Genomic DNA, 57,671 nt, shown 5'->3' on the forward strand with positions numbered 1-57,671 from the left:
TCTGTCTAATGACTACTCCCATAATTGGCTGTGAAGTTCATGATTTTATTCATAAATGCGGAGAAATTAAGCTGAAAAGCGATTGGGAGTGACTTTCTATAATCATTTTCAGCTGTGCTCACGGAGCTTTACTTATTTTTGGAAACTTATTAGCGGTTCAGATAATCATTTAGGCATTTTGAGTAGCAAACGAATCTTCATCACTGGAGGTACCGGTACAATTGGTGTGACATTAGTTAAATACCTCTCTGAGAAGTATCCAAAAACCAAGATAACAGTATATTCTAGAGATGAACACAAACAATTCATCTTAGCCAGAAAATACCCAGCGATCAATTGCGTGCTTGGAGATGTACGTGATAAGGACCGGTTAGAAGAAGCGATTGCAGGTCATGATGTTGTCATTCATTTAGCCGCTCTCAAGCAAGTGCCAAGAGGAGAGTCTGATGGATCAGAATTTACAAAGACCAATATTCTGGGTACAGAGAATCTTTTAAGAGTCTCTTCCAAAGTAGGGATTGAAAAAGTGGTTTTCATGTCTTCAGATAAGGCAGTATTGCCCTCCAGTCACTATGGAGCTACAAAGCTATCAGGTGAGAGGTTGACTGCTGAATTTGCACAGCGCAACCCTCAAACTCAATATTCTATTATTAGACTTGGCAACGTCTGGAAATCGAGAGGCTCGGTATCAGACTTGATTAGTAATCATTCGAAGGAACTATTTTCAGTTACCAATCCTGATAATACACGGTTTTCAATTGCCCCCGCAGAGGGCGTTGAAATAATTCTATTGGCTTTAATGTATGGAAGAAAGGCGGAAATCTTTATCCCAAAAATGAAATCATTCAAATTGCATGATTTATTGATTGCGGCTGATATTCAGGAGACAACAGTTGTCGGATTAAGAGAAGGGGAGAGAATGCACGAAATATTAATTACTGATAAAGAACTGGAAAAGACCTTCCAGCACCGTGATGACTTTTTTATTATTGTTAATCAAGAAGATCCAAACCTTCGATCCAAATACATCTCCGATTTCCATTTGAAACCAGTAAGCAATGGAAATATCTTCCATTCAGAATTTGCACCAAAACTTGAGGTAACAGAACTTCAAACCCTGCTGAATAAATCTGACGTGTCAGCTGATGGAATTCATAAAGAGTAAGACATTAGATATAGAGCAGTCTGATACGCTCATCTGCAGAAAAAGGTGGTTGTCACCCTCAAATTCCAGATTTTATGTGAAAGCGCGATTGTTGAAGAATCTCAGAAGTTCTTGATGAAAGTCCTATTCTTATCATGGATTTAGATAGTTAGATTTTATTCATCGATTATTTATATTGCGCCTAATTTTTTAATGATTTCATATTTCAAAAAATAGGCGAGTGCCTAAACACTAAACTTAATTCACGCATAATGAAAAGACTATTCTACGGCCTTCTAGCTCTTACTGTATTGATGAGTTCCTGTAATGAGGGTGAAGTTGAATCACCGAAAGGCTCACTATCTTTTTCAGCTAAAATATCTAACAATGCTAACGGACGAGTTCAGGAAGAGGAAGTGTCCAGTGCGATTGTTACAATCGAATCAGAGGGAGAAGTTGTATTGGATAACTATGAGCTCTCCATGAATGGATTTGAATCCGAAGCTGTATTGTTCGAAATTGGTAGTTATCAAATCACCAAGTTCATTTTATTGAACGCTTCCAATGAAGTAGTATATGCAACACCAAAGTCTGGTTCTCTTTTGGCAAATCTTGTTAGTACACCACTTCCACAAAGCTTCGAAGTAAGTGCTGACGAGGTTAGTAATGTAGAATTAGAAGTAATTAATACAAATTCTGTGGATCCAGAGGATTTGGGTTATGGGACACTAGGCTACAACATAGTACCCACAGTTCAAATACTGGTAAGTACTCTGGTAAATGACGGAACATCTACAACATTCGCCCAGACTGATTTAGAAGTCAAAGTGGGTGAAGATACGATATATTCGATCGTTCTTGGAGATTCTATAAACGTGTTGAAACTGCGGAGTGATTATAGCGAAGTTGATTTTTCTTTTACACTTGGAGATAGTTTGACTCAGTACAAATCATTAACATCTTCTGAGATTATCGAATATATTACAACCCCACTGACGATTACATTCAATATAAATGCTAGTTCGGATGAGGGTCTAATAGCATACTATCCGTTTAGCGGCAATGCCAATGATGAAAGTGGGAACGGCATAAACGGGACCCTTGGTGACGGGCAAACCTCCTCATTATTCCCAAGTCTAACAGCGGATAGGAATGGCAACCCAAATGAGTCATACTTTTTTGATGGGGTAGATGATTATATAAACCTAGGTGTCAATGGTATCTTCGATATCAAGGATTATGATGCCTTTACTTTTGCCTTCTGGGTTAAAAGTGATTTAGGAACTGACGGTTCTATTTGGTCTAAATACATCTCTGCCTCAGATAACAGAATGTGGGTGATTAATAATCGACCTAATAGCTATCGGATAACACTTTGCAATAATGGTAGTTCTTCGCTTCAAGACTCAGTAAGTGTTGTTAAAACCGGTCAATGGCAACATATCGCTATAACATATGAGGCTGGAATGTTGAAAATGTATTCAAACGGCACTTTGGAGGATTCGAAACAATTGGCTGTAAATATTCTAGAGAATGCGCCTACAGCGGCAACAGTAATCGGAGGGGTCCATTTTAGTAATAACCTTTTTGATTCCAACTTCACTGGAGCACTTGATGAAATGTATTTCTATAAGAGAGCTTTGTCTGCTCAGGAAATCAATGCGTTAAGCCAATAGCGCTTTTCAACTAAAAAACCACAACTTAATTGCCATACCGAAAACCGTAACTAAAAGAATCAGACGGATCCATTTATCATCTTTGCCTACAGACCACCTGCTGGCAATCCAGCCTCCAGCTGAATTGCCAGCAGCCAGGGTCAACCCGTAATCCCATCGAATCTGATCTTCCCACCAAAATATGCCCAGTGCCACTAGCGTGTAGCAAACAATTACAAACGATTTGATGCTATTGGTCTTGGCCATATTGAGACCGTGAATTCCCGTGAGCGTAGCGATGATCAGGAACCCTACTCCAGCTTGAATAAATCCACCATAAAGTCCAACGAAAAAGAACAAGGTGATGCTTAAGAATTTACTTTTCGGGGAGAAGAGTTCTTCAGCGCCTTTCTTCTGCAGATAAGGCTTCATTAAGGTCAGCACCATCACTACCAGCATGACCACAGCCAGGATTTTATTAAACAACTCACCGCGAATATCGACTGCAAAATAGGCTCCAATAATACAGCCAATGACCGCAGTGATGCTCACGTAAAAGGCATAAGGAAATACTGATACCCCTTTACTTTTGAACCCTCCAGCTGCCACGAGACTTTGCAGGAAAACCCCTATTCGATTGGTGGCATTGGCTTCACTAGATGGAAGCCCCATAAAAATGAATAAGGGAAGTGTGATCAGTGAACCACCACCTGCTAGCGTGTTGATTACACCGGTAAAGAGCCCTACGCCTATTAGGATCAATGCTTCGGTGATGGTCATAAGATAATTTCTGAATCTGAAAGGTGACAGGCTAGCTGATCTGGGCAGATTTCTAGCAATTGAGCATTGGTTTGATTTAGCAAAGGATGCATTTCATTCGGTGCTATTTCCACCAATGGCATCAAAGTGAATTTGCGTAAAGGAATGCCAGGGTGCGGTATGGTGAGCTCATCCGATTCCTGAGTGAGGTTGTCATAATAGAGAATATCCACGTCGATAATGCGTTCGCCCCACTTTTTGTGTCGCTTTCTGCCCATTTGGATTTCAGTATCCAGGCAGCATTCCAGGAGCTTTTCTGATGAGTGAATGGTATCTATCCTCAAGACCATGTTCAGGAACCATGGCTGATCCTCGTTGCCCCAGGGAGCGGATTCATAAACGGATGAATAATCGGTAATGGTCATTTCGTGAGCTTCCAAAATGGAGGCTGCCTGCCTAAGGTTCTGCAATCGATCCCCCAGATTAGATCCTAAAAGCAAATAAATTCCTTTCATCAAAAGCGTTTAAACATTTCTATCAGACAACCGTCTTAAATGACCTGTATCATTAGATTTGCAAATTAGTATTATTTAAAAAGATCACATGGCATTTCTTCGCAATCTGTTAGCCACTTTGGTAGGGCTATTCATATTTTCCATCATTGGGCTCATCTTCCTTTTCGCTTTCATTGCCGCGGCTGGAGCAGACACCGTTCCAGAGGTTAAAGCAAATTCTATTCTTCACCTGAATCTGTCTGGTGTGGTAGTGGAAAAAGCCATCGACGATCCTATTCAGGAGGTCCTGGGTGGAGGCCCTGCACCAATTAGTTTGCTGGATTTAATCGCGGCGATAGAAGCAGCGAAGAGTGATAGCCGTATCAAAGGAATTTATCTCGAGCCACAATTTTTACAGGCCGGTTACTCATCTCTTCAGGAAATCAGAGATGCGCTGTTAGACTTCAAGACTAGTGGAAAATTCGTTCACGCATATGGCGAGTACATTAGCGAAGGAGACTATTACCTGGTCTCGGTTGCTGACTCTCTTTACCTCAACCCTGAAGGTTCTCTGGAGTTCAATGGTTTGACTGCTGGAGTCACCTTCTTCAAAGGCTTGTTTGATAAATTGGACATTGAGCCACAAATCTTCAGAGTAGGGGAGTTCAAAAGCTTTATCGAGCCATTTGTGAGAAAGAGTATGAGTGAGGAAAATAGACTGCAATTAACTGAGTTGATCACATCAGTACATGATACATACCTCAGGAATGTTTCGGAAGTTAGAGACATCCCTTTAGAGCAACTGAAAGGGATTTCCGATCAAATGCAAATACGCTTTCCTGAAGATGCAGAGCGACTGGGTTTGGTTTCTAGAGTTGCCTATGAAGATGAGATGATCAGTTTACTCAAACAAGAAATGGGTGTTAGCGAGGATGAAGAACTAACCTTTCTTAAGTACTCCAAATATTTGAAGACCAAACCAGGATCAACTTATTCATCCAATAAGATTGCCGTTATTGTGGCCAATGGAGATATCGTGATGGGATCGGCCCAAGGAGTCATTGGTGGAGATCAGTTTGCCCGGGAGATTCGAAAAGCGCGTGAAAATAGTGCGATCAAAGCCATTGTGTTAAGAGTAAATTCTCCTGGTGGAAGCCTGACCGCTTCCGACATGATCTGGCGAGAGGTCATGCTCACCAAAGGAGTGAAACCGATTATCGCATCCATGTCGGATGTGGCTGCATCTGGTGGCTACTTTATTTCCATGTCGTGCGATACCATTGTGGCTCAAGCCAATACGATAACAGGTTCTATAGGAATTTTTGGAATGATGTTTAACTTGGGTGATTTCCTGGAAAATAAGTTAGGCATTACAAATGAAAGTGTGAGCACCGGTGAGTTTTCGGACATCATGACAGTAACTAGGCCGCTCACAGAACAGGAAAAAGCCATTATCCAATCGCAAGTTGAAGATGGATATGAGACTTTTACCACCAAAGCTGCGCAAGGTAGAAATATGGAGGTGGAAGAATTGAAACAATATGCAGGTGGTCGTGTGTGGTCAGGTTCTCAAGCCTATGAACGAGGGTTGGTAGATGTACTGGGATCCTTTGATGATGCGGTGGCGATTGCTGCCGAAAAAGCAGGAATCAGTGAGGACTATGCGGTGAGGTACTACCCGGAGCAGAAGCCGTTAATTGACCAGATTCTCACTGAACTCAGTGAAGCGGAGGCTCGAATCTTTGCCAGAGAAGCCGATGTGATGGCTCCTTACATCGAGAAGATCAAATCACTGGAGCGAATGAGAGGCATCCAGGCCAGGCTGCCAGGTGATATTGAGATCAGATAATTTGGTATCGGACTAGTTCATTATGTCTCAGCAAATAAATTGGAATACAAACTGGCGAAAAGTAGCTTCTACTATCTACCGAAAACCCGTTGATTCTAAACTGTTTGGACAGAGCGATATTGATGTCACAGAGCTGGATCGATTTATGGCTATGAAGCGAAAGGAGGGAGTGAAAATCACCTACACCCATATTTTCACCATCCTTTTGGCCAGATGTCTGAATGAGGAAACTCCGCAGTTCAATACCTACATGAAATTTGGCCGAGTCGTCCCAAGACCTTCTATTGACGTAATGATCAGTGTACTACAGGCAGATGGGTCGATGGGCTCTGTGAAGGTGGAACAAGCACATGAAAAATCACTGCAAGAGCTGGTGCAGTTCCTTAAAACCGAGATTGCGGATTCTAGAAAAGGGGAGGAGTCACATCACAAAGCCTCCAAGAATCTATTGGCAGTGCTACCCTGGCCTTTTAGAGGTTGGTTTTTCAGTCTATACAAAAAAGTAGTGGTCGATTGGGGTGTTTCTCTAGGTACTAACCTCTCACCTAATAGCTTCGGTTCGGTCATTCTTACCAACATTGGGAGTATTGGATTAGATACAGGTTATCCAGCCTTGATGCCAAGCTCCACGGTTCCACTAGTGTTCGTCCTGGGTGGAGTGAAGAAAAAGCCAGTGGTGATCAATGATGAGATTGTCATTCGCAACATCATGACTGTATCGGTGGCTATTGATCATCGGGTAGCAGATGCCTCACACGGAGGCAAACTGCTGAAGTATATCAAGCGGGCTATTCAGGAACCTGAAGTCTACTTTGAGTCAAAGTCTTGATTAGATAAGCTACGTAGAGTCTATACCTCCGAGAATAACAAGATTACAATTAGTATTCGCGAAACTACCTGGTGTAAACTTTAATCCACATTTACTAGCTTTATTCAACCAAACAAGCTATGCATGAAAGTTCGAATCCTGATAGTAGAAGATGAGTTAATCATTGCCGAAGACATGAGGGATATGCTGGAGGAGCTTGGGTATGACGTGGTGGGTGTTACTGGAGATGTGCAGGAAGCAAAGCGATTAATTGAAGCTACCAGCCCAGACATAGCACTGTTGGACATCACCCTAGGTGTTGATCAGTTAGGTCTGGATCTTGCACATGATGTAGCTACGCATTTCAAGTTGCCCTTTATATTTTGTACTTCACATGCAGACAGAACCACAGTGAGTAGAGCCACACAGCTGCATCCACATGGGTATTTGGTGAAACCTTTCGAACAGAATGATCTATTTTCAGCAATAGAACTTGCACTATCCAACTTTTCGGCCAATCGGACGGTGAAATCAAATAGAAATGATGATTTGTCCGAGAATTTAATCATTAAGGACGCACTCTTTGTGAAGGAAGGCCACCTATACGTCAAAATTAAGATTGCTGATATCAAGTGGTTATCTCCTGATGGCAACTACACAACCATTCATACTTCTACAAAAAAGAGTGTGGTTCGAATGCCTCTGAAAGAACTTCATCAACAGCTGCCTCAAGATCAGTTTTTCAGAACTCATCGATCTTATGTAATCAATCTTCGGCATGTAGAAGCCATCAACAATCAGAATATTTACATCAATGGGGAACCCATTCCCCTAGGTAAAAACTTTCGTGATGAGTTGCTCTCACAAATTCGTAAAATGCATTAGATATCATCCTCAATGAAATACTTCACCGTCACCTGGTTTGTTTTTTTCGTACTTTGTGCTTTGTTGACTGGTCAAACGGTGGAAATGGATAGTCTGACAGATCTTTTAAAGAAAGACCTTAAGGATGAAGACCGGATTAGGACAATCAATCGATTGACTGTCTTGCTCAATTATTCTGACCCTGAAGCGGCTGCTAATTACAATACTCAAGCCCTAAAATCAGCAGAAAGTATTGGCGACTCCTTACTGATTATTGAGACGCTGCTGGTGAAGGTGAGTAACCTACAGAAGCGAGATGAATTGGATTCTGCCACCAGCTACTGTAATAGAATCATAAAATATACTTCTTCATCAATCGCTAAATATCCCAATCAATACATTGATGCGATTAGCAAGCGCGGAATCATCTATCATTATCAGACTAGTTATGCCAAAGCGATTCAGGATCACACTTTGGCTATCAAGTTAGCCACTCAATATGGCTCAAGACCTGAAGAAGCAACTGCGAGAAATAATTTGGGATTGACCTATTGGCGAATGAAAGAATACCAGTCGGCAATAGAACAGTTTGAAAAATCACTCGAGATTAGAGAAGCCCATGGCAGTCAATTAACAAATGACATATCCAACATGGCAGGAACTATTGGCAACATAGCTTCCGTCTACTTTGATCTTGGGGAAATGGAAAAGGTGGTGGAGTATGATTTAAAGGCTTTAGAACTGCACAAATCTGTGGGGAATAAATACGGTCAGGGCATTGCACTGAATAACCTGGGAGAGGATTATCTGATGCTTGGAGATTTGACCAGGGCCAAAACCTACTACACCGCGGCATTGAAAATTAGGAAAGAGCTCGCCAGAGTAAGGGATATTGCTTCTACGATGACTTCACTGGGGCAGCTCTATTTGAATCAGGGCGATCTTCAGAGATCTGAAAACTATTTATTGCAGGCACTTCACATAGCCGATTCAATCAATGATCTGCAGAGACAGCTCACGATCTACGATGCTTTGATCAAACTGAACAAAGAGAAGGATGATTTTGAAACCGCATTGCAATACTTCGCTCAGAAAGAAATAGTCAATGACAGCTTATTTAATGAACGCAAGAGTCAGGAAATCCAAAGGCTGAGAGTAGAGTTTGAAAGTGAGCAGCAGGAACAGCAACTTGGCTTGCAACAAGAACAGATAGCTCGTGTCCAGGCTGAGCTCGGGCGAGAGGCTACTTTCAGAAACATGTTGATCCTTGGCACCGTATTGTTACTGATCATCGTGGCTCTGATCTACCGCAGCGAACGGATCAAAACCCGCAAGAACCAACAGATTGAATCACTGCTAAAGGAGATTCACCATCGGGTGAAGAATAACCTACAAGTGATCTCTAGTCTGCTCAATATGCAATCCAGAGGTTTAGAGGATCAGGAAATGCTTGATGCGATCAAAGAAGGACAAAGTAGAGTAAAGGCAATGTCCTTAATACACGAAAAGCTGTACCAGACGGACAATGTTGCCTCCATTGATTTTGCAAGTTATACGTTAGATCTCCTGACACACCTGGAGCATTTATACAAGCCTAAAGAGCTCGCCTTGAACAAGCAGATTGATATGGATCAACTGAATTTGGACATAGATACCGCTATACCAATTGGATTGATGTTGAACGAATTGATCTCTAATGCTTTCAAATACGCATTTAAAGAAAAAAAAGAGGGTAAACTTCATATATCGTTGAAACGACTTTCCGGTGATTTGCTGGACTTGCAAGTTAAAGATGATGGTATCGGCTTACCTGAGCATGCACTGGACACCACTACTAAAAGTCTTGGCTTGCGACTGATTAATATCCTGACCAAGCAGCTAAAAGGTGAAATGACTTACCAGTTCGAAGGTGGTGCCACTTTTCAGTTTCGATTGAGAGACTTGAAGTATTCTGGATAAAGGACCACCAAATTGCAAATCCTCACCAATTGTTTCTTCATACACATAGATGATCCGTTCATCCCAAAAAATGGAATGAGACAACCTCACTCAATAGCTTGGATGTAAAAGTCTGAGTTCTATGAAATTTGTTTTTACTTTTTTTCTTTTTGGGTGGTCATCTTTCATTGCTATTCAAGCACAAGACACCCTGTTTGTCAGTCAGCATGCTACAGCTGGAGGGGATGGTCAGTCCTGGCAAACGGCCTATAACCAACTACAAGATGCACTTCAAGCCGCAGAGCAGGGAGATCAGGTATGGGTGGCTCAAGGAACTTACTTCCCGGATGAGGGTACCAACCAAACAGATGATGATCGGGAATCCACCTTTCTACTCAAATACGGTGTGGATCTTTATGGGGGCTTCTCTGGAGTAGAAAATTCTTTGTCTGAGCGGGATTGGAAGCGAAACCCAACCATCCTCAATGGTGACCTGGATCAAAATGACCGATACAATGGAGAAGTCGTAGGAATACCCACTGGGAAAAACGCCTATCACGTATTAAGCATTTTAGACTCAGCATCACAGCGTCTCGATGGACTAGTAATAACCGGTGGAGCTGCGGAGGGTGCAGATAATGAATCACGCGGTGGTGGTATTTATCTGCTTAGTAGGACTAGTGTCTTCACTTTGGCGATGAAAAACCTGGAAGTTACTGGCAATATATCGGAGCAATTCGGTGCAGGTTTAGGCAGTACACAAACTACCGGCGGTTGGGGTCAGCTTGACGTTACTATCGAAAATGCCAAAATACATAACAACAGGAGCTTCCAATCTCCTTCTAGTTCAATTGATCCTTATCCGGGAACGGGTGGTGGTGTAGGCATTTTTGTAATCACCACTAATAATAATCGGGTGCAGTTTTTTAACTGTGACATTTCGAACAACAAAGCTAAAAACGATGGAGGAGGTGTTTGGGCCTATGCAGGAGGTGATGGCGTACTTCGGTTAGATTTTATGAATTGCCTGATCGCAGATAATGAAGCATTTTCGGAAGTAGGGCATGTAGAAGAGCAGGGCGCAGGCGTCTACGCTTTTGCGGATAATGGATTCACAGGAGTCAATGAATTCACCGGAATCATTCATGCCAATTTGGTCAATTGCTCGGTAGTCAATAACCTATGTGGTGCTGGTACTTCCAGTCAGGGTTCCGGAATCTATTTCGATTCAGAACCCATAAGTGGAGTGGTACATGAACTATCCAATACCATTGTTCATGGCAATAGGGAAACCAATGGCGATAGTGACGATCAAGTGGTCAGCTTCTCGCGTGCGTTCCGAAGTAGAAACTGCATTTTCGAGGCATTAGATGCTGGATGGGGGGTGGAAAATGTGAGCGGTAATCAAATTGGTAATCCGCAGCTAAACCTTGATCATTATCCAGAACCTGGCTCCATTGCCATAGATAATGGTAACGCCAATCTGGTGATCCAGGATTACCTGGATATCGATCAAGACGGAGAAACTGTCGAGAAATACCCGTATGATTTGGTTGACAATGATCGGATAAGAGGAAGTCAGCCGGATGTTGGTGCATTTGAATATGATAGCCTCTTTAGTCAACTCCAAAATGTGCGTTTTTATGCTAATTCTGACACCCACTCTGTGGACCTGTTTTGGAGCTATCGCCATGATACCTCCATCACACAGCAAGAACTTTATAAATGGTCTGAAGGTGAATGGGTTGAGGTACTAAATCAGGTAAATGCTCCGAACACTGCTTTGGATACTTCCTTTATGGATGATCAAATCACATCAGGTTTCTCCTATACTTACCAGTTGGTGTTCACAGATTCACTTGGACGCCAGTATACCAAACTTGAAACGACCATTCCCAATAGTTCCTTTGATCATGCCGCTGTTTTTGATGGTACAGGTACAATCGAAATACCACAACATCCACTCCTTCGTCCCAAACAGGGAACGATTGAATTTTGGCTAAAGCTGGACGAATACCCAACAGGCCCCAACCAGTTCTATTCTATAGCTTCTTGTCACGATCAAGAGTCCAAGAGGGGGTGGAATTTCATCCACAACACCAGTGAGTTGATGCTCGTCATGCGTACCCAAACAGAGACGTACAGAATGCAGACGGGTATCAACCTGGTGGATGGTATCTGGCATCATTTGGCTTATGCTTATGATGCCACGGGAAGTCAATCCTCTGTCCTCTACGTGGATGGTGAGGCAGTGGCCTGGCAACAATTGCCGGATATGGACATTGCATGGATGCCGTTGAGAATTGGTAGCAGTCTGGATGACTACTGGACCTCTCTCTCCGGAGGTGTAGATGAGTTTCGTTTGTGGAACTACCAAAAGACCGCTGAGCAGATCAATGACCTCATACTCAAAAGATCCGGAGGAGGGGATCAAGGATTAAACCTTCTCCTCAACCTCGATGAAGGCGATTTATCTTACACCATCAATGACGGGAGCCCCAATAACCTGAATGGTCACGTAAATGGAAACATCACCTCGGTCTCAAGTAATATTGCGCTTTTAGGACCAGAAGTATATGGACACGCACTCAACAATGAAGTTCGGCTAGTATGGGGGTTGAGGAACTACGACTATATCAGTGCTTTGAAGGTTTTCAGAAGTATAAATGGAGGAGTGAAGGAAGAACTTGCACATTTAGCTGACTTTAGAAGAGATAGCGTGAATATCTATGTAGATCACGATGTAGTCAACGGTGACCAATATAACTACGCAGTATACGCAATTGGTTATGATAATAAGCAATATCTAGTGGGTGAGGAACAGCTCGTTCCTAATCAAGGCCTGGGAAATTTCATTGACTTTGATGGTGATGACGACTACATAGAAATTAAGGATGGGCCTCATTTGAGATCTCCTGTTGGTACCATTGAGTTCTGGATGAGAATTGACGAAAGCCCTGCTGGAAAGAATAACGGCTATTACATGATTGCGAATAAACTCAATGACACTGGAAATAGTGGTTGGAGTTTTTACCACAATACCACTGAGTTTGCAGCACAGATGAAGAATGCTAGTGGTGCTCAGATTAATGTGAATTCTGGGCTTAATCTGGTAGATGGTCAATGGCATCATATTGCCATGGCTTATCATTTTGAAGTAAACCAATCCATCAGGCTTTATGTGGATGGTCAGTTGATACGATTGGAGGACGCCAGCCAAATCGATATCACTGACAATCCAGTACTGATTGGGAAAGGTCAAGGTGCCTTCTGGACTGATTTTGATGGGCAAATCGACGAGTTTCGTATTTGGAACTACTTCAGGTCTCCACAAGAAATTCAAAATGCAAGCAATCAAAGAGCTAATGGTCTTTCAGCCGAGTTGATGCTCGTGCTCAATATGGATGAACCGAAAGGTGCTGTGGAAGTCGATGATAATACGTTCTATGATTTAGAAGGTCATGTGTTCGGTGATGTTACCTTTAGTCAGGATAATACCAGAAGTCCCTACATCATTTATAGCATGCTTCCAGACATATCCTTAGCTGAAGTAGCGTCAATTGACTCAGTGATTATTCCAGAGATGAGTGCTACCAGTCTGGAATTTTCGCCTGATGGGTTGCATGTTTACACGATCGGAAAAGGCCTTACTCAGGGCGTTTACCATTACAACTTATCAAGGGCTTATGAGCTCAATTCGTTCAATCAGACCGGCTTTCTAGACTTATCCGTACAGAGCGATGCTTTAGACGGGTTCCATATGACGGCTGATGGTAGTCGATTGTATATCATCGAATCAACTACAGATTCCATTTTTCAGTATGACTTATCCATACCATTTGATATTTCTACAGCCAGTTATAACGGTTCCTCATTTTATGTGGGCAATCAGTTAACAGAACCGACTGATCTATTCATCAACCCGACCGGTGACCACCTCTTAGTCTCTGGAAGTGACCGAATCTACCGATATGCATTGAGTACTGCATTTGATGTATCCTCGGTTTCTTATTTGGGAGTCGTCACTTTTGCTGCTATCGAAAACAGCCTCAGTGATTTCACTTTCACTAAAGATGGAAAGCGGTTGTTTTTAGTTGGTTCATCATCGCATCAAATCACACAGTTAGATGTGTCGGAGTCTTTCGATATCACTTTGCCCGTGGGGGATCAACCTACTTGGGACGTATCCAGTGAGCTGATCAAGCCAACAGGAATTGCACTAGGCAACTCGGATCAAGAGCTTTTTCTTGTGGGATCCAATAACAATAAGCTATATTCTTTTACTGCCGGGCTGTCTGATTTTGAGGAGATCTCTGCCGATGACGGAAGTGTGGAGGGTAGTCTGATGTTGGAAATAGTAGGTGATACGTTCAATCAGGCAGGTGGACAATTGTCTCATGGCGTAGATTATACCATTATCAATCTTCCCGATGGATTACATCCTGTCCTTGAAGTTGCTCCATCTGCCAAAATTGGTAAGCTGTCATTGACAGGTTCGGCCACATCGAGTCGAGCAATAGATAGCGTTGATGAGTTGGTTTTGCAATTTGAAAATAGTGCTTTTACTGGTGGGAATACCATTGAGGTAGATGCCACCAGAAATCAAATCGGAATTCATTTGGGTGTTCCCTATGTGTGGAATGGAAATCACTGGCTAGGGGGAAGCGCACCAGGGACTGGAGACGAAGCAGTAATCAATGGTGAATACACTACAATCACGGATGGGGTGTTGGATATATATACCCTTAAGGTTAATGAAGGGGCTCGTTTGGAGATTGATTCAGCTACTACAGTCACCATCAACGATGCGCTATACAATGAAGGTGCCGTCATCGTTCGATCAGGAGGTTCATTAATCACCAAGGGGAACGTCTATGGCACAGACTACCGGTTCGAGCGAAACACCACTTTTGATAACAAGACTGGCCGATACAGCATAGTTGGTTCGCCGGTTCAGTCTGCGCCTTTCGATGTTTTGACTTCAAGCCACGTTTACGGTTATGATGAGACACAAACCTACAATGCAGGTGGGAACGAAGGAGCTGATCGATTCAAAACGCCTTCGCAGCTGGGGCACGCCACAATGGTTCCGGGACAGGGTTACTTTAGTGCATTCACAGGTGATGTAAATGGTAAGGTCATCTTCACAGGAAAACCAAATAACGGAACTATCGGAGTTGGTCTTTCTTACACGGAACAGGGAGATGTAGCCGAGACAGATTATCAAGGCTTTCATCTGGTATCCAATCCATACCCATCATCGATTAGCTATACCAACTTCATGTCTGAAAACAGCGCTGCAAATATCACTGGGTCGATTTACCTGTGGGATGATTATGGTTCGGATACTGGTAGAGGTACCAATGCAGACTACCTGATTGTGAATGCGATGGGTAACACTGACAGTCGCGGCGATGGACTAACCAAATGGGACGGCTACATCCGCAGTGGACAGGGGTTCTTGGTACAGGCCAATTCTGAGACTTGCATTTCATTCACCAATAACATGCGTCAAATAGGTAACAACTCCGATGGTGGTTATTACCGACTGGCTGCTATCACTTCTTATAAGTTGATACTGACGGATGGTGAAATAAGTAAGGCTACAGTGCTAGGGTATGCGTCTGACGCAACTCTCGGAACCGATAAGTCCTATGATGCACTGAATATGAATGGTGGCTCACTTCAGTTCTACACGCTGCAAGTGGATAGTGAGAAGAAGCTAGGAATACAAGGATTACCCACTACTTATAAGGAAGGAGTGAAGTTGGGTTATAGTGTCAGAGAAGCAGGAAAGCTCATGATCAGATTACAGGAAGAGGGAAGCGGATCGATGATCCTTTATGATAAGTTAGTGGATCAGGAAGTAGACTTGAGCCACGGGAGTTACATCTTTAGTTCTGAAGCTGGTGTATTCAATGATCGATTCATGCTTATAGCTCCGCAGATGGTAACTGGTCTGGAAGATCTAAATGAGATTCACACCTATGCGTCAGATGGATACTTGCACTTGCTAAGTGAACAGCCCATCAAAGCGGGAAGCCAATACCAACTGATCGACCTGATGGGAAGGTCGCTGATCCAAGGCACTTTGGGTAGAGACAGCAATGAGGTAGATATCCAATTAGGCAACCTTCCAAAGTCCGTTTACATCTTACAGTTAATTGGCGACAACAAAGTCTGGAGAGGCAAAGTGATATTGAAATAAATATGATAAGACTCAAAGCCTTACATCAGTCATGCTGAATTCATTTCAGCATCTGTGACTTTGATTCAGAAAACAATCATAAAGATCCTGAATCAATTTCAGGATGACTAAACGCTTTGAGTCTTTACTGGGAATACAAAAACATTAAAACCATGACAAACAGACTATTCAAAACCCTATTGATCTTACCAGCTATTTTACTTGTTTTACCAGCACTTGCCCAGGGAGCAGGAGCTCCACCAGCTACTCCGATAGATGGTGGTTTGAGCTTACTGCTGGCAGCAGGTGGAGCTTATGGAATCAAGAAAATAAGAGACACACGAAAATCATAATCTATAACAGGAGGCCGGTTGAATTGGCGTAATATAATCGTCACCATTTTCACACCAAGATTTCAGATTAGGAGGTGATAGGGCTGGACTGCAGCCTATTTTCGGATCACCGTAGGGTTTACAGCCAATAACCCGTTTCAATAATATCACTAACTAATATTAACATCATGGAATATCAGGAAACTACAGAGGCAAATGCAAAAACTGATAACACGGATAAATTCTACAAGATATTGGCTGTAACGGCATTGGTGCTGTTTGTAGGGTTGCTGAGCAGTTTTTACTTTTTGAACTTGGTCTAGAAATCTAAATAACTAAGGCGCTCTTCGGAGCAAAAACCACCTGATTTCTGAAGAGGGTTGATGGTGGTTTTATTTATCCCGTCAGGGTAACCGCAGCGGCGGACCGTCCTGACAAAGCCAAAGCTTTCGTCAGCTGATGACGCTTCAGTCACAGTCTGATAAGCTTGCTTCATCAGACCCGGAGGGCAAATTATGCTTTAATGCATAATTTGGGTTTATTCTCCTTGCCATCTTGAGTCCAGAAGGTATCCCATTCCGCACCCAAAGGTGTAAGCCACAAGATCGGACCACAAAAAACCACGACCAAGCATCAGACTACCGATCCTTGTAGATCGCCATTCATTTAGCCAACTGACCTGATATAGCTGACTTAGCTCTATTGCATAGCAGATGCTGATGGCTAGAAATAACGTATGCTTCATGCTCATATGCGGCAACAAAAATCGCACTCCCCAGTAGATCATCACGGCATAAAGAGCATCACCTAAGGTCAGATTGATTATTTCAGGTAATAAGAATGAGAGTTTCCGAGATAGCAATCCAAGGACGATTGTGATTACCGCGAATACCAGATATAGTACTCTTCTTTTCATGGTAGGAAGTTGTTGTAGTTTTTTGTCACTGCCATAGTCAACGTTTTCTTTTCTGTAGCAATTATAAAATTGTGATGCTTTGACCATTAATTTTATTATTTTTCCTATCCAATTTTTAATTTTTTTCAACCACCTGATGTATTCCACCGACCTCCAACAAGCCAAAAAGGTGCTCAATTTGCTTGCTAATGCTGATTTGGATCACGACGACCCGGAGGATGGAATAAGGTTTGCGAAAAAGGCGGTGTTAATGAGCATCAAAACGGATGATTCCGGACTTCTGGCCATCAGTAAGTATAAGTTATCCCAAAAGTTTATGCAGAATGGTGAGGTTGGTAAAGCAACGACCGTTGGTAGAGAGGTGATTGGTACCTATCAGGTACTTGGTGATGATCAGGGATTGGCTGATAGCAAATTTCATGTGGCCAGAATCTACCTACAATCAGAAAATTATCACCTTGGGCTTATTTATCTTCTCGATTGCCTGGAAATCTATCGCCGATTAGCTGATTACCACCATCAAGCCAAGGTGCAAATGGCTCTGGGGACAGTATACGAGTTTTTCAAAGATGATCGCAATGCGATTGTTGCTTATGAAAAGTCGATCGATGCAGCAAAGAAAGTGGGTGATGTGGTATTGGAAACAGACGCTTACAACCCTTTGTCGGGCATTTACCTCAACAAAGGTCAATTAGACAAGGCTGAAGCATTGATCGAGCGGTCCATGCGGATGAAGCACCGGGTCAACGACATGAAGGGTATGGCCTATGCGCTGTATGGCAAAGGCAAGGTATACGTCCGGCAAAAAAATTATCTCAAGGCCAAAGAGGCATATCTGGAAGCTATCAGGCTGCATCGGGAGAATGGTGAATTGCTCGGCCTGGGAAAGTGTTATTACAAACTCGGGGTGTTGTACTATGAGCTAGGAGAGGTGGAGGAGGCCGTGGAGGCGCTTAGAGGGGCATTGAATTTCGCTAATTTCAATAACCTGATTGGTATCAAATCCAGGAGCAATTACCTGCTTTATGAAATATACAAGGAGCGTGACGATTACCAAACCGCTTTACAGTTCATAGAGGCATACATGAAGGAAAAGGAAACGCTAATTGATAATCAAACCCAAAAAGTGATCAATAGCTATGAGTCCATAGCCACAATGGAGCGCATGCAGAAGGAGGCTGAAATGCAGCGTGAGAAGGCTGAGATTATTGAAAAGAAAAACAAAGCCGAACAAGCCTCCAAGGTGAAACAGGACTTTTTGTCTACCATGAGTCATGAAATTCGCACTCCACTTAATGCTGTCACCACGATTACCTCATTCTTACAGGAAACTGCGCGTGAAGATCAAGTCAATCTGCTGGAGTCACTGCAGTTTTCATCCAATAATCTACTCAGAATCATTAATGATATTCTTGATTTCAACAAGCTGGATGCTGGTAAGCTCAAGCTGGATCTATCATCTATAAAAATAAGAGTGCTACTGGAAAACATACGCAATACCTATCTCAGCCTGGCAAAAGAGAAGGGTGTGGACCTGTTACTTCGTATGGACAATCAGCTAAGCAGCCACTATTTGCTAGATGAAACTCGCCTCACTCAGGTTCTGGGCAATCTGGTTTCCAATGCGATCAAATTTACAGATAATGGCAGTGTCACTATAGAAGTAGAACTGATGGATAATAAGGGGGTGAGAGACAAGCTTCAGTTTAGTGTAACTGATACGGGCAGCGGCGTACCAGTAGATTTCATGGATCAACTCTTTGAGAGTTTTTCTCAACCACAGTTTCACAAAACTAAAAAGCATGGTGGATCAGGACTAGGCTTAGCCATCGTTAAAAAGATCATTGAGCTGCATCAAAGTGATATTCATGTGGAGAGCAAAGTTGGAGAAGGATCACGCTTTTATTTCGAGCTGGAGCTGACACCTACTTCTCAAAAGGACAAAGAAATTGAATTGGTTAGACAGGCGTTGAATAATAAGTCTGTGTTATTAGCTGAGGACAACATGATTAACGCCATGGTCTCTATGAAACTGCTCGGGAAATGGGGACTCAAGAGCATCCACGCCACCAATGGAGAAGAGGTGGTTCGCATGGCTGGAGAAGAGAGTTACGATTGCATTCTCATGGATATTCACATGCCCCAAATGGATGGCTTTGAGGCAGCTCAGCGTATTCGCACTACTTCTAACCCCAATCAAAACACTCCAATCTTCGCCCTCACCGCAGATGTGATGGCAGGGCAAGAGTCCTTCTCCAAACTATTCAATGGTTTTTTACTCAAACCAATAGAGCAGGACAAACTGTACGCGGCTTTAGCTTCTGTTTAATCTTGGTTCATCTGGGATAATTGACCTTCATTTTTTGGAAGCTGCAAGCGTTTCTTTATTAGTTTAGCACTTAGTTACAATTTTGACCTGAATTATAGCATGGAAATAAGAAACAACTGGACCAAAGAAGAAATCAAACAGATATTTGATCGACCTGTTTTGGAATTGATTTACGAAGCAGCTACCGTTCACAGGCAGCACAATGACCCTTCAGAGGTTCAGGTGTGTACCTTGCTTTCGATCAAAACTGGAGGATGTCCCGAGGATTGTGCTTATTGTCCGCAGGCAGCCAGATATCATACAGATGTGAAGGTGCACAAGCTGCTAGATGTAGACTTTGTCATGGACAAGGCTAAAAATGCTAAGGAAAATGGAAGTACCCGTTTTTGCATGGGAGCAGCCTGGAGAGAGGTTCGAGACAATAAAGATTTTGATAAAGTCATTGACATGGTCAAAGGTGTGAATGCTCTGGGAATGGAAGTGTGCTGTACTCTGGGCATGCTCACCGAAGATCAGGCTAAGCGCTTAAAGGATGCTGGCTTGTATGCCTACAATCATAACCTGGATACTTCCGAAGAACACTATGAAGACATTATCACCACTCGAACTTACGATGACCGGTTGGATACCATCGAGAATGTTAGGAGTGCGGATATTTCGGTATGTTCCGGCGGCATAATAGGTCTTGGTGAAACCAATGATGACCGAATAGATATGCTTCATACCCTGGCTACTATGCGTGAGCATCCTGAGTCTGTCCCTGTCAATGCGCTGGTGCCAGTTCCTGGTACTCCACTTGAAGATCAGCCAAAAGTGTCTGTATGGGATATGGTGCGTATGATCGCCACAGCTAGAATCATCATGCCCAAAGCAATGGTTCGTTTATCTGCGGGCAGAGTAAGAATGTCAGTGGAAGAGCAGGCACTATGCTTCATGGCAGGTGCCAATTCGATCTTTGCTGGGGATGAGCTGCTCACTACTCCAAATCCTGAGGTAGATGAGGATAAGCAAATGTTCCAGACACTGAACCTGAAGCCAAGAGAATCCTTCAAGGGAGCAGCAGCTGAAAAACACCTAGCCTAATCGCTCGCCCTATAAGGGATGAAATTCATAGACATCAAGATTCGCAATAAACTGGCCCTGGTGATGATCCTATTCGCCATGGCCATCGTTTTTGCGATCACCACACTTTATTACTACCAGTTTCAAGCTGCACTCAAAGAGCGTGTTTTTCTTCAGCTCAGTTCGGTTAAGCAGCTAAAGGTCTCGCAAATACGTCAGCGATTGGAAGGAATTCGAGAGAGCTTTCTGGAGCGAAATGACCTTAAACTGCGCGAAGAATACGGTGAAGTACTGTTTCATGGGCACATTTCCAAGGATACCACCATACAAGGCTATCCTATCAGATTTCAGGACACTGACCAGGCGATAATCAATGACCTCTCTACATACGATCCTGATGGACACCTGACCATTAGTCTGCAGATAAGTGAGCCACAAGGCTGCGATGTGGCCATTGTCAAACCCAATCTCCAAAGTATCTTGATAGAGCGAACAGGGCTTGGAGAGACTGGAGAATCTTATCTGGTAGGGGCCGATATGTTGATGCGTACCAGCTCTCGTTTTTTCCCTAATCGCAAACCCTTGAGCATATTGGTAGATACCCGTGCCGTGCGGGAGGCTCAGGCTGGAAAGTCCGGCAAAAACCTATTGGAGGATTACCGGGGTGTGAAGGTGTTCAGTGCTTATGAGCAGCTTAGTTTCCCGAATATCGAATGGGTCATCATTTCGGAGATAGATGAGCAGGAAGCCCTCTTTCCTCTTAATAGCTTGAGACAAAACCTATTCGTCGTGTTGGTTATTATTCTGGTCGCCATTTTTGCGGTGAGCTATGAACTTGCTAGCCAACTAGTGAGGCCTGTGCTACAAACAGAGCAGGAGCTGTCCAAAATGGCCAAGGGAGTTTTTGAACCTGTAAATAAAGCCAACATCGGCGCGGATGAGTTCGGACACATGTACGAAGCATTGAACAGCCTGGTGCACGCTATGGAAGAGACCATTCGGTTTGCAGGAAAAATAGGGCATGGTGAGTTTGATGCAACCTATCAGCCACTGAGTGAGGAAGATAAATTAGGTGCTTCGCTCATCGAGATGAAAAACAGGCTTAAGGAATACCAGGAAAATGAACAGCGTCTCAAAAGAGAAAACCAAAAATCATTGATCTCGGGAGAGGAACAGGAGCGCTCACGTTTATCCAAGGAACTGCACGATGGTCTGGGACCGCTACTGACGCTTTTGAGAATCAAAATAGAAGCTGTAAAACTAGATGACTCTACCCGAAAGGAGCTGCTAAGTATGCTGGACAACACCATTGGTGAGATGCGCAGAATCTCTAACAACCTGATGCCCAGTGTGCTGATGGATTTTGGAGCTGGAGAAGCGATCAGAAACATGGTGTCTCAACTATCTGGGAAAGGACTGGAGGTCAAGTATCAATATGATCATATGGAGGATGCCTATATTCCAGACCACATGCAGATCACGCTATATAGAGTAGCTCAGGAGGCTATCAATAATGTAATCAAACACGCCGAAGCTAAAACACTGAGTATTTCTCTCACTGAATTTAATGACCGTGTCAGTTTATTCATCAAGGATGATGGTGAAGGGTTTGATCTGAATAATGCCAGAATGGGCAATGGAATCCGAAATATGCGCGAGCGGGTAAATGTAGAAAGAGGTATTTTTGAGATAGAATCTGGAAACAAAGGAACAATCATAGAAGTAGAAATACCCCTGGATGAGTAAGATAAGAGTACTAGTCGTAGATGATCATCAGCTTTTTAGAGAAGGCATTCGATCTATTTTTGCAGACAATGAAGACATTGAAGTCATTGGAGAGGCCGACTCGGTCAAATCGATGATGGACTCATTTAAGAGGGAAATGCCTGAGGTGATTTTGATAGATGTGACCATGCCTGGTGGTGATGGGATCTCTGCTATCAAGCACTGCAAGAAAGAGTATCCAAACGTTCGTTTCATCGTGCTTACGATGCATGCTGATGGTCAATATGTGGTTAAAGCAGCGCGTAGTGGGGCTTTTGGTTACTTATTAAAAAATGCGGATAAGGAAGAGTTGACCAAAGCAGTGAAGGAAGCATCTTTCGGTCGCAAGTACTTCAATGCCGAAATTTCTCAGTTAATGGTAGGGAATATGTCACTGGAAGGTGACGATCCTCAGCAGCTGTCTGAACGCGAACTTCAGGTGCTTCTGCTGGTGTCTGATGGAAAGACTACCAAAGAGATCGCCGATGAATTATTCGTTAGCTCCAGGACGGTGGAGACTCACCGGGTAAACATGATGAAGAAGTTGGGCGTTCAAAACACCGCTGAGTTGATTAAGAAGGCAGTCAAATTAAACCTCATCTAATAGCTCCGTAAAAATACGGAGTGCATTTTACCATTTTTTCAGGAATTACTTTAGGCGGTATGTGACGTTAATTTGTATGTAACAAAACCAATAACGTCATGAAACGATATGCAATATTATTCTCTCTAGGACTTTTAATTACACTAGGAGCAAATGCTCAAAAGTCTGATTTGAAAGGCCCTGAATACAAAAACAGAAAACCATGGAAAAACCCAACTCCAGCTACACAGGTTTTCACTAAATCTGGAGAAACCTTAAAAGGACCTGAGGCGAAAAATGTGACACCTATCCAAAGAAAGACTGGAGACAAGGTATTGGTAACACTTGGAGGAAAGGATGAGAACCTCATGGGACCTGCTTATAAGAACAAAAAACCATGGGAGGAAGCCAAATCAGCGAAAATGTATGCTGATGACAAAGAGGAAAAGAAAAAATCTAAAGACGATGGCGGTGGAATGACCGGCAGCAAATAGTAAAACACATCAATAGGTCATGAGTGATTGTACATTCATGTGAGCCCATGCGATTAGTCGCATGGGTTTTTTTATTTATTACCCTTGATCGTCAGGTAAATATACACTCCAATAGGGATGAAAGTAGAAGCCAGAAACACGGGTAAAAACCAATCTCCAAGTCCCATATTACTTCCCATTGCTCCCATGATTGATTGCAGGCTTATATAGAAAAAAGCTCCAATCGTGACCATATTCAGCACTCTAATGAGTTTTGTTCCACCTCGGTAAAGCCGCTCCGCATTTTCTTCGGTGACCTCTGTTGGGTAGTTGAAGATATGTGGAAATCGATTGAGTATGGTCAAGCCGATAAACATCACCAGCCCAATCGCAGGGAGTGTCCAGATCACGTTTTTTCCACTAAACCCATCAGCTTCACCTGCCGCATTGTAATGACTGGGAATCGTATCGGGTAGTGCTGAATAGTAATAGAAAGGAGTGATGATCAGTCCAGCAAACAATAAAAAGGTGATGATTTCGATTACCCAATCAAAGCCATCTTTTTCTAGTTCAAGTTTAGGTCGGGTCATTCTCTGAATTTTATGAATAAGATACTAATTACCCACATTCAATGACAATGACCCGACCTAAATTATTAGTGTATGATCAGTTTTCTTGATGTTTGATTGTTTTCTCCAATGATGTGCAATAGATAAGTACCGGCAGCAAGGTTGCTCAGATCGATCCGGATCTTTTTCTTGCTCTCGCGATTGCTATAGATCATCTCCCCATTCATATTGAATAAGCTTAGCTTGATGGCCTCTTTTGCATCGATTACAATAAAATCCTGAGATGGGTTGGGGTACACGTTGACATCATCTTGGTTTACGCCTAAAACCATCATTGGGCCACCGCCCCCACCACCTTCTTCATAGCTGGCACCGGCATATCTGGATATATCAGGATCTTCGAACTGATTAGTCTTCAGTTCTAGAAATCCCGGGATGTCATTGATTTGACCTTTCCACGCACCCACGAGAAGGAAATGTTCTGTGAAGGAAGTGCTCGTCTGAGATGCGGTATGCTGTTCGTCATGAGCATGGTAGTGGTACCCAAAGCCATCGTCATGATCATGCCCTCCGTATTCATCTAGTGCCACGTCATCTCCCGTCATGGGAAAGTTGGGTTCATACCGGCCAAACAAGGCAATGCCATCATAAGCAAACCCTATTACCGGTGGATGATTATGTCCTTCATAGTCCTCCAGGTTGTAGAGGTTGATACCATTGCTGCTATAGGCATGTCCATCTGCATGATAGTGTAGTTCCAGTCCACCACCCACATGTATCCCTGAGTGAGTTACCTCAGCGTCTTCCACAGCAAATCTCAGATTATTGTTTTGCGCCGGGTAAATGGTCACGCCATCTAAAGCTACACCATTAGACACCAGACTAGTGTAATTGTAGACAGTCTTGGTGGTAGAGGTTCCTTCTTTATCATCATAGTCAGAGGCCAGGTCGTTGTAAGCATCCAGATTATTATCAAACAAGTCGTCGATAAGCCCATAATCCCGGATCGGAATTTTCATCAAAAACTCACCGAGTTTACCATTTCGAGTGACGGTGGTTTCACCATAACCTACTCCTTGTTCAGCTCCCGGAGGTCTATCCACATCTACTAGTTGGTTGGGTCTGGTAGACACTGCATGTGAAGTAATCACCATAAAGGGATGTGGGTCACCATTGTCATCCGATGCATTCGTAAAGTAAACATGAGGTATGGTGTTATAACCAAGCCTTGCTCCGTAGATATCTGAACTGGCGATCACCTGTTCCAGCATGGCACTCCTTGCTTCCACATAAAACTCCTTAGGGTACCGCATCTTTAGACCAGCTTCGCTCAGGGTGGTTTCGATGGCATCCAGAGCGCTGCTGGTGGCTGCATCAGCGGCAGCCGAGGTTCCAAGCTGGTCTTGGAGGTCAGCATCAATTTTTTGGGAGAGATCTGTCAGTAATCGACTTTCAGCAATATCAGTCACATCATCAGGGATGGCTGCAGTAGCATTGGGTTGATGCTCCGTAGAGTTGGGATTGAAGTCCGATCCATCTGCGATTTCAAGGTCAAACAAATCATGTGCATCGGCTAGGAAAAACGAGCCCGCAGATACTTCGTTCTCTGTGAGAATTAGAGATCCATTGTCCCCAAAGGCCAGCCAGCGCTCAGTCCAGTTGTCAGTCTCTGAGAAATCAGACCCTGACCATTCCCAATGACTAATGGCTTTGATTTTGGCATTGTCAGGAGAGCCCGTAAAATTCAACAGGAAATAGCCACTCTGATCCGCATCAGCCACAAACATACTACCGGCATCTCCCGGTAGTACCTCGTTGCCTGAGTTGCTAGTCAATGCGAAGTAACTGTGTAAAAATGGCTTGATCTGATAGTCGCCATTGAGGGGAACGCTATTGTTATCTTCGTGGGTATTGATATCTACCAGCTGAAAGATAGATTGCAATACTTCTCCATAAGTGGTGTTGCTGTAGTCGATTGAAGTCATAGAAGTTGAAGCAAGGTCACCTGCTATAGTCAGAGCATTGGATTTGTCCTGATTCATGACGATCACATAGGAGAGATTGGTAAAATCATCCACGGCAGTAGGATTCCATGAGGTGGAATAGGCATTGTCCAGGATCTGATCGAATGGTTCTGGTCCGTAAAAGTCGAATTGCTGTGCAAACACAGACAGGCTGATCAGTGATAGTAGTGGTGCGTATAGTAGTTTCATTGTTATATGTTTGATCTTAAAACGATCAACACCACCATTACCCTCCATTTGATCGAAAGGATCCCATGCTGGATGAAATCAGCTGGTTGCGTATGACAAGGCTTTCAATGCTTACAAGTGATCATCCAGCAGATCAAGTATTTCTTCGTCTTCGTCAATATCAAATTTTCTTGCGAAAAGCTTATCCTCTGGCTGATTTAATAGCAGGTTCAGATCTTCCTTTCGAAACGTGACCGGCAAGGGGACATTTTTTTTGCTCCAGTCTACAAAGTGTAGATAGGGAAGGGTGTTGAAAGGAGATCCTGATTCCTTTTCTATTTGTCTGAGTAGGGTATGAAAGAACAGTTCATCGGAGATGAGTGTCCGTCTGTAGTAAGTATCTAGTATTGACTGATGCTTGGTGTAATAGTCAAAGATTTTTTGGGCGGTGCTCAATTGAAAACTCCACCAGTTGGATCCCTTATAGTGATTGGCAAAAGGAGACTTCCTGTTACGTGTGAAAATCTCCTTTAAGTGTATTGGGTTGAATCTTCCATTGAATGTATTTCCAATTACTTTTTTGATGTCCCTTTTTGTTAGGTCAAACAATGGAGGTAAAAGCAAGTAATCTTTCTTTCTTTCTGACAGGTTGAACTTGTACTTCTTTACTCTGGAAAGGTAAAGCTCCGATTGCTCATCCACTGGATCCAGGGTATAGCTGATGAAATCATAGTCGGCGTATTGTTGTAAAAAATCATTGATATACACTGTAGGCTTAATGGGATAATCCTGGCCGCTTAGTAATGTCATACGGCCTTTCGTTTCCGAGTTAAGTACTTTTTTGATAAGCTTTAAAGCGGCTTGTGTCAAGGAGTAATCACCCCAGATACAATTCACTCGATCCGGAATAAAGTACACGTTCTTCTGGCTAATCACATTCTTGAAGCTATCCAGATCAGCTTTGAGATCCACATGTATGTAAAAAAATTGATTAGGTGCATCAAGCTTGTCAATCAGCCGCTTCAATTGTGTGGGGCTTTTGTGAACGGTGATGATGTAGTTGTTGTAGTCTGATTGCATGCTTCAACGCTGAATTTCCAAATGCTTTGCTGGTCTGAATCTTAGTGTTGGGTGATCATAGGCAAGTCATTGCGCGACCACTCACTCCAGGAACCAACGTAGAGTGTCGGAAGTGGGAGTCCGGCATGATCCATGGCCAGAATGGTGTGACAAGCAGTTACTCCGGATCCACAGTGTACGATCACCCTTCCATTATCCAGTTGATCCTTTTGTGCCGAGTAGAGTGATTTGAGTTCGTCAGAGGACTTGAATTTCCCGCTTTTGGACAGATTATCCTGAAAGGGCACATTGATTGCATTGGGGATATGTCCGGCTATCAAATCAATCGGCTCGGATTCACCATGATATCTTTTGGATTCTCTTACATCGATGATGGTTTGGCTACTGTGTTGGCTAATGTTGATGAGTTCATCTAGCCCTACTATCGGCAGTTGCCATCCCCTGGCAGGATAAGCATCCTTAGCTGGTGCTGCTTTCTCGGGACCAGAAGTCATTTCCATCCCTTCATTCTGAATGGCTTCAAACCCTCCATTTACTACTTGCACCCTTTCATGTCCTATCGCTTTGAGCATCCACCACATTCTTGCTGCAGCATTGGCACCATACATATGGTCATAGATGACTACATGATGTTCTGGCGTGATTCCCAGTTGTGTTAGCAGCTCAGCAAAATTCCCGATGGTAGGGAGCGGATGTCTACCTCCCTCTGCGGCATTGTCCTTGATGTCTGACAGGTCGTGGTTTAAGTCTACATAGAGTGCGCCTACAGGATGTTGGCTGAGGTAGGTTTCTCTGGACCCTGGCGTACCAGATGCATCAATTAAAATCAATTGGTTGTCGGTGATTTTGGGGAGGTGAGCTGCTTCAATGAGTGATTGCATGAGTTTAAGGGGGTTTGTTGGCGGAGATCTGATTTCTGTCAGAAAAGAGCACTGCAATGATCAGAAAAAAAATTGATAAAGCTCAACCTGTGACACTAAATAGGTCATAACACAGGGTATTCGACCCCTCTACATTTGTACCATCAACTAAACGGAATTGCTATGAAAACAATTATCACAACAGTCTTGCTGTTCGGACTATTCACGAATCAAGGCACCTTTGAGGCCAACACCACAAAAAGCGAATTTGTCGTAAAAGGCACCTCTACGGTCCACGATTGGGAGAGTATAATCAATGACTACTCAGTAGCTGGGGTCATGTCCGAAAACGAAGTAAACGACCTCAAAGTCGTAGTAACTACCAAGTCCATCAAAAGTGGAAAATCCATCATGGACGATAAGACTTACGATGCGCTTCAGGCCAAAGATTTTCCAACCATCACCTTTACTGCTGATAAGCTCCAGCGAACTCAAGGTAAGATACAGGGTAGAGGTACTCTGACGCTGGTCGGAAAGAAAAAACCCATGGATTTCACCGCCACCACTAAAGATGTAGATGGTTCTGTGCAGGTAACTGGCTCAGTATCAATGAAGATGTCAGAATTTGGCATTGAGCCGCCTACAGCCATGTTTGGTACACTCACCACAGGTGATGAAGTCACAATAGAATTCAATTTTTTACTCAACTAAATACTTTTTATAAAGCTAACAATCATGAAATCTTTCAATTTAAAATTAACCCTCTTGGCTGCGTTGACAATGGTTGCAGCGACTGTGCTCTACGCACAACAGCCAGCGATTCAATATTTTAGACCCAACAATCAAAACGGTCTAAATGTCTTCGAAACCCCAAAAACCACAGATGTAGAATTTGATGGGTTGAAAGTAAGAGTGGGTGGTGATTTTGCCCTTCAGTTTCAGGGAATCTCCCAAACCAACAGCGGGGATAGTTTGCCAGAGTTGGCCAACAACTTTAACCTGCCTACTGCTAACCTCAACTTTGATGTCCAGCTAGCCGATGGTTTGCGCTTGCACATGCGAACTTACCTGTCTAGTAGACACCACACAGAAGCTTATGTAAAAGGTGGTTATCTGCAAATAGATAAACTCGATTTCATCAAACCTGGATTTCTTAGTGGATTCATGAATGTAGCTACTTTAAGATTCGGTATGGACCAGATCAACTATGGTGATGTGCAGTTCAGAAGATCTGATAACGCCATGGCCATCTACAATCCATTCGTTGGCAACTATATCATGGACAACTTCACCACAGAACCATTTGCAGAGTTGACCATCCAAAACAATGGACTCATAGCGGTCCTGGGTGCTACTAACGGTCGATTGAACCAAAGCCCAACTCCTGGCGATGACGGATTCGTGATCTTTGGTAAACTAGGCTATGACAAACAGATCAACGATGACCTGAGACTTAGATTGACTGGATCTTTCTACAACAGTAGCGATAAGAGTACAAGAGACTACATCTACGGTGGCGACCGTGCAGGAGGTAGATACTACGCAGTGATCGAAGGTAGTGACTTTAGTGGTCGATTCAACCCAAGATATGGTACCTTGAATGCCTTCCAGATCAACCCATTCGTGAAATTCCAGGGCTTAGAGTTCTTTGGAGTCTTTGAAAAAATGAGTAACAATGCCGATGCAGGTGGAAGTTTTACACAGTTAGGAGCAGAAGCATTGTACAGATTCGGAGCAGAAGAGAACTTCTACCTAGGCGGACGATACAATGCCGTGAGTGGTGAGCAAGTTGATGGAGCAGCAACTACTAAAATTAACCGATTGAACATCGGTGGTGGTTGGTTCTTAACCAAAAACGTCCTTACCAAAGTGGAGTATGTGAAACAAGCATACGACGGAGCAGCATGGGATGGCACATTGTATCAGGGTGCTGAGTTTGATGGCTTAGTCATTGAGGCTGTCATCGGATTCTAGTGGTCCTGTTTAGTTGAGAGGTCGTCCGCCTGATGGCGGACGGCTTCTTTTTATTGGATTAGGTTGATAACTCTATCGGCTATGGTTGGTAGAGTTTTTTTTATTTGACTGTAAGAGTTTATTATTTATTTAAGATGATACCGAATGAACTCCTCAAAGCGTCTTCACTTCCATTCTCACTGCAAATGCTACGGTGAGCTGTTCTTTCACCTGCACCATTCCCCAAAACCTAACGGGTGGCTCCAGGTTGAAGTCACGCATGTTGAGCTCCACAGATCCTGAAAAAGTCAATGAAGTCTCCGAATGGTTGGTGACGATACCGTCGTTTACTCTTACCTCTTGTTTCACACCGCCGACAGTCAGATCTACCAGTGAGTTGACATAAAGGGTTTCAATAGCCTTCTGATTGTCCTTGAGCGTAATTTTTTTGATGTGGAGGTGCATCAGGGGATGCTCTTCGCTATTGAGTAGCTGTTGCATGTCTTGGTTCATCGCTTCAAGCCCACAGTCAAATACGGCCACCGGATAGGATAGGACCAGGTTAGTAAACTTAATTGAGTGCTGATCCCATGAACTCCTGATGTCCAGGGTATCGTGAGGTACGTAGTTTTCTAGCCTGCATTCAAAATGATTCACATTAGTAGCACCTTTAATGGCAAACTCACTGGATGATATGCTGATTTCGTGTTGTCTGGAGCTTACTTGTCCATACAATTGGCTGGTGACCACACTTAGTAAAAGCAATAACGGTAATCTCATGTTGGTTGGGACTTCAACTCTGATGCCAAAAATTGTTTAGCGCACAAAATAATAAAGGCTTACCAATTTCTTGATAAGCCTTAGATATGTACACGAAAGTAAAAATTCTTATACCGTCTGGCTAAACCTGGAGAACTTCTGAGCATTCCATAGCCGGGCATCCAGTGCCATACAGATATTCCTAATGAAAGGTCTTCCGGCATCTAAAATCTGCACGCCATATTCGTCCCATTCAATCAGCCCATCATTCATCAGGTTGTTCATGAGCTCCACATTAAATCCGATACCAATTTCCAACAATTCGCTGGCTGTCCATCGGGTTTCGAATTTACACATGAGATTCAGGATGTGTTTCCTGATTTTAAGGTCTTCCACAGTTAGCTGGTGACCTTTGGTGATGGGAAGTTCATTACTGTCCAATCGCTCATAATACCTGGATAGAAGTTTTTCGTTTTGGCTGAATGCTGTCCAGCTGTCGCTGATTGAACTCATACCCAGACCGATGAGCAAATCAGTGTCCTGCGTGGTATAGCCCATAAAATTGCGATGCAGCTGCCCCTGATCGAATGCCTGATACAACTTGTCATGGTGCTGGGCAAAGTGGTCCATGCCTATGTCATAGTAACCCGCGGCAGTAAGGAGTCTTTTCCCCAATTGGTACATCCCTGCACGATCCTCCGGTTGTGGTAGGTATTTTTCAAAAGACGTCTGAGCGGCTTTTACCCAGGGCACATGTGCATATCCATAAAAAGCTATCCTGCTGGGATTCAACTGGATCGTTTGCTCAATGGTCTTGGCTACACTGCGGGTTGTCTGCTTGGGTAGGCCATATATCAAATCAAAGTTGATGCTTTTGAAACCGTACTTTCTAGCCAGGCTGGTCACGGCTCTTACTTGCTCAAAGCTCTGTTTGCGGTTGATGACTTTCTGTACCTCCGGATCAAAATCCTGAATGCCGAGACTGATTCTCCTGAATCCAAGTCTGGACAATGTTTTGAGGTGTTCTTCGGTAGTATTTCCCGGATGACCTTCAAAGCCAAACTCGTAATTGTCTGCCAAAGTTGCATTTTCCAGAATTCCGTTGATGAGCAATTCCAGGTTGTCTGCAGAAAAGAAAGTGGGTGTACCTCCGCCGAGATGGATCTCTTTAATGATTGGTCTGGCGGAAAAGGTATTTAGATAAATACTCCATTCCTTCAGGAGGTATTTAATGTACCTGGACTCTACACCATGGTTCCTGGTGATTCGGGTAGTGCACCCACAGTAAGTGCATAGGCTTTCACAAAAGGGAAGATGAATGTATAGACTGATCTCTTTTCCACTACGCCAGAAACCATCTTTTACAGCCTGTTTCCAATCCTTTTCTGAATGCTTTTCAATCTCCCAAAAGGGAACCGTAGGATAACTGGTATATCTTGGTCCCGGGACATTGTACTTCTTGATCAGGTTTTCCATGGTACAAAGAAAAACCCATCTGGAGGCCTGGAACCTGATAATTGTCAGTCGACCAATTGACTTTTCTAAAAACGAATGGCAGCTACCTTGTCCGGGTCGAGTACGTGGATGGTGCTTCCCTCAATTTTGATGAAGCCATCTTTCTTGAACTCTGAAAGCATGCGGATTACTGATTCAGTGGCTGTACCGACCATGCTTGCCAGATCTGCTCTTGAGACTTCAAACTTTGCTGGGCCACCTTTGCCATCACTGTAGGTGTTGTACAGCTTCATTAGCGCATCAGCAGTACGTTTCCGAACAGTGTCATAGGCCATTTCCATGAGACTGCTTTCTTTTTCCAGTAGGTTTTTGGATAGCATTTTGATGAATCTACCAGAGACTTCTCGGTTTTGAAAAATGAGGTCCTGAAATTCTTTTCTTGGAATCATGATCACCTCGGTATCTTCCAGTGCCTGAGCAAATTCGGTACGGTCTGTGTCCTGTATGAGAGCGTTTTCTCCAAGGAATTGTCCCTCAGTGAGTATATCAATAATGAATTCCTTACCGTCCTGATTGATTTGAAAGATCTTCACCTTGCCCGTTTTGATCTTGTAGGCATAGGAGGCAAAATCACCCTGTCGGTAAAGAATGTCTTTTTTCTTAAATCGGCGTGTTTTACTGTTGGTTTCCAGGTCTTCTAACTCCGCGTAGCTTTTGGCCTGCTTGACAAACTCTGTGAGTTCATCTTTGGCGGAGAGCTTTTCGTATTTGTTGAGCCTTCGCTCTATCGCACCCAGCAGCTCCATCTCTTCAAAGGGCTTGGTGATGTAATCATCCGCGCCAAGGTTCATACCTTTTCGGAAATCTGATTTCTCTGATTTGGCGGTAAGGAATATAAACGGCGTAGAGGAAATCTCCGGTCGCTTACTGATGAGATAGAGCACTTCATAGCCATCCATTTCTGGCATCATGATATCGCACAAGATCAGGTCCGGCCGTTCGTCCAGAGCCTTTTTTACGCCTATTTTACCATTTTCAGCAGTAATGGGGTGATAGTTTGAGAGCTCTAATAATTCCTCGATGTTCTCTCTTACCTCTGTTTGATCTTCTATTATGAGAATTTTTTTCTTCATGGAAGCTGCTTAAAAAATACTAGGGTTTACGATACGGAAAATTAACAATAAACTCGGTTCCAAGTCCTTCTTTACTCGTAAAACTAATATCTCCCTGCAATAAGTCCAGGTATCTTTTGACAATGTTGAGTCCAAGACCGGTGCCCTGAATGTTGGTGGCATTTTCGGCTCTGTAGAAGCGCTGAAACAGCTGGCTTTGTTCTTTTTTCGGGATGCCGATCCCATCATCTTTTACCTGAATCCTTATTTCCGAATCATTGACCTCACTCACATTGAAGACTATCGTAGAGTTCTCGGGAGAGTATTTGATGGCATTGGAGAGCAAGTTCAAACAGATGTTTTTGATCAGGTGCTGATCAGAAATGATCTGATAGAGCTCAGGAGCTAAGTTTGACTGAATCTCCTGTCCCGGTTTGAGCGTTAACCCCATGCTCTCCATGATTTCATCATACAGTTCTTTTAAGGAAAACTGAACGATCTTCAATGAAATGGCACCGCTTTCCAGTTTCTCCAGAGAAAGGAAGTCATTTAAAATATTGGTCAAGTTCTGCACAGAAACTCTGATCCTATTGATGTGCTTGATCCGCTTATCCTGATCGTCAGTTTCAGGATACCGGCCGATCAGGTTGGCGGAAGACAATATGGTCGTTAGTGGAGTGCGAAATTCATGGCTGGCCATGGAAATGAACCGAGATTTGAGTTCGTTGAGTTCCTTTTCTTTGGCCAGTGCTTTGAGGATCTCCTTCTCCGCTTTCTTTACTTCTTCAAAACTCTCTTTGAGAGCTGCCTCGGCTAGTTTTCGTTCACGAATTTGACTTTTCAATCCCAGGTTTAGATGTTCGAGTTCCTTGGTGCGCTCTCGTACTTTGCCTTCCAGATTCTGTGCATGTTGCTCTAGCTGGGTTCTGCTCTCAGCCAGCGCCGCCTCCTGTTGTTTTCGTGTGGATATGTCGGTGATGAAAGCCACCACTAGCTTCTGATCCTGGTGAGTGACAAAACTCAGACTCACTTCCAGAGGAAAAGTGTCGCCATTTTTCTTCAACCCTACCAGGTCCCGGCCGATTCCCATAGGTCTGGATTTGGGTTCTTCTACATAGTCTTTACGATACTTTACATGCTTTTTATGGTATTCCTTTGGGATGAGGTTTTCGATTACTTTCCCCAATAATTCTGCTTCGTTGTACCCAAAGAGCTCTTCCGAGCGTTTGTTGGCCATGACTATTTCCCCCTGGGCATTCACTATGATAATGCCTTCACCCGCACTTAAGAAGATTTTGTTGAGGAGCTCCAGGCCGCTTCTAGACATCAAATACTCACTTGACAGCTCCATGATTTAAGTCAGTTTCATCTCACACAATATCAAAAAAATAGGAGTAGAGGTACTGATTTTTTTCAGTTTTCACTCTGACTGCCATCAGAATGCCTCTAAACGCAACAAGATAGTTTTGCCTATAAGATTAGGAAAAAATGCAGGCATTTAAAAATATTCTTATTCCCACAGATTTTTCTCCAGCGGCGTGGAATGCCGTGCAGTTGGGGTCTAGTATGGCCAAGCCAGGTTATACGGATATCACATTGCTGCATGTCTTCCCATCTAGCGCCAAATTCGATAGTCGAAAAGGAGAACTGGACATTAAGGATCTCAATACCATAGATGAAATCAAAGTGCAAATGGATGCTTTCTGTATGGATTTGCACAGTCAGTATAAGGTGTCCTATCATCCGCTCATTCTTGGGGGTGCCGTTCAGCAGGAAATTTGTCAGCACATCCAGGAAAATGACTTTGATTTGGTGATCATCGGGGTGAACAGCAATGGAGTGGACAATAACCCTGGCAGTCATACATCCGATATCATTTCTAATTGCCACGCACCTGTTCTGGTGGTGCCCAATGGATTGATTAATGCCAAAACTCTTGTAGCTTAGTGTTGATGTCAGAATCTACTACTGTGGTGAAATGCTTCCATTGCGGGGATGCTTGTGAATCGGATGTGATTCGGTTTGATGAGCACTCGTTTTGTTGTCATGGGTGTCAGGCAGTTTATGAGCTGATTCAGCAGAGTGATTTGCAGCAGTACTACGCCAACGGTGACTTAAAGGCAGGTAAGGTAGAAGATCAGAGCATCATAGACCGCAAGTATGCTTACCTGGACGCACCTGATGTGGTGAGTAAGCTGCTGAGATTTCATGACGAGAAACAATCAGTGGTAAAGCTGTACCTACCGGGTATTCACTGCAGCTCATGCATTTACTTACTGGAGCATCTCCCCAAACTCGACCCACGGGTTCTCAGAGCAGAGGTTAATTTCATCAAAAAGGAGATTGTCGTCTCTTTCTTAAATGAGATGGCTCTGAGACAGGTGGTGGTGATGCTGGCCACTCTGGGCTACCCACCATTGATCAATCTGGAAAATCTAGAATCACCCAAAAAATCACAATCTACTGGTGGACTGGGCATGAAGATAGCCGTGGCGGGCTTTTGCTTTGGTAACAGCATGCTAATTAGTCTGCCTGAGTATCTCGATGCGGACTTTCAGATCGAGAGTGTTTTCAAAGAACTATTTGGCTGGATCAACCTGGTTCTGGCCCTTCCTGTATTCTTCTATGCTGCTCAGGATTATTTCAAGAGTGCATGGGCAGGAATCACCCATAAATACCTCAACATAGACGTGCCTATATCCCTGGGCATATTGACCTTGTTTGGTCGGAGTGCATTTGAAATTCTCACAGGCACAGGACCTGGCTATGTGGACTCATTGAATGGTCTGGTTTTTTTCCTGCTGTTGGGGAAGTGGTATCAAAACAAGTCCTATCAGGCATTGTCCTTTGAGCGTGACTACAAGTCCTATTTTCCAGTTTCAGTGCTAAGGGTCAGAAAAGATGCTGAGGAGTATGTGATGTTGCAGGACCTTAAGCCAGGTGATAAGATTGTGATCCACAATCTGGAGCTCATTCCAGCTGATGCCCTGGTGGTTTCTGGTAGTGGCAATATTGATTACAGCTTCGTAACTGGTGAATCTGAACCAGTCTCTAAGCAAGTGGGAGAGCGAGTGTTTGCTGGTGGACGGCAAAAGGGTGGCCAACTTCATTTACTACTAGAGAAAGCCGTAGACAACAGTGAACTCACCCAAATATGGAACGACAGTGAAGCGAATAACAATAGAAAGTATGAAACACTGATAGACAAGGTGAGTCAGTACTTTACCCTGATTATTATCGCGTTGGCACTGGGGACCGGGACCTACTGGTATTTGATGGATACGACCAAAATGTGGGATGTCGTAGCAGCCGTGCTGATTGTGGCTTGTCCATGTGCGCTGGCGCTGGCGTTACCTTTTGCTCTGGGCCACGGTATGCGAATAATGGGTAGGAAGGGCGTTTATTTAAAAAATGCTCCGGTCGTCGAGCGCCTTGCTTCCATCAAGGAATTGGTATTTGATAAGACAGGCACGCTCACACGCAATAGCTCAGATGGAATCCGATTTGTAGGTAAGGAGCTGGATGAAACCATCAAATCTTATGTTAAAACCATCACATCCAATAGCGCTCATCCATTGAGCAAACTCATTTCCAGACACTACGATGATTCTGTCAAGAAATTAGCTTTAGACTTGTTTCACGAAGAGATTGGTAAAGGTGTGCAAGCACAAGTAGGTGGAGAAACAGTTAAGCTAGGATCTTCAGAATGGATGGGAATAGAAGAGGAGAGCCACTCTAAAGAAACCAGGGTTCACCTTAGGGTAGGAGCAGACTATAAAGGTTATTTTAGAATTAAATCTGGATACAGACAAGGTATATTTGAAGCACTCAAGTTGCTCAAAAGGAGGTTCAAATTGCATTTGCTATCTGGTGACAATGCCAGTGAGCGGGAAAACCTATCGCCCTATTTTGACGAGCTTTATTTTCATCAAAAACCTGCCGATAAATATGCCTATGTGAAAGATCTCAATACTGAGGCATTGATGATTGGCGATGGACTGAATGACGCGGGAGCTTTGAAAACTGCTTCCGTTGGGTTTGCCGTGTGTGAAGATGTACATCAGTTTAGTCCTGCCTGTGATGCCTTGATAGAGGCTGATTCTATTGATCAGGTGCAGTCTGTGTTGTCATTCTCCAAATGGGTCATGCGCGTAGTTATTGCCGCTTTTGTGATTTCATTTGCTTACAATATCGTTGGTTTGTCTTTTGCCGTGACCGGAAATCTCACACCTGTCGTATCGGCCATTCTCATGCCACTCAGCTCGGTGACAGTGGTTGGTTTTATCACCTTGGCCGTTAGCTTCTTTGGGAAGCTCCAATTCCGCTCCAAAGCCTGATTCAAATTTCCTTCAGAAATGAAGTATATTTTCGCCTGTTATGAAACTGCTAGTCGTAGAAGATCACGAGCAATTAAGTACCAATATACGGACCTATCTCAATCAGGAAGGATATGTGTGTGAAGTAGCCGCTAACTATCAGCAGGCGGTAGAAAAATTATATGCCTATCAGTATGATCTGGTGGCGCTGGATTTGATGCTGCCAGATGGTAATGGGTTAGATCTGTTGAAAGCCATCAAAGAAAACTGGCCAGATCTATGTGTGTTGATCATTTCTGCCAAGAATGCGCTGGATGACAAGCTGAAAGGTCTCAACCTGGGAGCCGATGACTATTTGGCCAAACCCTTTCATCTGGCTGAATTAAATGCACGGTTGAAAGCCATTTTTCGGAGAAAAAATCAACAAGGAGACAGCACGGTGAATTTTGAAGAGATCGTGCTCAATACCGATAATTTTGAGGTGAAGGTCAATGACGAACTGCTTGACCTCACCAGAAAAGAGTTTGAAATGCTTCAGTATCTACTGCTGAATCAAAACCGGGTGCTTACCAAGCAGTCCATCGCGGAGCATCTTTGGGGAGATTATATGGACACTGCGGATTCGTTTGACTTTGTCTATCAGCATATAAAGAATTTGCGTAAAAAGATTGCCCAGGCAGGAGGCAATGACTACATCCATACCGTGTATGGTGTGGGCTATAAATTCAAAAAGACCGCATGAAACTGATTGTTAAAATCACGTTCTTTTTTATGCTCATCGCATCGGTGGTGTTTGTTATCGGAGCTACCTTCTCCTTCAACGCCATGAGTCGAGAAATCGAACTTGAAGAGCAGTACTTTCTCGAAGAACGCTTGCAATCAGCCATTAGATACCTGGAGCGTAGAATGCCTACAGAAGAAATCAGGAGAGAGAAAATTGTCATCACTCCGATGGATAGTACGGTTCAGGAAACAGAACCAGTGTTTTCAGATACCTTGGTGACTCATATCACCCTTCAGCGCATCGAGCCGCACTCTAAACTGGACGTGATCAAAAGGGTGAATGGCAAAGTATATAAAATCATGTTATTCGATCTGGTGGTGGAGGAAGATGACATCCAGGATGCGGTGCAAGAATCCATGATTAAAACATACCTCTTGCTAAGTGTGGTTACGCTTATTCTGAGCTTGATTGCATCGTTTTACGTGTTTGGACCTTTTCAAAAGACCCTGGCGATTATTAAGAACTTCTCGGTCAAAGAGGACTTTGATACGAAGTTTCCAGAATCTACGACCTCAGAGTTTAAAAAGCTCAATCAGTTTATCAGTGACATGATGAGTCGCGCTCGCAGAGATTATTTGGCATTGAAGGAGTTTTCTGAAAATGCTTCGCACGAGATCCAGACACCACTGTCCATAGCGCAGGGAAAGCTGGAACTACTGATGGAGAGCAATGAGCTAACGGAAGATCAGATGGAGCTGATCTCATCTGCACAGTCAGCGATCAAACGATTGAGTAAGCTGGGTAATTCATTATCGCTCCTCACTAAAATTGAAAATCAGGAGTTTTCTGACTTTGCGAAAGTAAATATGACCCAGCTAGTGAGCCGGTTTCTGTTTGATTTCAAAGAACTGATTGAACTGAAAGAGATCAAACTCCTATCAGAAGTGGAATCGGGGGTTATCATAGAAGGAAATGTGGTCCTTTTGGAATTGCTCGTAACTAATCTGCTCAACAATGCTGTGAGGCACAACTACTCTGGTGGTGAGATTTCTGTGAGGTTAGATGCCAGGTCTCTGGAAATCATGAATACTGGAGAACCGCTCAAGGGAAACCCAGAAGACATTTTTAGAAGGTTTAAGAAGGCTTCTGATAATCCAGACTCGCTCGGATTAGGTCTGAGTATTGTAAAAAGAATCTGTGAAGAGCATCATTTTGTTGTAGAATATTCCCAAAAAGTTAAACAACATTGCTTTACGGTTAGTTGGTAGCCCGAACAATTCGGAAGGAAAATTAAAATCCTCAGAATTACTTCAGATTTCGGACAAAATTGACTCAGACTGTGGTTCTACATTTGCACAAAATTCCAGTAATGCTCAATCGACTTTTAACCATCTTATTCATACCATTATCGTTCTTTGCGAATGCACAGAGTGCGGTGACCGGAAGCCTTATGGATGGCTCCACCTCAGAGCCACTGTCCTACGCTACGGTAAGTTTGTTGGACCAAGACTCAAGCCTGGTGACTGGAGCAGTCACCGATATGGATGGTAAATTTCTGATCAAAACAGAAAATGGTAAATACACTCTGCGCTTCCAGTTTGTAACGTACCAGACTCGGGAGATGGCTTTGGAACTAACCGGAAACACCCGGGACCTGGGCACGATCAAAATGGACCCATCCAATCAGGAGTTGGACGAAGTGGTGGTGCAGGCAGAGCGTACTCAGATGCAGCTCAACCTGGACAAGAAAGTGTACAACGTCGGAAAAGATTTGAGCAACCTGGGTGGGTCTGCAGCCGATATGCTGGATAATCTCCCTTCTGTGGCGGTGGATGTGGAAGGTAATGTGCAGCTAAGAGGTAGCTCCAGTGTGAGAATCCTCATTAATGGTAAGCCTTCCGGTCTGGTGGGTCTATCGAGTAGTGATGCCCTGAGGCAACTTCAAGGTAATTTGATCGAGAGTGTGGAGGTAATTACCAATCCGTCAGCTAGATACGATGCAGAAGGTCAGGCAGGTATTATCAATATCATCCTGAAAAAGGAAGAGCAAAAAGGATTGAACGGTAGCTTTCAGGCCACAACTGGTGTGCCGCATAATCATGGGCTTGGTATCAATCTAAATTTTAGAAAGAAATGGGTTAACTTCTTTGTCAACTACGGGTTTGATTACCGCAGAGCTCCAGGTACCAGCTATACCAACCAGCAGTTTTTTAGAGAAGATTCTACTTATTATACCGATCAGCTATATGACCGATCCAGAGGTGGGTTTTCAAACAATGTGCGGTTTGGAGCTGATTTCAATGTGGGAGAAAATAGCACTTTGACTGGCTCGTTTCTTTATCGCTATTCTACGGATGTTAATTACAACGACCTTACCCTGACTGATTATGACGAAAACAGAAATCTTGGTCTATACACTTTAAGAGAAGATACCGAGGAAGAGCTAGATAAAAATCTTGAATATTCGATTAACTACACACGTGACTTCAAACGCAAAGACCACCAGCTAACCGCTAATATCCAATATCAGGATAATTATGAGAATGAAGTTTCTGACATTGAACAATCGGTCGGTCCCAATCAGGCAGAGATTGATAGCACGTTATTCCAAAATGTGGACAACGTGCAGGGTGAAAAGCGCCTGATGTTACAAGCGGATTATGTACGTCCGTTTGGAGAGAAAGCAAAAATAGAGGTCGGATACCGGAGTACACTTCGTGAAGTCTACAATGACTACCTGGTAGAAGAATCAGTGGATGGAGACGTTTACAATCAGCTGGATACATTCACCTTTGACTTTCAGTACAATGAAAACGTACACGCTTTTTATGGAATCGTTAGTGATGAACTGGACAAAATCTCCTGGCAGCTAGGGCTTAGAGCTGAAATCACCGACATTGATGCAGACCTGACAGACTCAGATCCGCTGACATTCAATTACACGAATTTCTTCCCAAGCGCCTTCTTCACTTACAAGGTATGGGGAATATCCCAACTGCAGTTGAGTTATAGTAGAAGAATCAACAGACCGAGATACAGGGATCTTAGTCCATTGAGTTCGTTTACCAACAATCGTAATTTCAGAGTAGGAAATCCTGGACTTCAGCCTGAATTTACTGATTCTTACGAATTTGGCTTTCTTCAAAACTTTGATAACTCTTCCATCTACTATGGAGTATATTATCGACACACCGACGATCCTATCCAGCGAGTCAACAGACCCGCAGATGACAACAATGTGGTCGTCAGCCGGGAGGAAAATCTTGGAGTACAAAATTCATATGGTATAGAAGTAAATGCCAATCAGGATTTCACTGAATGGTACCGTCTGACTGGTAATTTCAACTTCTACAGACAAGTGACCGATGGTGAAGCTTACGGAGAATCTTTGTATGCCGAGACCGTAACCTTCAGTACTCGGATCAGCAACAACATCAAGATCAAAGATGTGATTACGGCCCAGGTAAACCTTAATTACAGAGCACCAGAGCAGCGCACGCAGGGAAGAAGAGAAGCTATCACGGTACTGGACCTTGGGTTTACACGAGATATGTGGAACAAAAAAGGCTCTCTTTCATTAAGTGTAAGAGACTTGTTCAACTCACGAAAGTATCGCTTCGAAACGGAGACCTCCAACTACATCTCAGAGTCGGAGTGGCAGTGGAGAAGAGGCCCTCAGTTCATCCTTACACTCAATTATCGACTCAATCAGTCGGATAGAGATCAGAAGAAGGGCGAAAGAGACGGTCAGGATGGGTTTGAGGGAAATGACTTCAAACCCTGATGAAACAGTAAAGACAACATTCTCATATTTCATTTTAGTTTAGTTTGGTTAGATTGATGAATGTCCGGTTCTCCGAGTAGGAGGCCGGACTTTCTCTTTTATAGCAGGTCAATCAGAAAAAAAATATTTAATTTACAATTATGAAAGAAACCTTTTTGTTTTTGGTTACGTATTTAATTTACAATTATGAAAAATATGGGAGAGGAGAAGGTTCAGCTTGGTGAATTTGAGGAATTGGTGCTGTTGATCACAGCCATTTTGAACGAAAATGCTTATGGAGTGCGGGTAATGGATGAGATTGAAGCACAAACAGGTCGCAAGGCCAATATCAGCGGTGTACACACTGCGCTGGACCGTCTGGAGAAAAAGGGCTATCTAAAATCCTATCAAGGTGGAGCCACTGCTGAACGTGGTGGTCGTAGAAAGCGTTTTTTCAAAGTCACCGATTTGGGAGTGCAGGTGTTGGAAATCAACCATCAGGTACGAAATGCCCTGTTTAGTCAAATACCCAAGGTGTTATTTCAGAACAGGTGAAAGCAAATCCACAGCCTCCAAAACTTGCCCTGAAGGTACTTAGGTGGTTCTGCAAACCATGGTATGCAGAAGCTATAGAGGGAGACCTACAGGAGCTCTTTGAGCGTCAGTTTCAGGACTCTCCCAACCAAGCCAGATGGCAGTATACCTACAATGTGGTACGCTTCTTTCGCTGGCGATACGTCAAGGATCTTGATGATGTTCAACCTAAAAGTCCAATTGGAATGTTCAAAAACTACTTTAAGATTTCTTTCAGAAACATGGCTCGCAATAAGCTGCAGTCATTCTTCAATGTCTTCGGCCTGGCCATTGGTATTGCTTGCTGTATCCTCATTACCATGCACGTGCGCTACCAGCTTGGATATGATCGACACATTCCAGATCTGGACAACATCTACCGGGTGACGATCAACTCTGGTGGACCTTATACGCCGGCTCGTCTGGTCAAACAAATGCGTGCGGACTATCCGGAAATAGTCAGTGGCACTCGGGTGAATGGCACGTTTGAAGCCGTGGTGAAGGTGGGTGACGAGTACATCATACAACCCAACTGTATCATTGCTGACTCCACCTTCTTTGAGGTCTTTCCGGCAACTTTTCTCAGAGGAGATGCTAAAAACGCTCTGAATCGAGCAAACAAAGTAGTCATCACAGAGAGTGTGGCTAAAAAGATCTTTCCAGATCAGGACGCCATGGGGCAAGTGATCAATGCTGATGATACAGACTACATCATTAGTGGCATAGTGGCGGATCCACCCAAGACCACCACCATACCCTACCAGGTGATTGTGCCTATTCCGTGGGAAAAGTGGGCCACGGTTGGTTGGTGGACCGGAAACAACTTTTATTCTTACCTCAAGCTGGCCCCACAGGCAGATCCAAGACAGCTTGAAGCCAAGTTTCCTGACTTTGTCGAGCGGTATATTGGTCCGGAGATTCTTCAGCATTATTCGCAGTATGAATCGTTTGATGAGTATCTGGCAGATGGGAAAAACCACTCCTTCAATCTGGTGCCAATGAGTGAAATTCATTTGCATTATCCAAGACTGTCGTTAGGTCAGGGTACTAATTTCCAGTACCTCGTTATTTTTTCAAGTGTTGCTGTGTTCATATTGATCATTGCCTGTATCAATTACATCAATATGTCTACGGCCAAGTCTTCGCTGCGGGCCAAAGAGATAGGTATGCGCAAAGTGCTAGGATCTGTCAAAGGCTTAATAGCTCAGCAGTTTTTGCTGGAGTCGTTCTTGATAGCCGGTTTGTCCATTGTCCTGGGTATTGTGTTAGCTATTCTACTCATCCCATATTTCAATAACATCAGCCAAATCTCGTATGGGGTTTCGGATTTGTTGACGCTCGAGAATTTGTTCTGGTTTTTGGGTATTTGGCTGGTGGTGGGTCTATTGGCGGGTGTTTATCCGGCTAGTTACCTAGCTTCATTCAAGCCGATTGCGGCACTACGTGGAGAATCTGTCCAGGGAGGAAGTGGGAAATTACGATCTGGCTTGGTAGTCCTTCAGTTTGCCATTTCACTGTTTTTAATGATCGGTACATTCATTGTCTACCAGCAGTTGCAGCACATGAGCAATAGGCAACTTGGGGTGGACGCAGATCAAGTATATGTTGTCTCTGGAGCCAAAAAACTTGGTAAACAGTTCGGAGCTTTCAAAAACCTACTGGAGTCCAATTCGAATATCTCAGAAGTAGGAGCATCCAATACGTATCCGTCTCATTTTATGGCAGATTGGAACTATCAGACTGTTGGGGATAACCCTACCACTTTTGGGCCACTGAATATATTTGTCGATGCACACATCAAGGATGTCTGGGGACTGACGATCAGAGAAGGAAGGTTTTTTGATGAGAATCTGGTAACCGATACGGCGAGTATTGTGGTGAACCAAACTCTGGTAGATTACCTGGGGTGGGATGAGCCCATCGGTCAGGTCTTGAGCAGAGGTGACGAAGGTAGTTTTAAAGTAATTGGGGTAGTTGGGAATTTTGTTACACGATCTGCAAAACGTGGAGATTACCCAATTGTACTACGAAATGCGGATATAGAAACGATGTATGGCGGAGGTTATGCCTCAATCAAAATAAAAGGAAATGTAGCAGAGGCGCTTAGTCATATCGAGAGTACCTGGGATCAGCTACTACTCGGTTACCCGATTGAAGGACAGTTTATGGACGATTCCTTTCAACGGTTATATGACAGTGAAAAAAGATTTGGGATGTTGTTTACCGGGTTTTCTATTCTGGCCATCCTCATCGCTTGTATGGGACTTTTTTCATTGGCGGCTTTTGTATTGGAACGAAAGCGTAAAGAGATTGCGCTTCGCAAAGTTATGGGCGCGGCTATCGGACAGATATTCTTTGGAGTATCCAGGTATTTTTTGAGGTTGATCTTAATAGCTTCATTGTTTGCCGTTCCTGCAGCATACTACCTAGGTCAGCAGTGGCTAGAAGATTATGTAGATCGCATAGCTATTGATGTAGGGCTGATTGCAATCCCATTGGTACTTATGGCGCTGGTTTCGTTGCTTACGATCTCCTATCAGACGTACCAATCAGCTACTAGTAACCCTGTAGATGCACTAAAAGAAGAGTAAAATCCACACTTATTCTAAATCGATCAAGAAAATAGGGGAATTCAACGAATAAAAAAATCTGATTACGAGTTGCATGCGTACATTTGTATAGGTAAATAGCTTAATGCAGAACTAAGTGTTTTGCCTACAACTATCAACTAACGATTGCGACACTTTGAAGACACTATTTTTTTATTCAACTCTCCTATTACTTGGTTTGTCGGCGTGGGCACAATGTCCCACAGGTAATGTCACTGGCGATAGAACCATCAGTAGTAACTGTACCATTTCCAGTAACCTGACCATATCTGGTAATCTGACTATTTCCAATTCGGCTACCTTAACGATAAATCCTGGAGTAGTTCTTACAGTAGGAGGTGTGCTGCAATCTAGTTATCAGGGAGGTGTCATCACGATCAATGGAGGGGGAACACTTAATGCTGGAGGAAGATTGTATAACCAGGTTAGAACGGTCACTTCTTTCAACATATCAAATGTTACTGTTACGGTCAACAATACCTCTAGTACCACCGTGCTTAACGACTATCGGAGTACTTTAAACATTACCAATGGAGCATCATTTACGGTGGTGCAGGGCAATTTTGAGAATGATAATGAAACGAACCTGAACATCAATAATTCTACTTTCACCGTGACATCTGGTAAGTTCCTCAATGATTTTCAAGCTGACATTAACCTGACTAATGGTAGTCAATTCAATGTAAGCAGCGGCAATATGGAAACCGAGGATCAATCTTTATTCTTGATAGATGACAGTGATGCTTACATCAATGGCAATATGAATAATGATTACAGGGCAGATCTTGTGGTCCAAAATGGAGGAACTCTGACAATTACCGGTGACTTTAACAATGGCCTGCAGCCAAACGGAACTGGTGCAAATGAAGGCTCTGTAACCGTGAACAATGGAACTGTTTCCGTAGGCGGAGATTTGAACAATACTTATGGTAGTGACATATCTGTAGATGGTGGTGGAAGTGTGAGTGTCACTGGAAATGTGGACAATGCCCAGGCGGCGACAATTGACGTAAGTGATGGCACCTTTTCGTATGGTGGTACTATTAATGATCCATTTGCTGGAGTATCTTCCTCATCTACTGACTCAGAGTGTACAGATGGATGCTGTGGATCTGGGTGTACGGCTTTGCCGGTTTCACTTTTGTCCTTCGAAGCAGAATCCAGACAAATAGGTACGGAATTGAAATGGAGCACTGTATCGGAGCAGTCAAACGACTACTTCACTTTAGAGAAATCATTGAATGGTACGGATTTTCAGCAAATAGCACAGATTGCTGGTGCAGGTGATTCCAATACCAAGTTGTCCTACAGCTATATGGACGCTGCGAGTCATGCCAGCAAGGTTTATTACAGGTTGAGTCAAACGGACTTTGATGGAACCCACGTGTATTTAAAAGTAGTGGTTGTCGGCGGTGATAAGACGGCAAGTACCGTTCGACTTTACCCTAATGTGGTAGACGGTACTCAAGCTCAAATAAATGTGGAGGGAGTAACAGCAGATATGAGTTGGAAACTCATCGATCTTAATGGAAATAGTGTGGATTGTGGCAGCTTCATCGACTCACAAGCCATTGAAGTTGGTCAACTAACCAAAGGACTATATGTAGTTCAAATTGCCTCTTCTACCGGTTTCTTGAAGACAGAAAAGCTTGTAGTAAAATAAGATCAGATGAGCTCGGTCACATGTTCGATGTGGCCGTTGTATTTCTCTACAGTAATCCCAAACTTTCGTAGGAAGTCTACACCTTCGTCATTTGCTATCCCCTTGTGCTCTGCATACGAATTGAGGTAGATAACCTTTTCTATACCCGCTGTGTAGATAATCCTTGCACAAGCCAGACAAGGAGATAGTGTTACGTAAAGAGTGGACCCCTCTACGGTGGCCTTATTCTTTACAGCATATAAGATGGCGTTTTGCTCCGCATGAATGGCGAGAGAGCATCCTCCTTTCGAATCCCTCGGGCATCCTGCTTCGGGAAATTCCTCATCACAGTTGTGTGTGCCGGCTGGAGGCCCATTGTAGCCAATAGAAATGATCCTGGTATCCTTTGTCAGCACAGCACCTACGTGCCGTTTGATGCAGTGACTCTTTTTAGCCAGATTGACTGCCAGTTCCATGAAGATATCGTCAAATGCCGGTTTGTCCATGGGCCAAAAGTATGCAATCGCCAGAACATCTTCGTCATTCATCTTTTAAGGAAGATTACTTAGCGGGAAATCACTGTAGTTCGACTAATAAGAATTGGTTGAATGATAGAATTATAAGAGATTTACCTAGCTATGGATGAATTGCTCACGGTTCTCATTGACTTGATTTAACTGATAAATATTATGAGTGATTTTGGCATATTTAGTATTGCCATAGCTTCTAGCGTGGTGTTCCTTGCCGTGATACTGTTTTTCGTATTGCGAAACTCCTTCTTATTTCGATTGGGTATCAGAGTGGTGTTTGTTTGTGCGTTAATAGCCTTTCTGGGTTTTATTGCCGGCCACTTTGGATTGCATCACTTGTATTGGGCCGTTCCTATAGGAGTATCTTCTGTTCTCGCTATTTTCCATTTTCTAATCTATTTTGTACGTAGGCCCATTCAGTAGATCACATCGGATTTGGAGACGCTAGGTCTCGGGAATACAGGGATCGAAATATCAAAAAAATATACTGCAAAAAATGATGAGATCGGGGAGGTATTCAGGTCTTTTGCCCGCTATATCCAGACCCTTCAGGAAGTCGGTGACTTTGCTCAGGAAGTCGGTCGGGGCAACCTAGACGTGCAGTATGCTATCAAAAGTGATGAGGATGTGCTGGGCAAATCGCTGGTGCTCATGCGTGACCAACTCAATGATGGTATTGATGCTGTCAAACGAGTAATCCAGGAGGCGGGCTCTAATGGTAACCTGGCCGTGCGAGTAGATGTGAAGGACAAGTCTGGCGCATGGCAAGAACTGAGTTTCTCCATTAACGAACTGTTGATCACTTTCGCTACGCCGATCTCCCAACTGAATCAGATCTTTGAAAGCCTTTCCAAAGGTGATTTGACCAATAGGTACATCCAAAATTCTGAAGGGGATATCGGTAGGCTGAAGGAGAATATCAATGCCGGACTGGACAATCTGGAGCAGATTCTATCAGGAGTGGTGATCAATGCCAGGGAGATAGAGGATTCTTCTGCAGAGATGGGGTATACCAGTCAGGAAATGAGTATCAATACCAACGAAATTGCATCTTCCATAGGCCAGATGAGCACAGGGGCTCAGACCCAAGTGATAAAAGTAGATGAAGCATCCAGCCTGATCGAGCAAATTCGCAATTCATCAAAAGAGGTGGGTAGTAAAGCAGAAGAGATTAACAAAACGGCCTCAGATGGGTCAGGGCTGAGTGAAGAAGGCATTGAAATGGCAGATGCCATTCAGGTCAGCATTGCTGAGATAGCAGACTATGCTTCCAAGTCTAACGAATCCATGCACATCCTGAAGAAACGATCAGATGAGATCAGCAAAGCACTAAGTGTCATTACAGAAATATCCTCACAAACCAATTTGCTGGCACTCAATGCCGCCATAGAAGCAGCACAGGCTGGTGAGGCAGGACGGGGATTTGCCGTAGTGGCAGAGGAGATCAGAAAACTGGCTGAAGACTCTAAGAATAGTGCGAAGGAAATAGAGAAGCTAGTACACGATGTGCAACGAGACACTGCAGAAGCCAATAAATCTATGAATGAGATGACTCAGCGCATCTCCATAGGGCAGGATAAGTCGCGGGGTGCTATGAATACCTTCAACAAGATATTCGAATCTTCTAAAAATACGCTGGAGCTTTCACGCGAGATATTAGAGGCATCAAACGAACAGAGTAATCGCATCAACTCTGTAGTGTCGATATCAGAAAACATCGTGGTGATAGCTGAGCAGACGGCTGCTGGTACCGAGGAGATCGCCAGTTCCGCTTCCGAATTGTCTACTGGTATGGAATCCTTCAATGAACGGATCGAGCTCTTCACAGGTATTTCTGATTCCATGAAGCGTGCTACTGACCGACTGGTACTATCTAATACACGTGCCACTGCTGTGGATCAAAGCCTCAGTGAGATGGAGAGCCCAGAGCCGATGTAATGGAAACTAAGTTGGTCCGTGAGGTTTAGGATTGACGGTGCATTGCTATGGTGAAGTCCATACATCATCAAATCAAAAACAAAGAGAAATCCACCTTGCAGTAGGAGTGAGTTTCCATAGCCAGCCAATCGATTCTTATTGTTGCTGCTGTTTTTGGAGCGTTCTCTCAGAAAGAAACCAGCCATTACATACCCAACGTCCAAACCCGTGTTTAACAGGAAAATATTTTCCAGACTCATTTGTTCCTGCACTACTGAAGACAGACTCGGGTCGTTGATTAAGCTCTTGGCGCCAAAATATCCGGCGGTGGCTAAACCAAGGTTCACTGTATTCCACATAGCGTTCATCTGGTGAAAATACTTTTGCCGACCGGAGAATTGGGCATTGCCACAAATACCACTGCCCAGATTGATTAGTGCCCAGCTACCAAGAACTAACATACCCGTTCGGTTGATTTCATATTGGGTCTGAGCCACTTCAGGTACGCTTTGTGAGTGAGCCTCCACCCAGATGATTAGCACAAAAACAGTCAGTAGGTATTTCATGAGATTGAAACCCGCACTACCCAACAATGTTTGACTGATGGAGATCATATAGTCAGGTGGCGGAGGTCATGGTGGACCTGCTGTGGAGTGTATACTTTAGATATATCAAAACAAACAGAAAGAAAATAGGACCTTAATAGTGTACGGATCAATGCTACAAGTCATAAGCTTTAAACGCATTATCTACACCAAAACCCCACCGATCGTGGGGTTTTATTTTATCTCCCTTTTACCATTCGTACATTCATGCCAAACCTTCTGTAACAAAGGTTACATAAATCGCTGATTAGGATCAGGGCTTGTTGGTTCATGAGTCATTTTAGTCCATGGTGGGCTGCTCTACCTTGTTGGTGCAATGACGAGAACATATGAAAACCAATAGGAGAGATTTTATCAGGATTTCAGGAGCCGGTATTGGTACTGCCACACTTGGGAGCTCTGTCTTTAGCTGGGCCAATGGGAGCCTCCTCAACGAATCCATTACACCACCAACCACCTATTCACGCACACCTACCTATTGTGAAGTTTGCTTCTGGAAGTGTGCGGGCTGGCTCACCAAGAATGAAAATGGAGAGATATGGAAAGTAGAAGGTCATGCGGATGATCCGCACTGCAATGGCCGGCTGTGTCCGCGTGGTACAGCAGGAGTGGGCATGTATCACGACGAAGATCGACTGAAAACTCCCCTCATAAGAGTGGAAAAGGATGGCAAACAGGTATTTAAACAAGCTACCTGGCCTGAGGCTTTCCAATTCATCGGAGATAAAATGAAAGCTATTGCTAAGGACTATGGTCCAGATAGTATGGCACTATTTACTCATGGGTCTGGAGGGACATTTCTCGGCCATATGATGAAAGCTTATGGGTCTTCCAACATCACCGCACCAAGTTTTGCCCAATGCAGAGGTCCCAGAGAAGTTGCTTTCATTTCCACTTTTGGAGAAGGGATTTACTCTCCCGAGCGCACGGACATTCGAGATACCAGATGCCTTGTATTGATAGGTAGTCATATCGGCGAAAACATGCACAACGGTCAGGTGCAGGAGATGTCAGAGGCCATTGATAAGGGTGCCACTATTATTACGGTGGACCCTCGGTTTTCGACAGCTGCTAGCAAGTCCAAACACTGGTTGCCTATTAAGCCATCTACCGATATCGCTTTGCTATTGTCCTGGACCAATGTCCTCATAGAAGAGGGCTGGTATGACAAGCAATATGTGGAAAAATACACCTTTGGTTTTGATCAACTGCGAGATCATGTGAAAGCGTTCACTCCTGAGTGGGCCTATGGTATTACCACCATTGAGCCCAAAGTCATTCGGGAGACTGCCAGAGAAATGGCCAATGCGTCACCTGCTGTTATTGTGCATCCAGGCAGACATGTGACCTGGTACGGTGACGACACCCAGCGACTAAGAGCTGTCGCCATACTTAATGCCTTGCTGGGGTCCTGGGGTAGAAGGGGTGGTTTTTACTCACCGGATAAAGTAAGCATCCCGAATTACCCGCATCCACCTTATCCAACGCCCAAGCATACCTGGAGAGATGCAGTGCCAGGTAAGTTTAATTTGGCTTCTGAGGTGGTTTCCAATGCACTGGTAGAAGCAACTATTCCATCTGACAAGCGGGATTGGAACATCAAAGGCTGGATCGTAAATGGTACCAATCTGGTGCACACCTTACCCAATCAGGAAATTACTTTCAAGGCGATAGAGGCACTGGAACTGTTGGTAGTCATTGATACCATGCCCATGGAGATCACAGGATTTGCAGATGTGGTACTCCCTGAGTGCACCTATCTGGAGCGTTACGATTCCATTCGAAATTCACCACACAGAGAACCGGTGATCTCCCTTCGGATGCCAGCGGCAAAACCGAAATACAACTCAAAACCAGACTGGTGGATTGCCCAGCAACTTGGATTTGAATTAGGATTGGATGCATATTTCCAATACCAAAACATCGAAGAAATGCTCGATTGGCAGCTTAAACAAGTTGGCAGTTCGCTGGAGGAGATGCAAAAACTGGGTGTGAAGAAATACAAGCGGTTTTACGATGACTTGTATCTGGTAGAGGGTCAGGATTTTACCTTCAATACCAACACGGGTAAGATTGAACTGTATGCCACTGACTTGGCTAATGCGGGATATCCACCCATGCCAGTATATACAGAACACGAGCAGCCACAGCCAGGATACTACCGCTTGAATTATGGTCGGGCTCCGGCACACACCTTTAGCCGTACAACCAACAATCCTAACCTGGCTGATATCATGTCTGAGAATGAACTGTGGGTCAACCCTAAAGTGGCCAAACTATGGGCACTTAAAAATGGCCAGTATGTATGGCTGAAAAACCAGCAGGGTATTGTCTCCAGTTTTCCCATCAAAGTGAGGATCACGGAACGAATCAGGTGGGATTCGGTGTACATGGCTCATGGTTTTGGCCATAGCAATAAGAAGCTAAGTCGTGCCTTTGGTAAAGGGGCTAGTGATACGGAGCTCATAAGTAATGTGAAGCTCGATCCCGCAATGGGAGGCACAGGCATGCGAGGAAATTTTGTAACCATTTTGACGGAGAAACCTGAAACTGTAGAAGCATCATGAGATACGCGATGGCCATAGATACCAAAAAATGTGTGGGGTGTAGTGACTGTGTGGTTGCTTGTCAACTGGAGAATAACGTACCCGTAGGTTACTGCCGCGACTGGATCGTGGAGACCACCAGTGGCACTTATCCTGAGCTGGAGTTGGAGTTTCGATCAGAGAGGTGTCACCACTGTGCGAATGCCCCCTGTGTGCGATGCTGTCCAACAGGTGCCAGCCACATCGAAGAAGGTGGAGTGGTACTTGTCACTCCTGATTTGTGCATTGGCTGTGGGGCATGTAACGCATCCTGTCCATACGATGCCCGATATCCGCATCCTGATGGCTATGTAGACAAGTGCACATTCTGCATACATAAAGTGCGCAAAGGAGAGCAGCCTGCTTGTGTAGAAGTATGCCCAACCAACTGCTTGTATTTTGGAGATCTGGATGACCCGAACAGTGAAGTCTCCAGGAAAATAAAGGAACGAAAGTATAAACGACTAAAGACAGAGGCTGGAACTGACCCTCAATTGTACTTCTTAATCTAACGTTATGGAAGAAGAAATCATCATTAGCGGCAGAATGAATGCCAAAGTAGACCCACTACTTCATATTTGGGGTTGGGAAATTGCGTTTTATTTGTTTGTAGGAGGATTAGCTGCGGGGATTCTTTTCTTCGCTTCTTTTTATTACCTGCGAGGTAAAGAAAAAGACTATCCAGCCACCGTGAAGTGGGCACCATTGATTGCACCATTTATCCTGGTTCTTGGGCTCGGAGCATTGTTTTTAGACCTCCATCACAAGCTGTATTTCTGGAGGCTCTACACCACCGTCAGGCTGCAGTCCCCTATGTCATGGGGTGCCTGGACACTGCTGGTTATCACGCCATTGTCTGTCCTGTGGGTAGCTACTTACATTCGAGAGCTCTTTCCAAAATGGGATTGGAAGTTTCAGTGGTTATACAACCTAGAGTCCTTCCTGATTAGCAACCGACGCGTACTGGCGTGGGTCATGGTTTTCTATTCGGTGATATTGGGGATTTATACCGGCATACTACTCTCAGCGTTCAACGCACGACCACTCTGGAATACGTCTATTCTGGGTCCGTTGTTTTTGGCTTCAGGTCTTTCCGCCGGAGCTGCTGTCATCATGGCTTTTAGTAAGAATAAATTGGAGCGCAGACACTTTAGTCAACTTGATCTGGTGATTATCGGGGTGGAGCTTTTCTTCATCATTCACTTGTTCATGGGACTGCTGGCAAGTACGGAAGTACAGATAGAAGCCGCTGAGATGTTTCTGGGTGGGCAGTACACCTTGCCGTTTTGGATATTCGTGGTGTTCATTGGAATGATCCTTCCTGCGATGCTGGAATTGTTGGAGCTGAGAGGACAGAAGATTCCCGTCCTGATCCAGTGATCCTTATTCTAATTGGCAATATCATGTTGAGATTTATCATTGTTTATGCCGGTCAGGCAAGTAGATACTTATATTAATCATGGCACATCACAATTACATCACCGGAAAAACCAAGTACATGAATCCTTATCTGGCAGGGATCATCTTGGGACTAGTGTTATTGCTATCCTTCTACCTGACGGGTAGGGGACTTGGAGCCAGCGGAGCTATGAAAAGCGTGGTAGTTACGACGGTCGAAACCGTCTCTCACGTCAAAGCGGAGGAGTCTGGGTTTTACAGCAAGTACATCGCCGATGGTCAAAATCCGATGAACAGCTGGCTGGTGTTTCAGGTGCTGGGTGTGGTAGTCGGAGGGTTTCTGTCCGGTGCACTCTCCGGACGTCTGCAATTAAAGACTGAGCATTCACCTAACATCACCAAACGCCGCAGGATAGCGATGGCCATACTTGGTGGAGCCTTGTTTGGGTTTGGGTCGCAGTTTGGGCGTGGATGTACCAGTGGGGCTGCACTAAGTGGCATGGCCACCCTTTCACTGGCAGGCTTTGTCACCATGATCGCCATCTTCGGCACGGCTTACATGTTTGCTTACTTCTTTAGAAAAAACTGGATTTAACTATGGGACCGATTATTCCTATTTACGAAATATCTCAAGAACTCAATTTTCTGATCGCATTTGTCATCGGTATAGGCTTTGGGTTTGCGTTGGAGCAGGCTGGCTTTTCGTCTAGCAGAAAGCTAGCAGGCATGTTTTATGGCTATGATACCACGGTGCTCAAGGTGTTTTTCACAGCGGCCATTGTGGCCATGATTGGCATACTCTTTCTCAATTACTTCGAGATGATCGATTTGAGCATTGTGTATGTCAATGAATACTTTATCAACTCAGCCATCATCGGTGGAGTGATCATGGGGATAGGCTTTATCGTAGGCGGATTTTGTCCTGGCACAAGTGTGTGTGCGGCGGCTATTGGCAAACTGGATGCACTTGCTTATCTGGGAGGAAGCTTGATCGGTATCTTCCTCTTTGGGGAGACTTATCCGCTGTGGAAGGAGGTTTATATGAAAAACTACCTGGGTGGTGTGAAGCTAAGCACTACGCTCGGTCTATCAGATGGGATGATGGTGCTGCTGGTAATCGTAGCTGCGGTGATTATGTTTTGGGTTGGGGAGTGGGCCGAGAAGAAATTCAAAAGACCAGATATTTCTAAAGAACTCTAATAAATCAATACCATGAAAAGTAGAGAGTTATTGTCAGTGATCCTATTGGCTTTAGGAATCACTGGAGCCATGCTTCCCACCAGAAAAAATGATTCCATTGCGCTGAATGAACGGGAGTTGCTCCAGGAAATGCTACGGGAGACCAACTATGTGACTGTGGATGAGCTAGCGCATTTATTGATTGCAGGAGATCCCTCTATTCAGATCATCGATGTGCGGCCAGTGTCCGAGTTTGACGAGCCCTTGCCGCGAGCGGTGAACATTCCAATCGATAGCCTATTCTCCGAGAATTATGCTTTCTGGTTTGATCAAATGCTGAAGAAGAACATCATCTATGGTTTGGATGATCAGCGAGCCACTCAGGTTTGGGTGATGATGAGACAGCTTGGATATCGCAACAATTACCTGCTGAAGGGAGGGTTGGAGGAGTGGAGGTCGACCATCCTGGACCCGCAGTATCCATCACAGTCCGCCTCTCAGGAGGAGTTTGATCTGTACGAACGGCGCATGGCTGCCAGGCAGTTTTTCACCGGTGCTAAGGCGTTGCCTAAGATTGAATTTAAACCAATCGCCCCAGTGCAGGGAAGGAAAAAGAAAAAAGTGCAGGGTGGGTGTAGTTAATCAAACAACAAGATCATGAAAGCTTCCATACGGCCATTGGCCATTATCATCCTATCCATGTTTGGGTTTTTGGTAATTGTCTCATTTTATGCAGATAAGAGTCAATTTGAACTCACCGCTCGAGAGATGCAGGTAAGGGTAATTGCTACAGACTATTTGCTTGACTCTGCTAAGGTTTCGCAGTTGGACAGTCCCATTTTTATTGATATCCGGGATGGGCACGACTTTCTGATGGATCAATTTAATCAGGCAAAGAACGTTCCATTCTCCAGACTATTGGATGAGGACTACTCTCAGGTTTTCTCTCAACAGGTGCCGAAGGTTCTTTTGTCTTATAAGTCCATACCGACACATGAAGCCTGGATGCTGCTGACACAGCTGGGATATGAGCAGGTGTATGTGCTGGAAGTCAATCGAGTGGAGCCAGAAGCGGTAGTGGTTCCCGGAGAGTCGGCCACCCAGGATATGGGAGGTCACTAATAGGTGTAGAAAGAAAGCAGACCTCACCAGTGTAGAGGTCTGCCATGATCTGTAAAGATCGATATACACCACATATCACCGATCTGTTACGCCAACAGGTTGATGGTTTTTCGAATAGTTTCTTCAACCCATTGGCAAGCTACCACAATCACGGCACGAATGTGGGAGCGATTGATAAATGACCTGTATCAATTCATGAATGCAGGCTCTCCATTAATGAATAAAAAAGATGGGAGCACATCAGGTCCGTCTGGAATCAGGAAGCAGGACTTCATAGGCCATATTTTTACTATCATTTACTGATTGAAAGTACGTGAGATGCCTTTGACTGATTCCCTTGTGTGAAATGGTTTATTCCGTTATTTTGGAGGAATGAAAATTTGTTAGCTGTAATTAAATGTTTCATAATATGCTAGCGAGAATAATCATGAATAGACAGCATTGGTTATATAAACCTTTAGTTAACATAGCCAATTGTTAGACAGAATTTGAATCTGCTTGGATTTCCTTACTGAAAATATAAAGACAATACTTCCATTAATAGGAACTCTAGTTGGTGTTCTGGTCGGTTGGCTTTTGAATGAACTTCGGGATCATTTCAAGGTTAAAAGAGACAATAGAAAGATCATAAATTCAATTTTATTTACTCTTTTAGAAATAAGATTTGTTCTTACGAGAACCAAACTTGACGACTTTATACCCTCACTGGTTGAATTTCTTCAAAAGAGTTTCCCTGGGGAAGATATAAAATCGATACAACCAATAATAAATCAAATGTTCAACATATTCCTTCAAAAGGAGCTTTCTGAAAAGCTGGGAAATGATATCGGAAAGATCGAGGCTAAATACAATGATTCAATTAAAGAGTTAGCTTCAATAGAACCTATTTTAGCATACAGTATAAGTGGAAAAACCCAGTTGTATAATTATTTGGAGTTTCTGGAAGATTATACTGGTAAGGTTGATGAATTATTTAAGATGGAACTCAACAACGCCGAGGAAGCATTTGACTTTAACTCATTAAGAGAAGTATTAACAAACTCTGTTCAACCGATTCTGTATAAAGAGGCACTCCAAACAGTTACGGATGATATACTTCAAGTATCAAGAAAAATAGGTTTACGATATTATTTCTCAACAAAAAAAGTGATTAAACGTCAAGACTCTTTGGTTATTGCTGACGAGTTGGAAAACCTCCTAGGTGGTCATCTAAAAGTCATGTTGACGCCTCTTACTAAAACAATGTCTAACAAGCGCTGAAAATGCATATGTTTGACATCTAGCAGACTTCATTGCAACTTGACCATGATATCTGCCGCTGTGAAAGATCAGTACTTTCTATTGACTTCAGCTCGCAGGATTTTTATCTTTTCCCAAAGGGATACCGATGGCACTGAACGCAGTGCATTCTAGATACTTTGTGAGCACCGGCATATTCATTAGTTTTATCGGAACTTGCCAAGCTCAGGGCGCACTCCTGCTAGCTTGGCGTTGGGCTGCATCTTCTCGACAGAAAAATAGTTTTTCCGAATATTAACTTTTTACCTACCTTTAACGTTAGTAACGTGGAG

At 43.8% G+C, this 57,671-nt stretch carries 47 protein-coding genes; 34 read left to right on the plus strand and 13 right to left on the minus strand.

Features of this window, described 5'->3' with window-relative positions; translation table 11 throughout:
* Positions 1-88: 88 nt before the first annotated feature.
* Positions 89-1,165 (plus strand): polysaccharide biosynthesis protein, encoded by a 1,077-nt coding sequence (locus tag ACO067_RS20870; protein ID WP_421878332.1) that lies wholly within the window; start codon positions 89-91, stop codon positions 1,163-1,165.
* Positions 1,166-1,416: 251 nt separating this feature from the next.
* Complete coding sequence (locus tag ACO067_RS20875) at positions 1,417-2,820, plus strand: LamG domain-containing protein (RefSeq protein WP_421877825.1); 1,404 nt, start codon at positions 1,417-1,419, stop codon at positions 2,818-2,820.
* A gap of 6 nt (positions 2,821-2,826) precedes the next feature.
* Here the strand turns inward: ACO067_RS20875 and ACO067_RS20880 are convergent, their stop codons facing one another.
* Together ACO067_RS20880 and folK are read right to left on the minus strand one after the other, a co-directional pair.
* The gene (locus tag ACO067_RS20880) at positions 2,827-3,579 is read right to left on the minus strand and encodes a sulfite exporter TauE/SafE family protein (protein WP_421877827.1); all 753 of its coding nucleotides are present in this window, start codon (positions 3,577-3,579) and stop codon (positions 2,827-2,829) included.
* A complete protein-coding gene (folK, locus tag ACO067_RS20885; RefSeq protein ID WP_421877829.1) occupies positions 3,576-4,073 on the minus strand; it encodes a 2-amino-4-hydroxy-6-hydroxymethyldihydropteridine diphosphokinase in 498 nt (165 codons plus the stop codon). Before folK ends, ACO067_RS20880 begins: the two co-directional genes overlap by 4 nt.
* An 88-nt stretch (positions 4,074-4,161) precedes the next feature.
* Between folK and sppA the strand changes: the two genes are divergently transcribed.
* The 7 genes from sppA to ACO067_RS20920 all read left to right on the plus strand — a co-directional run bounded on the left by sppA (position 4,162) and on the right by ACO067_RS20920 (position 16,353).
* Positions 4,162-5,901: a signal peptide peptidase SppA gene (gene sppA, locus ACO067_RS20890; protein WP_421877831.1), complete on the plus strand. Its 1,740-nt coding sequence runs from the start codon at positions 4,162-4,164 to the stop codon at positions 5,899-5,901.
* Between the two features lie 22 nt (positions 5,902-5,923).
* Positions 5,924-6,730: a 2-oxo acid dehydrogenase subunit E2 gene (locus ACO067_RS20895; protein WP_421877833.1), complete on the plus strand. Its 807-nt coding sequence runs from the start codon at positions 5,924-5,926 to the stop codon at positions 6,728-6,730.
* A gap of 123 nt (positions 6,731-6,853) precedes the next feature.
* Complete coding sequence (locus ACO067_RS20900; RefSeq protein WP_421877835.1) at positions 6,854-7,594, plus strand: LytR/AlgR family response regulator transcription factor; 741 nt, start codon at positions 6,854-6,856, stop codon at positions 7,592-7,594.
* Between the two features lie 12 nt (positions 7,595-7,606).
* The gene (locus ACO067_RS20905) at positions 7,607-9,532 is read left to right on the plus strand and encodes a tetratricopeptide repeat-containing sensor histidine kinase (RefSeq protein ID WP_421877837.1); all 1,926 of its coding nucleotides are present in this window, start codon (positions 7,607-7,609) and stop codon (positions 9,530-9,532) included.
* 121 nt (positions 9,533-9,653) lie between these two features.
* Positions 9,654-15,719 carry a LamG-like jellyroll fold domain-containing protein gene (locus tag ACO067_RS20910; RefSeq protein ID WP_421877839.1) on the plus strand — a complete coding sequence of 2,022 codons (6,066 nt, stop codon included), beginning with the start codon at positions 9,654-9,656 and terminating at the stop codon, positions 15,717-15,719.
* Positions 15,720-15,871: 152 nt separating this feature from the next.
* Positions 15,872-16,051: a PID-CTERM protein-sorting domain-containing protein gene (locus tag ACO067_RS20915; protein WP_421877841.1), complete on the plus strand. Its 180-nt coding sequence runs from the start codon at positions 15,872-15,874 to the stop codon at positions 16,049-16,051.
* 167 nt (positions 16,052-16,218) lie between these two features.
* Complete coding sequence (locus tag ACO067_RS20920) at positions 16,219-16,353, plus strand: hypothetical protein (protein ID WP_421877843.1); 135 nt, start codon at positions 16,219-16,221, stop codon at positions 16,351-16,353.
* Positions 16,354-16,568: 215 nt separating this feature from the next.
* Here the strand turns inward: ACO067_RS20920 and ACO067_RS20925 are convergent, their stop codons facing one another.
* Entirely contained in the window at positions 16,569-16,946 is a 378-nt protein-coding gene (locus ACO067_RS20925; RefSeq protein ID WP_421877845.1) for a DUF2809 domain-containing protein, read from the minus strand.
* Positions 16,947-17,082: 136 nt separating this feature from the next.
* Between ACO067_RS20925 and ACO067_RS20930 the strand changes: the two genes are divergently transcribed.
* From ACO067_RS20930 to ACO067_RS20950, 5 genes are all read left to right on the plus strand, one after another.
* Positions 17,083-19,275, plus strand: a complete 2,193-nt coding sequence (locus tag ACO067_RS20930) for an ATP-binding protein (RefSeq protein WP_421877847.1) — start codon at positions 17,083-17,085, stop codon at positions 19,273-19,275.
* Between the two features lie 99 nt (positions 19,276-19,374).
* Positions 19,375-20,358 carry a biotin synthase BioB gene (gene bioB / locus ACO067_RS20935; protein WP_421877849.1) on the plus strand — a complete coding sequence of 328 codons (984 nt, stop codon included), beginning with the start codon at positions 19,375-19,377 and terminating at the stop codon, positions 20,356-20,358.
* An 18-nt stretch (positions 20,359-20,376) separates the two neighbouring features.
* On the plus strand, positions 20,377-22,083 hold the full coding sequence (locus tag ACO067_RS20940) for a histidine kinase (RefSeq protein ID WP_421877851.1): 1,707 nt from the start codon (positions 20,377-20,379) through the stop codon (positions 22,081-22,083).
* Positions 22,076-22,705 carry a response regulator gene (locus ACO067_RS20945; RefSeq protein ID WP_421877853.1) on the plus strand — a complete coding sequence of 210 codons (630 nt, stop codon included), beginning with the start codon at positions 22,076-22,078 and terminating at the stop codon, positions 22,703-22,705. Before ACO067_RS20940 ends, ACO067_RS20945 begins: the two co-directional genes overlap by 8 nt.
* Before the next feature lie 98 nt (positions 22,706-22,803).
* Positions 22,804-23,178 carry a hypothetical protein gene (locus ACO067_RS20950; RefSeq protein ID WP_421877855.1) on the plus strand — a complete coding sequence of 125 codons (375 nt, stop codon included), beginning with the start codon at positions 22,804-22,806 and terminating at the stop codon, positions 23,176-23,178.
* Positions 23,179-23,249: 71 nt separating this feature from the next.
* On the opposite strand, the gene ACO067_RS20955 is transcribed toward ACO067_RS20950, so the two are convergent.
* From ACO067_RS20955 to ACO067_RS20970, 4 genes are all read right to left on the minus strand, one after another.
* Entirely contained in the window at positions 23,250-23,747 is a 498-nt protein-coding gene (locus tag ACO067_RS20955) for a DUF1648 domain-containing protein (RefSeq protein WP_421877857.1), read from the minus strand.
* A gap of 65 nt (positions 23,748-23,812) precedes the next feature.
* On the minus strand, positions 23,813-25,939 hold the full coding sequence (locus ACO067_RS20960; protein ID WP_421877859.1) for a T9SS type A sorting domain-containing protein: 2,127 nt from the start codon (positions 25,937-25,939) through the stop codon (positions 23,813-23,815).
* A 111-nt stretch (positions 25,940-26,050) separates the two neighbouring features.
* A complete protein-coding gene (locus ACO067_RS20965; protein WP_421877861.1) occupies positions 26,051-26,998 on the minus strand; it encodes a beta-1,6-N-acetylglucosaminyltransferase in 948 nt (315 codons plus the stop codon).
* 41 nt (positions 26,999-27,039) lie between these two features.
* Entirely contained in the window at positions 27,040-27,879 is an 840-nt protein-coding gene (locus ACO067_RS20970) for a sulfurtransferase (protein ID WP_421877863.1), read from the minus strand.
* Between the two features lie 162 nt (positions 27,880-28,041).
* Here ACO067_RS20970 and ACO067_RS20975 point away from each other — a divergent pair, with 162 nt between their 5' ends.
* A complete protein-coding gene (locus ACO067_RS20975; protein WP_421877865.1) occupies positions 28,042-28,569 on the plus strand; it encodes a YceI family protein in 528 nt (175 codons plus the stop codon).
* A gap of 24 nt (positions 28,570-28,593) precedes the next feature.
* A complete protein-coding gene (locus ACO067_RS20980) occupies positions 28,594-29,832 on the plus strand; it encodes a hypothetical protein (RefSeq protein WP_421877867.1) in 1,239 nt (412 codons plus the stop codon).
* Between the two features lie 153 nt (positions 29,833-29,985).
* Here ACO067_RS20980 and ACO067_RS20985 read toward each other — a convergent pair whose 3' ends face one another.
* The 4 genes from ACO067_RS20985 to ACO067_RS21000 all read right to left on the minus strand — a co-directional run bounded on the left by ACO067_RS20985 (position 29,986) and on the right by ACO067_RS21000 (position 34,488).
* Entirely contained in the window at positions 29,986-30,591 is a 606-nt protein-coding gene (locus ACO067_RS20985) for a YceI family protein (RefSeq protein WP_421877869.1), read from the minus strand.
* A 108-nt stretch (positions 30,592-30,699) separates the two neighbouring features.
* Positions 30,700-32,046: an oxygen-independent coproporphyrinogen III oxidase gene (gene hemN / locus ACO067_RS20990; RefSeq protein ID WP_421877871.1), complete on the minus strand. Its 1,347-nt coding sequence runs from the start codon at positions 32,044-32,046 to the stop codon at positions 30,700-30,702.
* Positions 32,047-32,111: 65 nt separating this feature from the next.
* Positions 32,112-33,158 carry a response regulator gene (locus ACO067_RS20995; protein WP_421877873.1) on the minus strand — a complete coding sequence of 349 codons (1,047 nt, stop codon included), beginning with the start codon at positions 33,156-33,158 and terminating at the stop codon, positions 32,112-32,114.
* Between the two features lie 19 nt (positions 33,159-33,177).
* On the minus strand, positions 33,178-34,488 hold the full coding sequence (locus tag ACO067_RS21000; RefSeq protein ID WP_421877875.1) for an ATP-binding protein: 1,311 nt from the start codon (positions 34,486-34,488) through the stop codon (positions 33,178-33,180).
* Between the two features lie 137 nt (positions 34,489-34,625).
* Here ACO067_RS21000 and ACO067_RS21005 point away from each other — a divergent pair, with 137 nt between their 5' ends.
* From ACO067_RS21005 to ACO067_RS21040, 8 genes are all read left to right on the plus strand, one after another.
* Positions 34,626-35,084, plus strand: coding sequence for a universal stress protein (locus ACO067_RS21005; protein WP_421877877.1), 459 nt, complete (start codon positions 34,626-34,628; stop codon positions 35,082-35,084).
* A 5-nt stretch (positions 35,085-35,089) separates the two neighbouring features.
* Entirely contained in the window at positions 35,090-37,474 is a 2,385-nt protein-coding gene (locus tag ACO067_RS21010; protein WP_421877879.1) for a heavy metal translocating P-type ATPase, read from the plus strand.
* Positions 37,475-37,514: 40 nt separating this feature from the next.
* Positions 37,515-38,195 (plus strand): response regulator transcription factor, encoded by a 681-nt coding sequence (locus ACO067_RS21015; protein ID WP_421877881.1) that lies wholly within the window; start codon positions 37,515-37,517, stop codon positions 38,193-38,195.
* Complete coding sequence (locus ACO067_RS21020; RefSeq protein ID WP_421877883.1) at positions 38,192-39,445, plus strand: sensor histidine kinase; 1,254 nt, start codon at positions 38,192-38,194, stop codon at positions 39,443-39,445. The genes ACO067_RS21015 and ACO067_RS21020 overlap by 4 nt, the downstream gene beginning before the upstream one ends.
* A 101-nt stretch (positions 39,446-39,546) precedes the next feature.
* Positions 39,547-41,961: a TonB-dependent receptor domain-containing protein gene (locus ACO067_RS21025; RefSeq protein WP_421877885.1), complete on the plus strand. Its 2,415-nt coding sequence runs from the start codon at positions 39,547-39,549 to the stop codon at positions 41,959-41,961.
* Between the two features lie 186 nt (positions 41,962-42,147).
* Positions 42,148-42,495: a PadR family transcriptional regulator gene (locus tag ACO067_RS21030; protein ID WP_421877887.1), complete on the plus strand. Its 348-nt coding sequence runs from the start codon at positions 42,148-42,150 to the stop codon at positions 42,493-42,495.
* Positions 42,492-45,104: an ABC transporter permease gene (locus ACO067_RS21035; protein ID WP_421877889.1), complete on the plus strand. Its 2,613-nt coding sequence runs from the start codon at positions 42,492-42,494 to the stop codon at positions 45,102-45,104. Before ACO067_RS21030 ends, ACO067_RS21035 begins: the two co-directional genes overlap by 4 nt.
* 154 nt (positions 45,105-45,258) lie before the next feature.
* Positions 45,259-46,785, plus strand: coding sequence for a T9SS type A sorting domain-containing protein (locus ACO067_RS21040; RefSeq protein ID WP_421877891.1), 1,527 nt, complete (start codon positions 45,259-45,261; stop codon positions 46,783-46,785).
* Between the two features lie 2 nt (positions 46,786-46,787).
* On the opposite strand, the gene ACO067_RS21045 is transcribed toward ACO067_RS21040, so the two are convergent.
* Positions 46,788-47,270, minus strand: a complete 483-nt coding sequence (locus ACO067_RS21045; protein WP_421878334.1) for a deoxycytidylate deaminase — start codon at positions 47,268-47,270, stop codon at positions 46,788-46,790.
* Positions 47,271-47,453: 183 nt separating this feature from the next.
* Between ACO067_RS21045 and ACO067_RS21050 the strand changes: the two genes are divergently transcribed.
* The gene (locus tag ACO067_RS21050; RefSeq protein ID WP_421877893.1) at positions 47,454-47,717 is read left to right on the plus strand and encodes a hypothetical protein; all 264 of its coding nucleotides are present in this window, start codon (positions 47,454-47,456) and stop codon (positions 47,715-47,717) included.
* 12 nt (positions 47,718-47,729) lie between these two features.
* Positions 47,730-49,232 carry a methyl-accepting chemotaxis protein gene (locus ACO067_RS21055; RefSeq protein ID WP_421877895.1) on the plus strand — a complete coding sequence of 501 codons (1,503 nt, stop codon included), beginning with the start codon at positions 47,730-47,732 and terminating at the stop codon, positions 49,230-49,232.
* Here the strand turns inward: ACO067_RS21055 and ACO067_RS21060 are convergent.
* Positions 49,193-49,777 carry a DUF6992 family protein gene (locus ACO067_RS21060; RefSeq protein WP_421877897.1) on the minus strand — a complete coding sequence of 195 codons (585 nt, stop codon included), beginning with the start codon at positions 49,775-49,777 and terminating at the stop codon, positions 49,193-49,195. The two genes, ACO067_RS21055 and ACO067_RS21060, sit on opposite strands and share 40 nt — an antisense overlap.
* Positions 49,778-50,145: 368 nt before the next feature.
* On the opposite strand from ACO067_RS21060, the gene ACO067_RS21065 reads away from it, so the two are divergent.
* The 8 genes from ACO067_RS21065 to ACO067_RS21100 all read left to right on the plus strand — a co-directional run bounded on the left by ACO067_RS21065 (position 50,146) and on the right by ACO067_RS21100 (position 57,360).
* Entirely contained in the window at positions 50,146-52,383 is a 2,238-nt protein-coding gene (locus tag ACO067_RS21065; RefSeq protein WP_421877899.1) for a molybdopterin-containing oxidoreductase family protein, read from the plus strand.
* A complete protein-coding gene (locus tag ACO067_RS21070; protein WP_421877901.1) occupies positions 52,380-52,913 on the plus strand; it encodes a 4Fe-4S dicluster domain-containing protein in 534 nt (177 codons plus the stop codon). Before ACO067_RS21065 ends, ACO067_RS21070 begins: the two co-directional genes overlap by 4 nt.
* Before the next feature lie 4 nt (positions 52,914-52,917).
* Positions 52,918-53,781 carry an NrfD/PsrC family molybdoenzyme membrane anchor subunit gene (gene nrfD, locus ACO067_RS21075; protein WP_421877903.1) on the plus strand — a complete coding sequence of 288 codons (864 nt, stop codon included), beginning with the start codon at positions 52,918-52,920 and terminating at the stop codon, positions 53,779-53,781.
* Between the two features lie 79 nt (positions 53,782-53,860).
* Positions 53,861-54,394 carry a YeeE/YedE thiosulfate transporter family protein gene (locus ACO067_RS21080; RefSeq protein ID WP_421877905.1) on the plus strand — a complete coding sequence of 178 codons (534 nt, stop codon included), beginning with the start codon at positions 53,861-53,863 and terminating at the stop codon, positions 54,392-54,394.
* Between the two features lie 2 nt (positions 54,395-54,396).
* The gene (locus tag ACO067_RS21085; RefSeq protein ID WP_421877907.1) at positions 54,397-54,999 is read left to right on the plus strand and encodes a YeeE/YedE thiosulfate transporter family protein; all 603 of its coding nucleotides are present in this window, start codon (positions 54,397-54,399) and stop codon (positions 54,997-54,999) included.
* Between the two features lie 12 nt (positions 55,000-55,011).
* On the plus strand, positions 55,012-55,620 hold the full coding sequence (locus ACO067_RS21090) for a rhodanese-like domain-containing protein (RefSeq protein WP_421877909.1): 609 nt from the start codon (positions 55,012-55,014) through the stop codon (positions 55,618-55,620).
* Between the two features lie 15 nt (positions 55,621-55,635).
* On the plus strand, positions 55,636-56,100 hold the full coding sequence (locus ACO067_RS21095; protein WP_421877911.1) for a rhodanese-like domain-containing protein: 465 nt from the start codon (positions 55,636-55,638) through the stop codon (positions 56,098-56,100).
* A gap of 498 nt (positions 56,101-56,598) precedes the next feature.
* Positions 56,599-57,360: a hypothetical protein gene (locus ACO067_RS21100; RefSeq protein WP_421877913.1), complete on the plus strand. Its 762-nt coding sequence runs from the start codon at positions 56,599-56,601 to the stop codon at positions 57,358-57,360.
* The last annotated feature ends 311 nt before the right edge of the window (positions 57,361-57,671 follow it).

Source organism: Marinoscillum sp. (assembly GCF_965229915.1).
Lineage (GTDB): Bacteria > Bacteroidota > Bacteroidia > Cytophagales > Cyclobacteriaceae > Marinoscillum.

Bases quoted from the DNA above. Each gene is read 5' to 3' on its own strand.
- ACO067_RS20875 (WP_421877825.1), top strand. From the start codon at position 1,417: ATGAAAAGACTATTCTACGGCCTTCTAGCTCTTACTGTATTGATGAGT.
- ACO067_RS20880 (WP_421877827.1), bottom strand. From the start codon at position 3,579: ATGACCATCACCGAAGCATTGATCCTAATAGGCGTAGGGCTCTTTACC.
- folK (WP_421877829.1), bottom strand. From the start codon at position 4,073: ATGAAAGGAATTTATTTGCTTTTAGGATCTAATCTGGGGGATCGATTG.
- sppA (WP_421877831.1), top strand. From the start codon at position 4,162: ATGGCATTTCTTCGCAATCTGTTAGCCACTTTGGTAGGGCTATTCATA.
- ACO067_RS20895 (WP_421877833.1), top strand. From the start codon at position 5,924: ATGTCTCAGCAAATAAATTGGAATACAAACTGGCGAAAAGTAGCTTCT.
- ACO067_RS20900 (WP_421877835.1), top strand. From the start codon at position 6,854: ATGAAAGTTCGAATCCTGATAGTAGAAGATGAGTTAATCATTGCCGAA.
- ACO067_RS20905 (WP_421877837.1), top strand. From the start codon at position 7,607: ATGAAATACTTCACCGTCACCTGGTTTGTTTTTTTCGTACTTTGTGCT.
- ACO067_RS20910 (WP_421877839.1), top strand. From the start codon at position 9,654: ATGAAATTTGTTTTTACTTTTTTTCTTTTTGGGTGGTCATCTTTCATT.
- ACO067_RS20915 (WP_421877841.1), top strand. From the start codon at position 15,872: ATGACAAACAGACTATTCAAAACCCTATTGATCTTACCAGCTATTTTA.
- ACO067_RS20920 (WP_421877843.1), top strand. From the start codon at position 16,219: ATGGAATATCAGGAAACTACAGAGGCAAATGCAAAAACTGATAACACG.
- ACO067_RS20925 (WP_421877845.1), bottom strand. From the start codon at position 16,946: ATGAAAAGAAGAGTACTATATCTGGTATTCGCGGTAATCACAATCGTC.
- ACO067_RS20930 (WP_421877847.1), top strand. From the start codon at position 17,083: ATGTATTCCACCGACCTCCAACAAGCCAAAAAGGTGCTCAATTTGCTT.
- bioB (WP_421877849.1), top strand. From the start codon at position 19,375: ATGGAAATAAGAAACAACTGGACCAAAGAAGAAATCAAACAGATATTT.
- ACO067_RS20940 (WP_421877851.1), top strand. From the start codon at position 20,377: ATGAAATTCATAGACATCAAGATTCGCAATAAACTGGCCCTGGTGATG.
- ACO067_RS20945 (WP_421877853.1), top strand. From the start codon at position 22,076: ATGAGTAAGATAAGAGTACTAGTCGTAGATGATCATCAGCTTTTTAGA.
- ACO067_RS20950 (WP_421877855.1), top strand. From the start codon at position 22,804: ATGAAACGATATGCAATATTATTCTCTCTAGGACTTTTAATTACACTA.
- ACO067_RS20955 (WP_421877857.1), bottom strand. From the start codon at position 23,747: ATGACCCGACCTAAACTTGAACTAGAAAAAGATGGCTTTGATTGGGTA.
- ACO067_RS20960 (WP_421877859.1), bottom strand. From the start codon at position 25,939: ATGAAACTACTATACGCACCACTACTATCACTGATCAGCCTGTCTGTG.
- ACO067_RS20965 (WP_421877861.1), bottom strand. From the start codon at position 26,998: ATGCAATCAGACTACAACAACTACATCATCACCGTTCACAAAAGCCCC.
- ACO067_RS20970 (WP_421877863.1), bottom strand. From the start codon at position 27,879: ATGCAATCACTCATTGAAGCAGCTCACCTCCCCAAAATCACCGACAAC.
- ACO067_RS20975 (WP_421877865.1), top strand. From the start codon at position 28,042: ATGAAAACAATTATCACAACAGTCTTGCTGTTCGGACTATTCACGAAT.
- ACO067_RS20980 (WP_421877867.1), top strand. From the start codon at position 28,594: ATGAAATCTTTCAATTTAAAATTAACCCTCTTGGCTGCGTTGACAATG.
- ACO067_RS20985 (WP_421877869.1), bottom strand. From the start codon at position 30,591: ATGAGATTACCGTTATTGCTTTTACTAAGTGTGGTCACCAGCCAATTG.
- hemN (WP_421877871.1), bottom strand. From the start codon at position 32,046: ATGGAAAACCTGATCAAGAAGTACAATGTCCCGGGACCAAGATATACC.
- ACO067_RS20995 (WP_421877873.1), bottom strand. From the start codon at position 33,158: ATGAAGAAAAAAATTCTCATAATAGAAGATCAAACAGAGGTAAGAGAG.
- ACO067_RS21000 (WP_421877875.1), bottom strand. From the start codon at position 34,488: ATGGAGCTGTCAAGTGAGTATTTGATGTCTAGAAGCGGCCTGGAGCTC.
- ACO067_RS21005 (WP_421877877.1), top strand. From the start codon at position 34,626: ATGCAGGCATTTAAAAATATTCTTATTCCCACAGATTTTTCTCCAGCG.
- ACO067_RS21010 (WP_421877879.1), top strand. From the start codon at position 35,090: ATGTCAGAATCTACTACTGTGGTGAAATGCTTCCATTGCGGGGATGCT.
- ACO067_RS21015 (WP_421877881.1), top strand. From the start codon at position 37,515: ATGAAACTGCTAGTCGTAGAAGATCACGAGCAATTAAGTACCAATATA.
- ACO067_RS21020 (WP_421877883.1), top strand. From the start codon at position 38,192: ATGAAACTGATTGTTAAAATCACGTTCTTTTTTATGCTCATCGCATCG.
- ACO067_RS21025 (WP_421877885.1), top strand. From the start codon at position 39,547: ATGCTCAATCGACTTTTAACCATCTTATTCATACCATTATCGTTCTTT.
- ACO067_RS21030 (WP_421877887.1), top strand. From the start codon at position 42,148: ATGAAAAATATGGGAGAGGAGAAGGTTCAGCTTGGTGAATTTGAGGAA.
- ACO067_RS21045 (WP_421878334.1), bottom strand. From the start codon at position 47,270: ATGGACAAACCGGCATTTGACGATATCTTCATGGAACTGGCAGTCAAT.
- ACO067_RS21050 (WP_421877893.1), top strand. From the start codon at position 47,454: ATGAGTGATTTTGGCATATTTAGTATTGCCATAGCTTCTAGCGTGGTG.
- ACO067_RS21060 (WP_421877897.1), bottom strand. From the start codon at position 49,777: ATGAAATACCTACTGACTGTTTTTGTGCTAATCATCTGGGTGGAGGCT.
- ACO067_RS21065 (WP_421877899.1), top strand. From the start codon at position 50,146: ATGAAAACCAATAGGAGAGATTTTATCAGGATTTCAGGAGCCGGTATT.
- ACO067_RS21070 (WP_421877901.1), top strand. From the start codon at position 52,380: ATGAGATACGCGATGGCCATAGATACCAAAAAATGTGTGGGGTGTAGT.
- nrfD (WP_421877903.1), top strand. From the start codon at position 52,918: ATGGAAGAAGAAATCATCATTAGCGGCAGAATGAATGCCAAAGTAGAC.
- ACO067_RS21080 (WP_421877905.1), top strand. From the start codon at position 53,861: ATGGCACATCACAATTACATCACCGGAAAAACCAAGTACATGAATCCT.
- ACO067_RS21085 (WP_421877907.1), top strand. From the start codon at position 54,397: ATGGGACCGATTATTCCTATTTACGAAATATCTCAAGAACTCAATTTT.
- ACO067_RS21090 (WP_421877909.1), top strand. From the start codon at position 55,012: ATGAAAAGTAGAGAGTTATTGTCAGTGATCCTATTGGCTTTAGGAATC.
- ACO067_RS21095 (WP_421877911.1), top strand. From the start codon at position 55,636: ATGAAAGCTTCCATACGGCCATTGGCCATTATCATCCTATCCATGTTT.